Origin of the sequence: uncultured Solobacterium sp., from assembly GCF_963517755.1 — a bacterium.
Lineage (GTDB): Bacteria > Bacillota_I > Bacilli_A > Erysipelotrichales > Erysipelotrichaceae > Bulleidia.
The window spans coordinates 1-57,671 of the sequence record NZ_CAUQGG010000008.1 but is presented as its reverse complement, the minus strand read 5'-3'; the positions used below and the strand labels follow the sequence as shown (position 1 = coordinate 57,671).

Genomic DNA, 57,671 nt, shown 5'->3' with positions numbered 1-57,671 from the left:
TCTTTCTGTAACTCTACCAAGATATTACGGAATAACCATAAGTGCGTTGATTCATCACGGTTGATGTAACGAATTTCCTGTACACTTCCAGGCATCTTGCCATTTCTTGCAAGATTATAGAAGAACATAAATCCAGAGTAGAAGTAAACACCCTCTAGAATAAAGTTTGCAATACAAACTCTCAAGAAAGATTGTTTATCTTGCTTGGCAACGAACTCATTATAGAGTTCACCAATAAATTCATTTCTCTTTAATAAGTGCTCATCTGTCTTCCACTGATAGAGGATATCATTTCTCTGTTCTGGAGAACAGATAGAGTCTAGCATGTAGCTATATGACTGTGAGTGAATGCACTCTTGGAATGTCTGGATAGACAAGCATAAGTTAACTTCATTTGCAGTAATATACTGAGAAATGTTTGGTAAGTTAGCAGATTGTAGAGAATCTAAGTAAACTAAGAAACTCAAAATCTTATCGTACGCTGTCTTCTCTGCCAAGCTAAGACGTGGATAGTCTGACTTGTCTTGATTCAAGTTGATTTCTTCTGGAACCCAGAAGTTATTCATTGCCTGACGGTACCAATCAGATACCCAGTTATACTTCATATTATTGAAGTCATTGATATTTGTTGTATTGAAGTTGATAAGACGACGATTACGTACATCAATATCTCCCTCTGGGTTGAATAACGGTTTACGATTAATCTGATCTGTCTGCATGTTTCTACCTCCTATGCGGAACAACTTTCACAATCTTCAGGGTCTAATGCCTTAGAACGTGTGTAGTAGATAGTCTTAACACCACAATCATACGCTAGTACATATAACTGTAATAACTGACTCATCTTATAGTCATTTGTAATCCATAAGTTAAAACTCTGTGCTTGGTCGATATGACGCTGACGGATACCAGCAGCTCTAACTGACCAAGTTTGGTCAATTGTATGTGCTGTCTTATAGTACCAATATGTATCCGCAGATAATTCAGGTGCAGTTCTTGGTAAGATAGAGCCCTTCTTTTCTTCTAAGAAGAAACGGTTCATAACTGGGTCAAGTCCTGCTGAGGTACCAATTAATATTGATGTAGAACTTGTTGGAGCGACTGCTAATACATATGCATTACGCATACCTGTTGCATGTACTTCTTCCTTAAGTTCTTTCCAACGTGCAGAGTCATATCCACGCTGGTCAAAGTACGCACCAGTTTCCCATTCAGAGCCTTCGAAGTACTGATAACTTCCGCGTTCCTTCGCCAAAGCATTACTTGCCTTAATAGACGCATACGCAATATTTTCAAATACTTCGTCTACGAACTTCAAGTGTTCTTCACTTTCCCACATGATGTGATTCTTTGCAAGCATGTGGTGGTAACCACTGACACCAAGCCCAATAGAACGGTACTTACGATTAGTGACTTGCGCATTTGGTAATGGATAGAAGTTTAAATCAATTACATTATCAAGTGCACGTACCACAGTCGCAGTTACCTCTTCGATTTCCTTTGGATCTGTCACATTAATATTACCTAAACATAATGAAGCCAAGTTACATACAACATAATCACCTGGTTTTGTTGTTGTGACAATTACTTCATCACCATCCTCTGTCTGAATAACACGAGATACTTGCTTCACTTCAGACATATTCTGTGCAATTTCTGTACAGAGGTTAGAACTATAAATCATTCCCTTATGTTTATTAGGATTAGCACGGTTAACCGCATCGCGATAGAAGGCAAATGGTGTTCCTGTTTCTACCATAGACTTCAAGATTAAACGTACAACTTCCTTTAAAACTAGAACCCGCTTAGAAATACGGTTGTCATGTACACATTCCCAATATCTCTTTTCCCATTCTTCGCCATAGAAGTCCTCAAGGCAATAACCCTTAATCATGAGAACATCATGCGGATCAAGAAGATACCAATCTTGATTCATATCTTCCTTCACCATCTTCCAGAACAAATCTGGATAGCATACGGCAGGGAATACATCGTGTGCCTTCATACGGTCATCACCATTGTTTGTACGTAACTGTAAGAATTCAGGTAAGTCCTTATGCCATACATCGAGATATACCGCTACAGCACCAGCTCTTACACCAAGTTGGTCAACCGCAACAGCAGTATCGTTGATAACACGAATCCAACGGATAACACCACCAGATGCACCTTCAAAACCACGGATAGATCCACCACGGGAGCGAACCTTGCCTAAGTACATACCCATTCCACCACCGAACTTACTTACATCAGCAAAGTTAGAAATGGAATGGTAGATCCCATCCAATGAATCAGGAACAGTATCAATAAAACAGCTAGATAACTGATGATATGGCTTTCTCGCATTTGCCTGTGTTGGAGTTGCCATTGTCACCTTATGTAAACTCATCATATCGTAGAACTTCTTAACCCAACCGATACGATCATTTGTTTCCTTCATCGCTAGATGCATCGCAATGCCAATATACATTTCCTGGGGTGATTCTAATAGAACATGTTGGTGGTTGCGAATCAAATAACGTTGAGATAATAAATCCAAACCACTGTAAGTGAATAAGTTATTACGTGTATTGTCGATTAAGCTTGCGATTTCATCAACTTCTTTATGAGAATAGTTTTCTAAAATATATGCTCCATATAATCCCTGTTCGATCATATAGGAGATCTTCTGGTAGAAACTTGTAAGACCAAGTTTTTCTTCAGTAGCTTTTAAATCACAAGCAATACTGTAACTAAGTAAACGTCCAGCAATTCTTTCCCAGTTTGGCTCTTCTTTCGTTGTAAGTTCAGCAGAACTTCTTGTTAATAATGCAATTCTATCTTTCAGAGACTGACCATCTTTAGACATTGTAGAGAATTTTTCATACAATCTCTTTAAGTCATAGTCTGGATAAGCCTTCTGGATATCAACCAAAACATCTTCCAACTCTTCATCACCGATGAGTTTTACCAACTCAAGTCGATCATTACGCATTTGTGTACGCTTTTCACGGTATAAGATATAACTCTTTGCGACATTATACTTTTCGTTCTTCATCAAGATCTTTTCAACAGTATCTTGAATTTCTTCAACATCAACTTCTTGACGGCCGTCAAATTGCGCTTCAATCTGCTCTAATAAGTCAGAAAGATATGCTTGATCAACACTCTCTTTTACGCTAAGGAACGATTTTTCTATCGCTAAAACAATCTTAGTTCCATCATATGGAACAACTTGTCCATTACGTTTTACTATCCTATCCACAACTTTTACCTCCACTGAATTTTATCTTTCAATAGCATAATAAAAAAAGAATTATTTTTCTATCTGAATGCCCAACTTTTTCCCAGAATTCCTTACGTAAAAACCCCCTTATTTTAAATCGTGAAAATCACCATTTTTATTCTCTGAAATCATTCTCACTTTTTCATTTTTAAAGCTTGAAAACTTTGCATATCATTTATTTAAATTACTAAAACCAATCAATTCTCATTGATATATTATTCCATACCTACTAATCGATATTGTTCATTAACCCACTCTTTGAACTTTTCAGCTGCCTCAACAGCTTCGATAGGAGCGTCATCTTTTAATTTCGCTCCAATCATATATGGCTCATAGATTGATTTTAACTTTTTTATTTCTTCAGGATATATCAGCCTCATGTAATCATCCCCCTTTATACATTTAGTTTATTGTCGTAAACTGTTATTTCATTGTACTACCTAAATATATACATGTCATTTTCCTTTCAATAGATTAGCGTTATGAAAAAAAACACTTTTGAAATGGTGCCAATTGTATGCCACAAAAAGAAAAAAAGCCCTTAAAATAAGGCTTTATCTCTATAAAGTGCCGCTTAGCAGAATTGAACTGCTCGTTCATCCTTACCATGGATGCGTATTACCACTATACTAAAGCGGCATAGCCTTTATATAATAACAAACTACAATTAAAAATCAATAATCAGTGCTGTTTTTCAGTTCGTTATAAACGACCTGTAAAGGTAGGCCCATAATAGTATAATAATCACCATGAATTTCTTTGATGTATCTACCACCAAAGCCTTGGATTGCATAGGCACCTGCTTTATCGACAGTTTCTCCTGTATGAATATAATCCCAGATTTCCTCATCAGTCATATGTGCAAAATAGACATCCGCAATACTTGCATAGATGAAACACTTCTTTTCACTGATGATACATAAGCTTGTTAGTACTTGACTCTTGTGGTTTTGAAGTTTCTTTAACATTCGAAAAGCATCTTCATCATCTTCCGGTTTTCCCATAACTTGGTTATCACATAAAACCAAAGTATCACTACCGATAACAATAGCTTCAGGATGTCGTTCCAATACAGTTTCTGCCTTACGACGGGATAAGTTTTTACTTTCTTCAACAAGGTCTGCCTGCAAGTCAATGGTCTCATCAATATCAGCCGGATCACAGATGAATGAAAATTCAGTTTTCTCTAATAACTCTTTTCTTCGTGGGCTTTGTGAAGCTAGTACTAGTTCTCTCATAGACAACCTCTTTCTTTACTATTTTATGAAAAATTAGGAATTAATGAAAGTGCTTACGTGATATAATTATCAGAGGAATAAAAATTGAAAGGGATTAAGAATGAAGAAGCCTACATTAGTTATTTTGGCTGCCGGAATGGGTAGCCGCTATGGTGGAATGAAACAGATTGATGGAATCGGAAGCCATGGTGAACCAATTATAGAATTTTCTATCTATGACGCAAAAGAAGCAGGATTTGAGGATGTTGTTCTCATCATCCGTCACGAACATGAACAAGCATTCCATACTGCATTAACAGACCGCGTATCCAAGGGAATGAACGTGAAGTTTGCATATCAGGATATTAACAATGTCCCATCTGATATTACAGTACCTGAAGGACGTGAAAAGCCATGGGGAACTACACATGCATTACTTGCATGCAAGGGTGTTGTTGATGGACCATTTGCGATTATCAATGCAGATGATTTCTATGGCAAGGACGCATATAAAGTTATCTATAACTTCCTAACAACAGAAGTAAGTGATGATCATTACGCAATGGTTGGTTATGCCGCAAATAACACTCTTACAGACCACGGAACAGTTACTCGTGGCGTTTGCCAAGAAGACGAAAACGGCAACTTAACAAGTATTGTTGAAGTACAGAAGATTGCTCGTAAAGATGGCAAAGTCGTTTACGATGACAATGGCACTTGGAAAGAAATGGATCCTAACGCATTAGTTTCTATGAACTTCTGGGGATTTACACCTAAGGTATTCGATGACATGGATGTATACTTTGATGAATTCATTCATGCAAATATCGCATCTAACCCAATGAAGTGTGAATATGTTATTCCTACAACAGTTGGTCAGATGGTTAAAGATGGTAAGTGTACAGTTAAGGTACTTTCCTCTAAGGATCAATGGTTCGGTGTAACATATCAAGAAGATAAGCCACTTGTAGTTGAAAAGATTGCGGAAATGAAAGAAGCTGGAATTTATCCAGATATTCTATGGAAATAAACTGAAGCCCTTGTGTGATTGCACAAGAGCTTTTCTTTTACATATATTTTCTTAAGAAGCGCAGAACATTGCGATATGCAATATCTTTGATTTCTTCTGATGTAAATCCTACACGCTGTAACGCTTTGATAAAATTCTGTGCTTGGGAAGGACCATACATATTATGTTCCTCGCCATCGTTATAATACTCACCGAAGTCAAATCCACAAGCAACATGTTTTACTCCAACAAGATCAGCTACATACCTTGCATGTTTTGCTAGATGTATTGCATCTTGTTTTTGTTGTTCTGTATGAATAAACGAACAACATGCATTCATACCAATTAATCCATCTTTACTTGCAATTGCACGAATTTGTTGATCCGTTAAATTTCTCTCTACAAAACAACGACTCTTCGCATTTGAATGTGTCGCTATGATTGGTTGGGTTGAACAGGAAAGAATATCCCAGAATGTCTTCTCATTAGCATGAGATACATCCACAATCATATGTAGTTCATTCATCTTTGTGATTGCTAGTTTGCCAAGTTCTGTTAAGCCTCTTGTAGGATCTCCAGAATTACCTGTCGCAAGAGCGTTTTGATCATTCCAACAAAGAGAGCCAATACGATTACCCATATCATATAACCACTGAATTTTCTCTTCGACATCGTCGTGGATACCGCACATTCCTTCAATCGTCATTAAGAATGCTGTTTCTTGTTGTTCATCATCTAAATCCTCCTTGGTATAGATAACTTTATGACCAGAGGCAGTAATATCATTCTTTACTTTTGTGACAACGTCTTGCATTTCTTTCCAGCTTTCCGTTCCCACAAAGAAACTTGCAGCAGAAGTATATGCAATCTGCCCTTGTTTAAAACGAGTATTCCAATCTTTCTTGAGAATAGATGTTTTGCCATCTGTGTAGAAAGGTTTGATTGCTTCTGCTAAATCCGCATGTAAATCAAAGATTTTCATATTCACTCCCCTTATTGATATCGTATAAAATCTTCATTCCCTTATACGCAATATCCGCATCATATGCGTCTATCTCATCGGTCTCATTTGCGATAATCTTACCAAGACCTCCAGTTGCTATAACCATACATGATGAATCATTCAGCTCCTTCTTCATTGTTTTAATAATGTATTCAACTGAACCAATATATCCATATACAACACCTGCTTGCATGCCTTCAATTGTATTTGTTCCAAGAACTGATTTTGGTTTCACAATTTCAATCTCTGGTAATTTAGCAGTCATAGAAGTTAGCGCATTGAGACTAATACCTAAACCTGGCTGAATCACGACATAGCGGAAAACTCCATTTTGATCTATATAGTCGTATGTCGTTGCAGTACCAAAGTCTACGATAATGCATGAACGATGAAATGTATTCCATGCATAGGTTGTATTCACAATACGATCTGCACCAATTGATCTCGGTGCTTCAGTATCCAGTTTAATATCCATCTGCATATCATTACTTACAATCATTGGTTTCTGATGTAAATATTTAATCACTGCAGAAGTTAAGGAATACATCAACTTTGGTACAACAGAAGAAATGATAGTACCTTTTATATCTGATGCTTTTAATTCTAAAGTATTTAAGAATGTTGTGATGAAGAAACCGTACTCATCACTGGTACGTGTTGTTTGTGTCATAAGTCGATAACGACCAATGATATTCTCTCCATCAAGAATTCCCATGGAAATATTTGTATTCCCAACATCAATTGTTAGTAGCATAGTTATCCTCCCTTCTTTAGGCAATGACGCAGTATTTCTTTTGCTGTTTCATCTTTGGATAATAATCCTAAATCCTCTACACATGTCGGTGAGATGATTTTTACAATATTTGTATCAACACCAAAACCTGCACCAGGTTCACGAATACTATTTGCGATAATATAATCCGCATTCTTTTCTTGTAGTTTCTTTGCGGCATTTTCTAATAAATTTTCTGTTTCCATTGCAAAGCCAATTACAACTTGATTTTCGCGTTTCTTCTTTCCAATTGTGAGAAGAATATCCTGTGTGCGTTTTAGAGTGATGGACAAATCACCATCTGCTTTTTTAATCTTATGATCTGCTTTTTCAAGCGGCGTATAATCTGCAACTGCAGCAGACATGATTACAACATCTGCCTTTTCAAAGTTATTGACAACACAATTTGCCATATCCTCTGCACTTATAACATTTATAACTTCAACTCCATAAGGCTGTGGTAAATTCGACTTACCAGAAATTAATGTTACCATGGCACCTGCATTACGTGCTTCTTTTGCCAAAGCATAGCCCATCTTTCCAGTTGAATGATTTGTGATATAACGCACAGGATCGATTTCTTCTTGGGTAGCACCTGCAGTAATTACAACATGTCTTCCATTTAGATAACGGTCTGTCTCGACAATAGACGCAATCGCATCTTCAATTTCTTCTGGTTCAGGTAAGCGTCCTTTACCTACATCCCCACATGCTAGATACCCTGCACCACTACACATAATATGCATGCCATATTTTTTACATGTTGCAATATTGTCCTGTGTAATTGGATTATTTAACATATTTGTATTCATTGCAGGAACAATCAGCTTTGGACAAGTCGCTGCTAGAAATGTAGTTGTTAACATATCATCTGCTATACCATGAGCAATCTTCGCAATGATATTTGCAGTAGCAGGAGCCACAACAAATAAATCAGCCTTCTTTGCAAGTGATACATGATGAACATCTGGTGTATAGTCCACCGTAAACATATCTGTAATGACCTTTTGATTACTGAGTGTTTGAAACGTCAAAGGTGTTACAAACTTTTCCGCTTCCTTTGTCATAATGACATGCACTTCATTTCCTTGTTTTTTTAATGAGGAAACTAACTGGCAAATTTTATATGCAGCAATCCCTGCTGTCACTCCCACAACAATGCACTTATTTTTCATATACTGTACCTTCTTGTAAACATTATAACACGCAAAATATGCTAATATTAGTGGCAGAGGTAAATGAAATATGGCGAATTCACAAACGTTATTAGTAGTATCCGATATTCACGGTGCTCTTTCAGGTGCAAAAGCAATGGAAGAGGCCTTCTCATATCATCACGCAGATAAAATTCTCTGCCTTGGTGATGTTCTTTATCATGGACCAAGAAATAATTTACCAAGTGATTATGCACCAAAAGAAGTTATCACAATCATGAATGCATTCAAAGATAAGATTATTGCAGTACGTGGTAACTGTGATGCAGAAGTAGACCAGATGGTACTGAATTTTCCAATTACTGCTGACTACAATATCCTTTTTCATGGAGCACATCAAATCTTTATGTCACACGGCCATATATATGGTCCAAATAATCTACCTACCCTAAGTGTGGGGGATAGTTTCCTTTCAGGTCACACGCATATTCCAACTGCTTATGAAAAAGATGGCATCTTACTTTTAAACCCAGGATCTATCTCTTTACCAAAAGAAGACCACCCAAGAACATATGCCATTATCAACGAAGATGGCTTCACCGTTTATAAGCTTGACCATAAACAATACATGCATACAGATTGGCTTTAAATCATGTATAATAAAGAAAAGAAAGTTGAGGGTTAATCATGTCTACACCACATAACAGTGCCGAAAAGGGCCAGTTCGCAAAAACAGTCTTAATGCCAGGTGATCCACTTCGTGCGAAGTTCATCGCTGAAACATTCTTGGAGAATCCAGTACTAGTTAATAATGTACGTGGCGTTCAAGGATACACAGGAACTTGGAAAGGCAAACCAGTATCCGTTATGGCATCAGGAATGGGAATGCCATCAATCGGTATCTATTCTTACGAATTATTTACAGAATATGATGTTGAAAATATTATTCGTATCGGTTCTGCTGGTGCATACCAACCAGAATTAAAATTATTTGATGTAATTCTAGCAGACGCTGCGTATTCGGACTCTTCATTCGCAAGAGAACAGTGCGGAAATACAAGCGACACAATCAAGCCATCTGCAGAATTAAATGAAAAGATTAGGAAAGCTGCAGCAAATCTTGGAATGAAGATTACAGAAGGTTTGATTCATTCATCTGATGTATTCTATCGCGAAAAGAATGTTACTTACCTACCAAAGGTTATGAACGAACTACATTGCTTAGGTGTTGAAATGGAAAGTTTTGCTCTATTCTCAAACGCAAATGTATTAGGAAAGAACGCAGCTTGCTTGTTAACAGTTTCTGATAGTTTTGTATCACCAGAGATTACTACTGCTGAACAACGTCAAACAGCCTTCACAGATATGATGAAGATTGCATTAGACGCTGCCATCGCTGACTAAACCAAAAAAAGTGGACCACTGGTTCACTTTTTTATTGTGCTGTTCAATATCTCTTCATCGTTTGGAAACTCTTCTAGGAATGTATCCATCACAATTTTGCACAAACCCGAAACTTCTTTTGTATATCCTAGTCGCTTTGGCAAGCGTACAAAGATATTTATAATTTCATCCGCAACATTTCCAACAACCACACGTTCATCACGTTTTCCCATACCAAAGAAATAGGATTTCGAATGATTCTTTTTACTTAAGCGAATATATGTTCTAGCCAGATGTTTCCATTCTGTAGTTAGATACTCCGATTGTTTTGTGTTAATTGCTAGTTCTTGTAGGAATTGTTGATATTCCTGTTTTTTCTTTGCGAGCATAAAACTACCAAACTTTTCATCTGCCATCACTTTCATCATTAAGCATGCATGCATAAAGTGATCTGCTGGCTTTCTAAGCTTCGCATTTCCGTAACGCATCGTCAATACTTCTAGCATCTCTTGCGCATCTTTATCTTCTTCGTGATTTACTAAGTACTCATGGACTAATGTATATCGTTCATAACTATCTTCTAAAGAATAGTATTTTTCTTTTAATTCGCTCATTTCCATATCTGCATTATAACTGAGAAATCACATATAAAAAAGCGGAAGCTAGTAGCTTCCGCAGATTGCATTACTTCTTTTGAACGTACTTTAAGCAGTCTAGTGTTACCGCAGCTAAGATAATGAGACCTTCGAATACGAACTGAAGGTTTGTATCAATACCTAAAATTGTTAAGGAGTATGTTAACGCTGTAAAGATTGTTACACCGACAACAACACCAGAAATCTTACCGATACCACCAGAGAAGGATACACCACCAACTACGCAGGCAGCGATAGCGTCCATATCCCAACCTTGTCCATACGCAGCAGAACCAGAACCTACCATACGGTTACATTCTAGCCATGCACCAAATCCATAGAGTACACCAGCCATAGCGAATGCCATGATTGTTACCTTGAATACGTCAATACCTGATACAGCAGCAGCTTCTGGGTTTCCACCTACTGCATATAGGTTCTTACCAAATGTTGTCTTATTCCAAATAAACCATACAACAATTACAGCTGTAGCAGCCCATAAGATAATTGTTGGAAAGTTACCAATCTTTGGAATAATCATTGCTGGAATATCATTTTCGATAGCACCGAAGGATACACCCTTTGTCGCATATGTAACCATACCGAAGATGATTAACATGTTAGACATAGATGAAATAAATGGGTGCATCTTATACTTTGCCTTGAAGAAACCAGCAATGGAAGTAAAGATTGTACATAAGATAATACACACAAGCAATGCCAATACTGCTTTTGCACCAACTGGAAGGCTTGTGAAGTCAAATACTTTACCAAACACCGCACCAGTGTTGATGCCCTTGTGCATGATAATTGTTGAAGCTACCATACCCATACCCACCATACGTCCAATAGATAAGTCAGTACCTGCAAGCATTATCACGCCAGCTACACCTAATGCCAAGAACATTCTTGGAGATGCCTGCTGTAAGATATTTAAAATGTTATTAACTGTAAATAAAGGAGTCTTCTTGATAACTGGAGTAACGATACCTAAGCCAATAAATACAAGAATAATGACTAGATATAGACCATTACGTAATAACCAATCCTTGCGGTTGAATGTATATAAGTAATGTTCAATCTTCTGTGCCTGTGTTTCAACAAAGCTGAATTTAGACATCTTCAATAGGTCGACTAAATGGTAACGTTGAATAAACGCTTCATGTTTACGATCCTTAATTGCCTGTAATTCTTTTTGATATATTAGTTTTGCATCAAAGACTTTGTTTTTATATACATAGTTTTCATCTTTGATTTCTTGTTTTGCATCAGCGTCATTACCAGTAATCTTAGAAAGATTCTGTGCATGAACATTCTTTAGTTCAGCTAAAAGATCGCTATATCTCTTTGCGGCAAGAGACTTTTCTGCAACACAACTTGCGACAACCTTTGAATAGTATTCCTTTTCAAAATGTTGATTTAAATATGAAACACCTTCATTGATTAACTTATCAACAGCCGGCTTATTTGCTTTTTCAACTTGTTGAGCAGCCTCTAATTCTTTCTTAGCCTCAGCAATACGGTTTTCTTTTTCACCCTTTGATAAGCTCTTATCATTCTTTGTCATCTGAATTACATTCAATAGCTCAACAGTTTTATCTGTTCCATCTTTACGTAATTCATCAATTTGTGCTTGAATCTTACCTACGTGGTCCGTAATTGGTTTTAGTAGGCTTTCTTCTTGATCAACAGAGAGAACCTCTGCCCCTAATTTTTCGTTATTTTGACTCATGTCTAACCCCTCCGATTACAAATACATTGCGCTGAGTCTCAGGAGTTCTTCCTGATTTGTCTCTTTTGTATTAACGATTCCAGCAAGACGTCCATTGGACATAACACCGATTCGATTTGTGATACCGAGAATCTCTGGCATTTCAGATGAACATACAATAATTGTCTTACCCATCTTCGCCATCTTGATAATTAAATCATAGATTTCGTATTTCGCACCAACGTCGATACCACGAGTTGGCTCATCCATCATAAATACCTTTGGATTTCTTTCTAACCACTTACCGAAGATAATCTTCTGCTGATTACCACCAGATAACGATGTAATTGCATCATCCGGTCCCATACATTTCGTATGCATCAAGGCAATCTCTTTTACTGTTGCCTTCTTCATCTTCTCATCAGACACAACAATACCATTCTTATAGTGATCCATATTTGCAATACAAGTATTGAAAGTTAAATCACTCTTTAAGAATAATCCGTTAGCCTTTCTTTCTTCAGTAATCATAGCGAATCCATTGTCCATGGCTTCTTTTGCGCTATCGAAGTTCATGAGCTTGCCATTGTAATAAACACGACCTGCGGCTCTTGTACGAACACCAAAGATTGTTTCCATTAACTCTGTACGTCCAGCACCAACTAGACCATACAAGCCGAAGATTTCACCTTCCTTAACATCGAAACTTACATCGTCAAGGTATGGTGCAAACTTAGTTGAAAGATCTTTGACAGAAAGAATCGTTTCACCTGGTGTATTATCAACCGGTGGGAAACGGTTATCAAGAGAACGTCCAACCATTGCCGCAATCAAGTCATTCATATTTGTGTCAGTAACATCTTTTGTCATGATCATCTTACCGTCACGTAATACAGACACCTGATCACATATATCAAAAATTTCATCCATCTTATGAGAAATATAGATAATGGAAATACCCTGACTACGTAGCTTACGCATCATCTGGAATAACTTCTTAACTTCTGGTTCTGTTAATGATGATGTAGGCTCATCCAAAACAATAATCTTAGAATGATACGAAATAGCCTTTGCGATTTCACACATCTGACGAGCAGATACTGACATCGTACGCATTGGCTGTGTCAAATTGACTGTAATACCTAAACTACGGAATAACTCAGAAGCTTCCTTCTTCATTCTACCTTCATCAACAACACCCAAAGAGTTTACTGGATAACGTCCTAAGAATAAGTTATCAATAACACTACGCTCTAAGCACTGGTTCAGTTCTTGGTGAACCATCGCAATACCATTTTCAAGCGCATCCTTTGGACCAGTAAAACTAACTTCTTTTCCATCTAGGAAGATACTTCCTTCATCTTTTTGATATGTACCGAACAAACACTTCATCATTGTAGATTTGCCAGCACCGTTTTCACCCATAAGGCCCATAATTGAGCCAGGTTTCACATCTAAATTGATGTGATCAAGTACTCTGTTTCTGCCGAATGATTTCGACATGCCCTTTATTGACAAGATTAAATTGTCATTTCTTTCTGACATAATTGATTTACCCCTGTTTAACTAAAAATCATAAGCAGTATGGTTAACTACAAACTACTTAGAAAGAGGCTATCAGGTTTTCAAAAGCCTACCTGCTAGCCTCTTAGAAAATCTTACTGAACTACTTTAAGAGTGAAGTATATGATGTAGCGTTGTCTGTCTTAACCATGTTAATAGCATACGCATCATATTGACTTGGGTTTCCTAAACGGTTTGTGATATTAGATTCTGTCTGACCATCACCACCGATGTATTCAACATCCAAGTGTAGTAAGTCATCATACTTTTCAAGTAATGGCTGGTATGTTGAGCTTAAGAAGTTATCGGAAGCATTATAAATGTTCAACCAAACCTTCTTAGTGTCGCTCTTAACTTCCTTAGATACTGGTTCAAATGTCTTAGTAGCATCCATGAAGTTCTTGTAGTTATCAGCTGTTACAGCAAGGTTCAATGCATAGAATGAACGATCTGCTTCGTTATATACGTAGTCAACGCCTTCTTCAAGAACGTTTCCAGCTTCATCAGCAGTAGCGATACCTGTCTTGATATCAACACCATCTAAAGCGTTACGTAATACTCTTAATGTTAAGTAAGCCTGAACGTCAGCGTGCTGAGAAATTGTTCCACCGTAACCTTCAGCAATAGCAGCTACTGCATCACTGTTAGCATCATAACCGAAAGTAGCAACCTTCTTATCCTTAGCCCATGCTGTGAACATTGACATACCCATACCATCGTTATTAGAAATAACTAAGTCAATTTCATCACCAAATGAAGCTGACCATGTACCGATAGCGTTACCTGCAGTCGCAGCATCCCATGTAGCACCTGCAGAGTTCTTCATTTCCTGAGAAGCAAGTTCGCGAACCTTGAAGTCGCCAACCTTACCATCCTTAACTACTGTAGCGGAACCATCTGTGTTTGTTCCTGCTGGAGTAGCGTCAATAGCGCCATCCTTTTCAACAGCTGTACCTAAAGCCTTACGAACACCTCTTGTACGAGCAATAGAGTCGTTGTGACCAACGTCACCAATAGCTAATACGTAACCGATAACACCATCACCGTTACGGTCGATGATATCCTTGTGAGCTGCGATGTAATCAGCTACCATCTTACCCTGTAATTCAGCACCCTGGTTAGCGTCGAAACCTACATAGTAAGTATCCTTGTTGAAGTTTAAAGCATCTTTATCTAACTCACCTGTTGTACTGTTAGATGGCTGACGATTGTACCATACTAATGGCTTATCAGCGTTTGAAACTGATGATTCTGTGTTTGTGCTTCCGCCTTTGTCGCTTGTCTTAGAACCACAACCAACAAGTGATAGTGCTAAAACCGCAGAAGTCATAACCGCAAATAATTTCTTCATAAAAGTTTTTCTTTCCTCCCCTAAATTATTTGGCTTTGAAACTGTGGAAAGCGCTTTCGCGTTTCCGATAAAAAAATCATAACACCATGCAAAATGACCGTCAACGCATATCCACTTTATAAATTCTTAATAATTCACGGTCTTTTTTGTTTATTTTACATAATATGAAAATGAGAAGTTAAAAAAAGCGGCTACGAATAGCCTCTTTTGAAAACATTTAATTTTATACAATTGTCATATTTTTTTATAATAATACTTATTTATTACCGATTAATACAAATAGAATAACAAAAAATAACAATTTAACTTGTGAATATTCTACTTTCTAATTTTTTCAAAACGATATTTTTGTCGTATTTCTGGGTACTTAACGTGATCTACTTCTTCCATAAACATTTCGTACGGTCTAACAAATAATCCTTTATCTCCATACAAAGCTCGATAAACTACTACCCTATCACGAGTTTCAGAATGTATCGCAATACCAATAAATTCATATAGGTATCGCATACTATTTTGGTCAACTGTTTCTCTTTTAAAATGCTGAATGATATCTCCAGGCACAAATTCTCTCATTAGTTAAAATCTCCCCTATTTATATGTATAGCATATCCAATTTATACAATTATTTCTAATTTACACATAAAAACTGAACTACCCAATGGATAATTCAGCTTTATTCCTACTATTGTGCTGATAAATCAATATGAACGATGTAAACGTCACCTTTGTGCTGGTTGCCTTGTTTATCGTTATAAATATCTTGTGCTGTAAGTGAAACATCTGTTACGCCTTCAGGAATTTCAAACACAAGAACACCTTCTTTTGACTCACCTGAAGTTAGAGTATACTCTTTTTCAAATTCTTCGTTGAAGATTGCATCCTTATCATAATAAGAGTGAGGTCCATCTACACCCTTATCATCAGCACTTGTCTTATCCCATTCAAGTAAGAAGTCTGTTGAGAACATCTGGATATCTTGACCAAATGTATTTTCAACTTTAAGCTTTACAGCCACAAACTGCTTACCTGCATCAGGCTTATTTCCACTAATATCTGTAGAAGATAAGAAATCTTCTACTGTGAAGTTAAAGAACATTGTCTCAACTGAATCACCAACTTCATATTCATGATAGCCGTTATCTGAATCTGTTGTTGTATTGTTTTCTGTACCACCATTGTTTTCATTTACAATGTCAGATAATGTCTTTCTTGTACAACCAGCAGATCCAAATGTTACTGCCAATGCCAACAATAATACACTTAATTTCTTCATTTCATTTTCTCCTGTTTCCCCTATTGAATCTATGCAAATCCTTGCATCTGTATATAGTATAACAATAATTTCACAAGAAAATATAGTAAAAAGCGCAAATTCTCTTTGTCAAAAACCATTAAAAGATACAAAAATACGCATAATATCACACCAAAAAAGCAAAAAAGATATAAAAAAAAGCCCCTGACTTTGGACTAATTAAACTAATGGAGCAACTGCTCCAATTTATCCAAACAAAGAACTCTAACTAACTTATAGTTATATTATATACAATTGTAAATTCTTATTCAACAACTTTTTTATTAAATTTTCTAACAGTAAACAAAAACTTGAGTACTGTTAGAATGAACTTTATCTCTTTAAGACTGCTATCATTTTCCCTTGCTTCCTCTGAATATGGTATTAACACTCATTTTTTCAAAATCTACAATAATATGTTGAATGTATTTTCTAACATAAGTTGTAAGTTCTTCTTCATCCAAATTTTCATCCTGGCATCTATATTCCATCTCAGATATTTTCCTTCTTTTCTCTGCAAGTTCGTTGTATCTCGTAAGCAACACTTCGTCTCTTCCGTTTTTTATAACCATATCAAGAACTATATTCATTTCTTCATCAATTTCCTTTAGCTTAGAGCAAGACTTTTTCTGTTCTAATTTAATTTGCTTATCAATTAAATATTTCTTTAATTGTCCCTTAACGCTATCCCTTATTATCTCTTCGCTGATTCGTTTCTTACATTCACTGCATACATAATACTTATATATCTCCCTCTGCTTTGTATGCTTTTTCTTCCTTGAACTACAATCACAAACTAGTGTATGCTTACAACTCTTACATGTAACTTCTCCCTTGAATAGATATTTATATCTTCTGTTTCTTGATTTCAAATTTGCTAGTCTGATTGCTTCTAACTGTGTTTCTTTATCAACAATCGGAGGTATTACATCATCATAATTATTTCCACCAAATACCAGAGTGCCACTATATACTAAATTTCTTACTATTTTATAAATATCATTTTTCTGCCATTTTCTATTTAATACTTTATTTCTTCTATACTCTGATGTTACATTCCATACATTCATACCTTTATTTACGATGCAATCAAATATATTTTTGATAACTCCTGCAGTTTCATCATCAATAATCAAATAATGTTTATCATCTGGGTTTCTTTTATATCCTAGTGGGACTTTCCCTTTGCAATAAAACCCTCTTCTTGCAGCCTCTTCTAATCCTCTTTTTGTTCGCCAGGAGATACTATCCTCTTCCCATTGCGATATAACACCTATAATCATAATAAACATCCTGCCTGAAGGTGTACTTGTATCAATATTCTCTGTAATACTGATCAGTTCTATATGATTTTTTTCTAGTATTTCTATTAAATAAGCTAAATCTTTTACACTTCTAGTTAGACGATCTAGATTATGAATAATTAATGTATCCAATTCTTTTGATTTAATTAATTGAATGATTGAATTCATCTGTGGTCTTTTTAAGTTCTTTGCAGAAACACCACGCTCTTCTTTAACTTCTAATGTATAACTATCCTTCTCATATTTGTATTGACAGTAAAGTTCAATCTTTCGCTTCTGTTCTCCAAGATTGTACCCATTAATCACCTGCAGTTGAGTTGATTCACGAACATATCCAATTATTTTTTTCATACTTAACTATCTCCTTGTTATTGTTGTGTGCCGGCATCAAGCACGCATTCAATTACACCAAGAAAAAATACCAATATTCAATATTCGTATACTGGTATCTTAGTTATGTATTTATAGATTATTTAATTCATATTTTTTTATTTCTTTATATAGTGTAGATCGACTTATCCCTAATCTCTTGCACATGTATTTTTGAGTAATATTTCTTTTTTTATATTCCTTATAGAGTTCCGCAAATAAAAATTTATCTATGCTTGCATGCATCCTTCCTTTATACTTACCATTTCGTTTAGCAACGGCAATTCCTTCAGCTTGCCGTTCCAATAATACTTCTCGTTCAAACTCATTTAATGCAGCTATGATAGTTAGAAATAATTTCCCTGAAGGCGTACTAGTGTCAATTTTCTCTTTCTGAGATTCAAATGCTATTCCTTTTGCATGCATGCTTTCTACTAAATGCAATAAATCCTTTGTTGATCTGCTGAGTCTGGAAAAAGATTCTACTACGATTGTATCTCCTTCTCTAGCAAACTCCAGCATAGCTTTAAGTTGTGGTCTATCCATATGCTTCCCAGTAGCTTTATCTGCATATACTTTTTCTATGTTTAATTCCTTTAACAACTCATCCTGTCTTGCAAGAGATTGTCTTTCAGTAGATACCCTTTCATAAAATATTCTCATTTCTTCTCCTTATCAACTTAACTAAACCGTGTAAAGTCACACATATTTGTTATAATATTTTGGGAGCTATTTTATAGCCCCCATGGAGGTGGTTTTTATAGCCTCAAATTTATGCATGCTGTCTTTAGGTAAAATATTTCTACGACATGGAAACGGTGCAGGTAGTAGTTGTTACATTGCAACTGCTTGTTGCAATAATCCAAATTTGTAGAGAGATATTGAAGACTAAATAGTCTTCGCCTAGGACAGCGTGCAAATTGAAAAGAGGAGTTGGTAGCTCCTCTTTTCCTCTGTCCTTAGACAAAACATTTCTACATCATTATTATAATCTTTACCAAAATATTTTCAACCACAAAGATTTTGCAGAAATAAGCTCGTTCAAATAGGCTATAGTCTATTTGAACACTTTCCTTTTTAAATATTATATGTGTATTTAAGGCATATTGAACACCCTAAATACACATATTTGCTTTTTCCAGAAAATAGATTCTAGAAACACAAGTTATACGTTATTAATTGTATTTTAAACTTGTTGCCGTACTGTTCTTCTCTTTTTCCATCTGTAATCGTTCTCTATCCATCTGTAATCGTTCTCTATCCATCTGTAATCGTTCTTCATCAATTTTATTTTGTGCCTGTGTAGAATTACAACCATTGCAAGTTTGTATACTTGATATAAATAATGGTAGACATTTAATCATGAATTTAATTCTTTTTATTTTCCGAATTATAGATCTTTTTATTTTCATTAAACTTTTCTTCTTTTCCATCTTATTGGCTTCCTCCCTTCTATATTGTCTGTCAGAGCATCAACTCTGGCGTATATATTATGTTAGAAAATGTTAAAAAATTTGTATAAAAGTCAATTTTTTTTAAATATTTAAATCTAAATCACCATTTTCCGCACTCACTTGGATTTGATTTTGTGTGAAATCGATATAATCATTATGCTTTTCTTCTAGTAACTTAAAATCACAGCACCAATTTCTAAAATATGGATTGCCTTCAATTTGCTTTCTGTATACCACTGCTGCTTTGCGTTTTATCTTTTCAGAATTTCTTCTAATATATATTTGTTGCAGCAACATCATCCTATTCTTAGGTATGGACTGATCCGATAAATCTACTAGTGTCAACTCTGTCCCTGGTACGGGAATCATATTATTTAGAAGTAAGTAGCCTAATTTATTATTATTGTTACCATCCTCATGTAAATAAATTGTTATTTGTTGACGGTTTCGCATTCTTGCTTCTTTATTTGGTTTATAACTTGATAATGGAACAAAGTATAAGATTCCATCAGTTGTTTTCAAAATAGTACCAACATACGTTCCACCTTCTGCACTATTATGTGAGGAAACTCTAGAATCAAACTGTTGTAGATAATTCAAATACCGATCTGATACTTTATATAAATTTATTATATTTTGCATATATATATTCTCCTTACGTAAAAAAATCCCACTGATAATCAGTGAGATATTTTTCAACTTCCTACTGTGGCTAGGACTCTCCATATTTTGTCAACTTCCTACTGTGGCTAGGACTCTCCATATTTTGTCAACTTCCTACTATGGCTAGGACTCTCCATTAATACGCCGTTATAGTAACATATTTTTAAATATGTTGCAATGCCCACCCACATTAGATAATAGCCTTATTACTATTCACTAGCATCTTTAATAATACCTGGTTGTACTCTAATTCATCATCCTTATGTGTCCATGGTTTGTGCAAGATCGTCCATCTACCATCTGTTGCAACTCCCATGACTCCAATATACTTTGCTTTCTTCAGGTAGTCTTTGTATCTATCATTGATTACCTTTTCTTTTTCTAATGGAATCACTATAAATGACTTATGACAGAAACGGCTATTTTCTTCAGCTTGTGCTATAGCCTTCTTAATATCATCCAGTTTGAACTCGAAGGATACAAATTGGATTGCTGTTTCCTTTGTTGTTTTGTTTTCTACCAATTCTGCAGTAAGCAGATCTACACCACCATGTCTCGCAACACTCTCAAATTGACTAGCTAGAATGTTTGTTCTGTATTTATATTTATCCCAAAACGCTTCTTTTAAGCGTACTTCTTCTACAAACTTTATTGTATTCATTATGACTTCTCCTTATTTTGCAGCACCTAATCCAAATCCTGCAGTAGGAATCAATGATTGTTTCTCCTGCAGTTGTTCAACACCTGTTTTTAACTCTGCAGATAACTGAGGATCACCAGACAGTAGGTCTTTCTTACTATCAAATGCATCACTAATCTTTTGGTCTGCATCATAATGCTCTTGAACGTTATACACTCTAACATTACGTAATCTTCTTGTTTCTCCAGGAACATACTTCTTCTTATTCTTGTAGAAGGAATACTTCTTATAATTACGCATTCTGAAGATGTATGCCTTCTTTCTTGCACTGATAATGACTGCATCACCCATAGATAATTGCTGTAATTGATCCGTAGAAATAACTGGAGCTTCCTCATAGGAACCTTTATCAGATTTCCACACAAGCTTCTTACCACTCATGGCTGAAATACGCTTGATCGTATCCATATCCTTACCATATAGGTAAATAAAGTTCGCTGAGTTATTTTCTATGATTGATTCAACATCCCTACCATATATTTCAGAGAACTGATGTAGATCCTGAACAACCATGAATGATCTAAATCCTGCAGAACGGCTAAAAGTCAAAATACCTTTAATATTTTTTAATGCTGGAAAGTTTCCAAATTCATCAAAAATCAAATTACACGGTACTGGCAATCTCTTTTTGCCTGTCTTCTTTTGTTGCTCTTCAGTTAATTGCATCAGTAATTGGAAGGTCTGATTAATGATCAAGGATACCAATCTATAATATGTGTCCTTTTCACCATGAACGACTATAAAAAGTGCTGTCTTCTTTCTTCCAATATCCGCAACATCAAAGTCTGATTTTGCCATCATTCGTAAGACAGTTTCATTCAAGGTAACGTCCTTCATCTTATTTTCAAATGAAGTAACAATAGAACCTCTTTCCTTATCTCCAGTACTCAAGAATGCCATCAATTTCTTATAGGATTCATCTGTCTTCTTACGCTTTCTCTCTAACAAGAATTTCAACTTTGGAACTTTCATAATGGTTGCACCTGCTTTAACCAATACTGTTTCCATTCCTGATCTATATGTTGCCATTACGGACTTGAAATTTATTTCCTCATCCGGAACAGGTTCTCTTTTCTTACTTTCTGGATTATAGGACTTTTCCTCTAATAGTAAAAACACGATTCCCTGGAACAAACTAGAAGCCTGGTCATTAAAATGTGCCTCATTGTGTGCCTTTGGATCATAAAAGAACTGATCTGCAAGTTCTCTTAAAAACATAGCTGCTTTAGAATAGTCAAACTCTGGTGCGTAGTACTTCATATACTCTAACAATTCATTCTCTAGCCTTTGTTTTTGTAGCCCTTCAGCAGCGTTTATTTTATCCAGGTATTCTTGGATTTTTGCAGTGTATTCTTCCTTGCTCTCCAGGTATTCTTTCTCTGCCTTTCGATAAGAATCAATAACAATACTTAATGGAGAATATCTATCTCCTTCCTCTGGGTGGATATAATTAATTACCCTTACATCATATCCATCTGAAAGTAGTTGTTCTTTATGTTCATAAAGTAACTCTCCCTTTGGATCGTTAATAATCATGGATTCCCCTGTCATACGTAAGGCATCAATCATTGGATTTACAAAAGAAACAGTCTTACCAGCATTGGATGAAGCATTGATTATTGCATGATTATCACCTGCATCAACATAGAGTCTGTTCCATTTAACAGCTAACGGAATACCACCTCTAAAATTCGTTTTTTTACCTGCTATTTCATAAGTCCTGATTGTGTTTTTACGGTGCTTATCAGAAACCTTTAGAATCGTACAACATTCATTCCAGAATCTTCTAAACGGGTCTAGCACATGATCCAACCAAATCAATATGGATCTTGTTTTCAAATGTCCTGTATTATCATATTCAAGTCTCTGACTATTTCTTTTTATCTCTCGCCAATTAGCAACATCGGAAAACTGTTTCTTCTCCTGGCTCGTCAATGCTCGTTTAAGTTTCCCTTTTGCTCCATGTCCGCTTCTTCCAAAGAAGGTAGCATAAAAGATCTGGAAGGTCATTAGTCCAATCAATGCTCCTACTACCTTCAGCAATACATAATCCTCACCAAGAAGAAGGAACCTATAATCAAAAGATACTTGTGGATCATGGGTAACTCCTAAGTGAATTACCTGGATTGCTAAAAAGAGAATTCCCATCGCTGCAGTGATTGATAGAAATAAAAATCTAATAATCTTTCCCATTGCTTACCACTCCGTTTCTAATTCTTTATCATTATTCAGATACGCTTCAATCTCTCGATTGATTAGCCCTGTCGCTACACTAAGCTGAGAAGAGTTATACATATACTTAGCAGCTTCACTCATCTGTTTACCTGAAGAAATAACCGGCTTCTTAATCTTTACCCCAAGATTCTTCTCCACGGTCTCTTTAAATCCAGCCTTATCATGTGTCTTCAAGTAGTTGATTGCAGGAAGGCAACCCATCTCTGCAGCAACTTTGATACATCTAAAGCCATCAATTTTATTCTTGTTACACATGTCCCCTTTTACTTCATGAATTCCATATGAGTATGTAGCCAGTGGATCTCCATGTGTCATTCCAACGTACAATGTATCCATTCCTGCAGATGTCCTATCCAGTTTGAACTGTGCCTTTGCCAGGAGAATATAATCTTTTGTGTATCCATTCCTGATGGCTTGCTTTGCATATTTGACTGTCTTTAGTGGATCAGTGATTCCACCTTCACCATAGAAATACATTTTTGCTAATCTATGTGAAACCAATGCATTTAATTTAGAATCTGTAATTTTATTTACCAATCCTTCAAGTGTTTCTATGCATCCATGTAAAAAGGAATGATTCACCTTTTCACCTTCTGAATTGACATGTTCTAATTGTCTCTTCACTTCCAGGTACTCTTTCCATTCTGGATTATTACTGTTCTTTTCTAGTAAAGGTACTTCTGCCTTTTCAAATTGTCTTTCTACAAATGGCTTATCCAATCTTGCACTCTTATAATTGGCAGCTCGCATGTCTTTAATCTGATCCAAAATAATGTTGGCAATTTGTTTATGTAGTTTTTTGATTTCAGTATCTTTAATAGTTGCTATATCCGTACCTGCAGCTTTATCCATTGTTTGTGAAAGAGTATCTAGTTTTTCTAAGAAACTTTTATACATATCTTTGAGTGCATCTGAGTTTAGAAACTCCTCTGCAATCTCATCCAACTTCTCTCTATATGGCATCATCTGATAAGAACCATATTGCATACGTCCGTATCTAGGTAACACTGTAGCAAGGTCTAGAACATTCTTGATTTTTGTAAAATCATAATTGCGAGTTGCACGTATAAGTTCTCTAGTTTCTGCATCTTTATTTTTAAAAAAACGTTCTGGATCAATAGCAGTATTTTTAAAAAACTCTTCTCTCAATCCAATTTCTTTTATGATAATTGCTTTTAATTTTTTTAATTCTGAAAGAGTAAGTTTACCTCTATCCCTTGTCTTATTTTTTTCAAGATAGCACACATGCATATGTGGATGTTCTGTATTCTTATGATAGTTTTCCCACCACAGCATATTGCTTGGTCTTAATCCAATCTTCCTGAAAAACTCTGGCATGATTTTAGAAATCATGGTTGCATAATCTTTTTGACTATGTAATCCACACTTCTCTGCATAGTCATATGATGGTAAAGAAATTACCATGTCCCAAACAATATCCCCATTCTTTTTAAATGATGATTTACATGCTTCAGCAAATGTAGAAATATTATCTACAGAAAAATCTCCCATTGAAGTCATGGTCAATCCATCTGCCGCTTCTTGTCTGAAAGTGTACCCAAAGAATCCATCATCACGCTCAGCATAATACTCTTTATCTGGCTGCGTTGCCTCATCACGTTGCGTATATTCTAACCATCCACCTTTTCCAAATAATGTATCTTGTGTGATGATTCCTTTGAACCTAGAGTTCTTTGGAGCCTGACTTCCTAATTGAAAGAATCTAACTTTATCTATTTCAACCGGCATCTGTCTCAGCTACTTTCTCTTGCTTTTGCTTGGCAGGTCTATCTAATATTTTTTTCAAATCCTCTTCCAAAGTATTTTGTTTTTTGATTGCTTCAGCTTCAATATCTTCAATCTTTTTTCTAATACGATTTAATTCATTAAGTTCACTTTGTACTCCATTCTTTTGAGAAGTATACTCATTAATTTTTTTAGAAAGTTGTGCTATCTTTTGTTCTCTTTTCATAATTTCACTTAGTAATTTTTGCTTATTCATTTTCGTTTTCCCCTTCACTTTCTGTTCTTATTTTTTTGAATCACGTTGTAAATCTTGAATAGATTTTACTAAAGAAATAATTCTTGAATCAGCCAAATCACGATTTACTTTTGTTTCAATTTCATCTTCAAAATCATATCGTCCGTTAATAAATTTCAACGCAAACTCTGCTGGTTGCTCTTGGAAATTTAATGTTCTTGAAATCACCTGAACATATAAAAGTAACAGACGAATGTCATACCATTGCTTCCCAAGATCATCATTCAACTCACCAAAATATTTTTGAAATAATTCATCCATGACTTTAAACATCATCTTAACTTGTGGATCATTTTTATATTCATTTGTATTCTGTATGTAATAATTATTGATTGCTTGTTCTACAATTTCTGTTCTCGTTAATGGTCTTCTATTTTCAGAAACTGCTAATTTATAATCCATACTTTCTAACAAATCTAATTGAGATTTTGTATCATCTCCCAATCGAAAAGCCACTACATTTTTTGCCACAATCACATCACCTTCCTATCATTTATTTTTTTATTTTTCTTAAAAACTCAAATTATTTTTGCGAAAAAATAACTACGAAAAAAGCGTTTACGAACGTATTACGAAAATAAAAAAAGCGTTTACGTCGTATTACGATTTGTAATACGAAAAAATCCTTTAAAATAAACGAATTGCTCGTTGAGCAATTGCGTAACACCAAATTTCGTAATACGAAATTCCTTATCTTGCTTTCCAGACAAATAGAGCGTTTTTTGCGAATTTGGCTGGAATCATCGATTGAAAACCACGAGTATCCATTTATATGAGATACGAAGTGGTGAACCAATATAAACACGAGCAAAAAACTATTACCAAGAATCTTTTTGGTAATTTTTTTGTGAAGTGTTGCTACGTTTTTACTGCCGTGCGTAACGTCAGCCAAGGAAATTATCTTGGCTGGGTGGAGCCGGCAGTCTTTGGGGCAAATTGCCCCAAAGCCATCACTCCACTAACGCATAATTTAATAACGACATATCATCATCTTCCATGTAGAAGTCATATAACCTGTTCAATCTGTCATCATCTTCTACATCCGTTTCAATTGAAATTATCGCTTTGATAAATTCACGATGGCTCTTATCAATCATTAGTTGAAAGAGTGATTTCATAACTAAGTAATCCATATGTTCTCCTTTTCATCTGATGTTGTTGTGGGAAGATTGCTCTTCCCACATCCAACAACTATTCACCATCTAAAGTTTCCTGTACATCATCTGTAACAGGCGATAATGTTTTGAGATATGCTTCATAGAGAACTTTGAAGTCTGCGCTTCTATCAGCAGTCTTTTTGAGTTGGTCTTCATACTTTAACTCTGCCATCTTTTCATCCATCAACTCTTCAAGTTTGGAACGTTCAGAAATTGCTTTTTGCTTTACAAGATACTCTGTAACATCAACTGTGCAAATGACATCTTCAAGACACTTGCGTTGATAACCGGTAAGTGCTTCAAGTTCACTGACTGGTTCCAAGACTGTAGCAATCGCAAATTGTTCACCATAAGAATGGACAACTGCAACAGCACCTTTCTTTAGTTCCTTTGGACTGATGAAGATACGTGTTTCGTCTTCATCGTAGTTGATAATGAATCTGTAGTAGTGTTTCATGTGGAATTCCCCATCTACCTTTCGGTAGTCTTTCTAGTGCCACCCTTGGCACGACTACGCAAGAGCATAGACAAGTGAAACATTGAAGAGCCAAGCCAATGAAATGTGATTGACTTGCGTAGCCCTTGAACATTTTGAACTTGCAAGCACAGAGTGCGCCGTCCTTGACAGCTGGCTGTCACAGGATTCAAAAAGGTCAAGGGTCAATCCATGAAATCAGGCTCGTAAATGTGCAACGCCAAGAGATAAAAAACAAAGGACAGCAAAGCTGCTTGATAGAGTTTCGTCAGAAACTCGTATCCTTGTTTTGTATCTCGTCTATGCGATAAGGTCGGAGTGCCAAGGGTTGAAAGATAAATCAGAATTCATCTAGCAGTCTGTTTGCTAAAACAGATTGCTTTTAAAAAAGGAAGCCTGAGCAGAACACATTCTGCGAAGGCATCCATGCAGTTAAAGCATTTTAAAAGCAGCACACAAGACCTGAATGGTTGAGTGTGCTGCTACGTATCCATGTAAAATGATTCTTTATTTAATCACTAGTAAATGAAGCTGCTGAGGTTATTAAGATTATTATCAAACTCCAAAACAAGCATAAATAATCAACAAATCCCGCAATTCTGAGATCACCTGTACTAATCAATTCAGAAATTTTATAGATATACCAAACTCTAGTAATCAATACGAACCAGATTCGAGTGAAAATATTCCGTACTATCCATGATTTAAAGTATTGCATAAGAATGTCCTCAGGCATCCCATCGCTAAAAAATTTATTTATAATCAACTTAACCAAAAGATACAATCCACTAATACCGGCAAATAAAGTAGCGAATTGAGTAAAACCACTTCCATATATCTCAGAGAGAAACTGATATATAGCCTCAATTATATCTAGAGGTATAACCATTAAAATAAGCTTGCATATCCAACTCACAATTTTCTCAATGCCAGGAAATTGCTTTTTATAAAACAATCCAATCCCAAATAATATCCAAATGTGTAATGCACCCTTCTTTGAAAAAAAATCATAACCTTTTTTTAAAAACGCTGTAATATCCATCTTAAGAATCCTCCTTATCTTTAATTTACACTATATCTTTCCATACAAATGATACATATTTAAAAATTTTAGATTTCATAGTACGTATCTCATTTTCCCACATAACGCAATACTCCATCCCAATTTGAATCCCAATATAATCCACTACAGATTTCCTTTCCTGATGAATCACCATTAACTCCATCCCAGTCCCAATGCGCCCCTAGATCAAGTCCATTTCCAAGGTAGATTTCTGTATGTTCTGTTTCATTCAAAAGGATATCTCCCCTTTTTAGATTGGAACGTCCGCTAATAACAGCTTCATTAGAAATATCTCCTAACTCAGATCTAGGAATCCATATCCAATTTCCCGCATTGGTAAATACCAATCGCATTGAGTGTGTGGAAGTAATTGGCACATTAAATCCACCTGCATATCTCATTGCTGAACAGATCAATGAAGAGCAGTCATAATTTGGATTGCCATTTCTAGTTGCCTGAGAATAACCATGGCTATCATCATTGGCTATTTGTGTCATCCATGCAATTGCCCTTTCAACAGGCTCACCTACTGGATCGTTGATTCCTCTTTGTCCTCCAGGTATTAACGCAACAGCCAGTGATTTTACATTTGTTGATTCATCTTCACTCATTTTGAAACCATATCTTGATTCAATCTCTTTCAAGCACTCTTGTGAATCTGCATCTTTGAAGATTTGCATATACGCTGCATAATCACCATCGCTTACGATAAATTCACCTGTTGTCTTGAAATAATAAAATGAGACAGATTGTGCAAGATAATATGAGCGATAATCAGAAGGCTTATACTTAGATATACCTTGGTATTCCGGACTATTTATCCAGGCTTTTACACTTTCTTCTATGCCTTCAATATCTGTATTTCCATTCAGACCTTTGAAGAAGGATACGATTGCATTCGTAGCAGTCACTACAGGCTGTAGAACGGTGCCAATTGCCATTATAGGTACCATTCCTATCATCATAATAAGAAAGCCCGTACAAACCCATTTAAACAGCTTCTCAAAGGATATCTTCATTGTGGTTACTCAACTCCTATTTCTTTTAATTCTTGATCAGTAGCGATGATTTGAATCGGTATTCTTCTGTTGCCGCAAATAAAGATTGCTTGTCCTAATTGGAAATTCTGCAGATAAGTAATTTCATTACTATTGAAGTTGCATAATTTCAATACGTCATTACATGCATCTTTATCTAAGTACATGACGATCTTATATGTAGAGTTGTTAAAAATCGCTTTACCGTGCGTGATGATCCTGTCATCTGCGAAGTCTCGTGGTTCTTGTGTACCAACAATCATCATACAGTTATACTTTCTGGCACGTCTGTAGAATTGAGCAATCAATGGTGCTGTAGAACCTTGCAGAATCATTGTGTGTGCCTCGTCAATGATGAAGGCTGACTGGTCATTGTTATCCAGGCATTGATCCCAGGAGAACTTGAACATAATGTGATTTAAAGCTGCACTCAGATTAGAAGATGCGTTGAATAATGCTTTTGTTCCAAAGGCAATAATCTGTCTTTCTGGATTTGTAAATGTAACTGTTGTATGACCAACAAAGTAAACACTCCATTCAACCATGATACGCTGCATCTTCATTCTTAAATCCATCAAGCGATCCAATTCAACTCTAGCTGCAGTATCTTCTTTTAACTCTTTGATTCTCTCTTCCAGGCATTCATTAAATGTCTCGAATGTAGGCATATCTTCATAGTGAAGTCCCTTAAAGCTTGCAAATTGTCCATTCTCATCTCTTGTAATACCAACTTTCGCATATGCTCTAAATGTAATATCACCAGTGAAAGTTAAAGTATCTTCAGAAATATTTGGATATAAGAATTGTAATACCTGGTTAATATCTTCAATGACATTGTAGATAGCAATTTCAGTATCATACATCTTCTCATCTCCATCTTCTTCCTCTGAAGTAATCTTCTTCAGGTCAAAGATGTTGATGATATTTCCTTTTTGTCCCCAAGCAACATAGGTTCCACCATATTTCTTGGTAAGGTTTCTATTCTTATTTTCTGGATCAATCCATACAATACGGACTTTTCTCTTTATGAGGTCTCTGATAAGAAGTCCCATTGTAGTACTCTTACCTGAACCAGACTTACCAACAACAACCATATTGCCATTGATACGTTGTGTTAAGCGAGCATCACTCTTATGTGTGTTATAGAAGAATGGATCAAACATGATGATTCCCTTATTCTGTAGCTCACATCCTAACAGCATCCCTTTTGGATCTTTCAGTGTTTCAAAAACGTATGGCCATAGTCCTGCAACACCTCTAGAAGGTAGTAAGAAGCCAAAGTTCTGCTCAACGATGAACGGAGACTTTGCTTTAAAGAATAAAGGACAGGATATACGTAAAACAGCTTCTTCTAAATATCTTGCATCTGCAAGCATGAAGCCTATGCTACGCATACGTTGTTTTATATCCTTCACCATTCCTCTTAAACTCTGCAGATCGTCTGCATATACAGATAACACCATAATGACATTATGTGTTCTATCCGTATCACGTAGGATTTCCTGAATATACTCATCCAAAGATGCTAGGTCATTTTGCAGATGTTTTTTGACTTGCGGATCCCTTGTTTGGTAATACTTTCTTTCCTTTTCCTGGTACTCCATTTTTAACCCTTTAGCAATGCTTTCATCTGCAGTATCCGTTGTCATAAATAACTTGATATTTGGATTATTTACATAATCGCAAAGAATACCAAGACCGTATCCCTGTGGTAATCGCTTTATCAAGATATTAGATACGTATTTCTCGCCTATCATGTAATGATCAGGCTTTAATGAGAAACAAAATGGTGCCATTCTCGATTGTCTGATCGTACTAATCTCTGGAATGAGATTTTCAATAGGTGCATCTCTTGCATCTAATAATGGTTTTGTATTATCTACCAACTCATATTGATCTTCTGTAGCATTATATTCCATTTCGACATTTTCATATGAGAATATTCCTCTGGAATAGTAGTAATCTGGCACTGGGGTATTTTCAAAGACATATGCAATGTAGTTATAAAAATCGAATTCATTCAGCTTCGTTGGCTGGAAGCCAGCAACAGAAAACTCATTAAACAATTCCCAATAATTTTTATCCAACTCTTTTGGATCGCTAGAACGGATCATGATAAAGAAATTTAATTCTTTATATGCATCACAGAAGCTGTCTAATTTGTCGATATCTCCATCCATCATTGTCTGAATAATACGGTCATCTTCCATTCTCTGTCCTTCAATTATCTGATCAATATATGATTGGACATCAACTTTTGTTAATACAAAGCTGTAATACATTTTGAAGCGTAACTTATTCAAACAAATTCTCAGTCTATCGACATGTCGAACTTGTTCCTCATAATCATCTAAGAAAATATCATGCGGATTGACTTTAATACCTCTAACCCACGCTTCCTTATTCCCATCCTTCAGCATGATATAGTCTTCTCCAACTTCACGGATATTCATCCAATCCATTGTAGTATTTACTTTTTTCCGCAAAGTTTTTGTATCCTTCTTTGCTTTTATCAGCCTATCTTTTTGTTTCTTTTCTAGGCTAGTTAGTTTTCTTATTTTATTCATAGCTTAGCTTCCTCATCTATTGAACTTCCACCAGTATTTTGATATTCTCCAGCACTTACCCATACTTTTCTTGTACGGTTAAATAAAAAGAGTACATGTAGATACTCTAGCCAGTTGTGATAGATTCCATAAGGCTGAATCAGCATATAACCAATACCTGCAGGAAGTGCCAATAGCACGATTACAACTGCACTTCTTCCTTCCAGTGCAGATAAATAAACATACATGAAAAAGAAAGTACTAATAATACCTGCAGCAAATATCATTAGATCCAACTTCCTATATTTTCCTAAAACCAATTTTCCACTTTTAAAAGGTGCTGGACTATTAAATCTCATTCGTTACTACCTCCTTTAGCTGCATCATACATTCTATGTGCTGCTCTTGCTGCAGTAACAACATGAGACTGTCTACTCTGGATCATTCCACCTCTTGTACGTGTTTGAACAGGTCTAGATAAGCGATTTGCTGACATCTGATATAGACTTGATCCAGCCTGATTTACCATACGTCCAATTCTGCTATTACTATTCATATCTGCAATTCTTCTTGCAATAGAATTTCCGTCTGTTGTCATTCGTCTAGGTGTACCTTCACCATCTCCACTTCCCAATCCACTTATCATGGATGGATTTACACTGCTTTGTGGCATGTTAGAGTCATCTAATCCCGGTACTCCACCTGCTGTTACCTGGCTTGGGGCAATTTGCCCCAAAGGACTAGTGCTGCCACCTTCAGAACCATTTGTATTTCCGATTCCTGCTAGGATGCCTCCAGAACCTCCCGTAAGACCACCTAAAGCTTCTCCAGCTGAATGTAGTAATCCAGTTCCACCTGCTAAACGTCCGCCTCCATAAATGGCACCAGCGCCCATTGTAAGAGCCGCTCCTGCAGCCATACCACCAATACCGCTCATTGCAGAAGAAATCATTCCTAATGATTGCATCTGTTGGAATGCAGTGCCTACACCAACATCTCCTCCAAGCAACTGTGCAATACCAGTAGGTGCATTCATTACTGCAGATAAGGCACCGATGAAGAAGATTACTTTTGCTAGTGCAGAAATTGGAACGGCTGGTGTTACAGCCAATACTAAAATCACCAGCATCATCTGATAAAAGTTGGTTAAGAAATCAGCTAAACATAATTTCCACCATATCGAGAAGGTATTATTGTCTGGATCAAACATTCCAGAAAATACCCATGGTGAAATCAGGATCTTCAATAGAAGATTAATAATTCTCTGTGCAACTTGTATTCCTATAAACACAAATAAAAAGTCTGCCACACCAGCAGAGACTCCAGCAAATACAATATCAAAAGCAGACGGATAAATTAGATAAGCATCTTTTGTTGCATTCAGCTTATTGATGTCAATCGTATCTAATTTAACTTCAGAAACATCACTTCCACCATATCCTGCAGCAACCATTATTGATGATGGTTTTGTATTCTCATCAAAACCTGTAATCAATGAGCCTATGCTTTTTGTTAATCCACTTGAAATACCAGAGACTCCTTTAAAGAACCCTGGCATGAGTAAGATAACAATTCCTAAAATAGCAAACTTTTTAAATACGTCCGTTGGACTAAACTTTAGAATCTTTTCTTCATCCGTTATTGTCTGTAAATAATAAAATACAAATCGAATGATGATTAAAGAACCTGTTAAAACAAGCAATCCAGTCCACCAATTCCAAATAAAATCAAAATTTCCTAGATTCAATCCTATTAATTCTTTTAAGATTTTATAGATTTGATCCATTAATTCAAATGAGAATTTACAGAAGAACCAGATCATATTTCTAATCATGTCCAACAGCATATCTCCTGGTTTCATTTCCTCACATCCTTTCTGTTTAAAAACTTGGGGCAAATTGCCCCAGACTCTTTAAAGTCCAAAAACTTTCATGATCGCTGATAAGGCTTCAACAACAACTGCACCAGTAACAATCTTTACAACTAACTTTGACCATGGTTTCTGTTCTTGCTCAGCTTCATCTTTTCCTGTCCATTTGATATAAACCCAAATGCTTGCTGCTAAAGCCGCTAAAGGCACAAACCATAATAAGAAACTTGTTAATGGCTTGAAGAATGTCTCTACAAGTGATTTAGCTGCTCCTTCATTGAATGTTAATCCTTCAGCATGCGTAGTCATTACGTTCAATGCTGTTACAGATACTGTAGTAATTGCTGCAGATACTTTATGTCTAATATTCTTCATGTTATTTTCCTTCTTTCTAATTAAAAACTTATTCCTTCATCTTCAAAGCCCATCCCCACGATACCTTCATTCATAATGCTTGCATCACTGGATAATACTTCCTGGTTTTCATGTATTAATCTAAAGCCAGCATTGATTAGAATTGCATCTCGTAAGGTTTCATATGTAGCACTCTTTTCTTCTTCAGAATCACCCTTCTTATATGCATCGAACTTATCATTAATCCAGTCCTGATGTTCATCTAGACATCTATATTCCATCTCAGATACTCTCTCATTTAAAAAATCATCCTTGATTTTCTCCTGAATGTATTTGGAATAATCCTGTTGATTTTCCTCTTGCAACTTTTCCTGGTGTATTTTCTCTCTTGCAATCGGTGCCTGTTCTTGGACATAATCACTAATCTTTTCTGCATCTTTGATTGCTTGAAAAAGAATCTTTGGATCATTTTTTAATATTTCAATCCAAGATTGAATATACGCTTTATGATTATCTAATAGTTTAGCTTCAGTTGGCATATGTAGATCTGCAAAAAGAATAGATGATGCAATCTCTGCTCTTAGTTCTTCTTCCGCATATTCAGCACTTCCAAATCTTCCACTCAAATCCCTATTCAAGCGTTTTTCTGCTCCAGTAGAGTGTGCCGTTTCATGCAATCGTGTCGCATAATAATCCGCAATAGTTTCAAATGAATCCTTTGTAGGTAATACGATCTTGTCATCTTTCACACTATAGAATGCTCTATCACCATAATGGTTCAATTCAACACCCATTGTTTTTAAAGCTTCATCACAAAACTCTTGTAAAGCAGGCATAGATACTGTGTGTTCTCTTCGCTTAGTACGCTCAGGTACACCTTCTATACATGAGTAGTTAAATACTGTATAGGTACGTAACATCACCGCATAGTTCTGTGCTTCATTTGGATCATCGCCAACAATCTTTGCATATTCCACAAAATCAATAGTTTGTTTTGTTTCACGATTAATCATCTTGGCTATTTCAACCGGCACTCCTTCAGAACCTTTTTTTAAGTGCCATTTTTGATTAGGATGATATTTATTATCCTTATCAGCAATCTGATTGAATGTAGCCCATCTAGTATCTTCATACCCTCTTTTAGTCGCAATGTATTCCAGCAGTAGGTAATTAATTCCTCTATACCTTGTTTTTGAAATAGGATTTTCTGGTCGTGAACCTTGCCATGTCTTTTCCCAAGGGATCACGTTTTCTTCTAATGATTTTAGATAAAACTCCGCAAGCTGCTCTCTTGTCTTCGTAACAAACTTTTTATTTTCTGACATAGAACAGGATCTCCTCATCTGGATTTTCTTCTAATAGAGATGACTCTTCATCATCTTCATTGATCGTCTTCAATAATTCTTTGAAGTCATCCTCTGTCATCTCGACCTCTTGTCTTTTCTTCATCTATTACTTTCCTTTCCTGGGGCAAATTGCCCCAAATCTTTTAAAATCACTTATAACTAATCTGATAAAATCTCTAAACACATGACATAAATCAACTCATCAAAAGAAATGATTTGTTGTTCTATACCATTCTTGATGGTGTATTTACTATATTTTTTATCTTCGATGATTAGACTATTTAATTCAGCCTTATCTACTTTCGCTTTTGAAAGATTCAAAATTACATAATAACCTTCATATCTAGAACCTTTTGGAAAATATACTTTATACTCTCGTCCATCCAACTTCATTGGATCAACTTTTATCCGTAGTTGATTAAATCCCTCCTGCATCCAAATCTCCTATCTTTACCATTATCTTTGCGATTTCCATTGTGATTCTTGAAATGAGATCATCTGTAACTACTTCAAAGTTTCTCTTTGGTGTCGCATATCCTTGAAATACCATATCTGGATACTTAAGAATCATTAACACTTTATCTTGGATTGCTACCTTGTAATACAATCTCTTATTGTGAATTACTGATTCTAAGCTTTGAATCTTATACCGTTCTATTCGATGGATTGCATCTCTAGCATCACCTAGATAAATAAAATTACAGCACTTTTCTAAAATAGGAATTCCATTGAAGAAAATATCAAAAGTAACATTATTCTGTTCCTTTGTATTTAGTTCAATCGTTACACCTTTTCTCAATAACTTTGAGAATCTACTTTCCATCGCTTTTTTTAACTCAGTCACTGAGCTATAACTGGTACTGAACTCATTTTTTATTGAAGAAATCTGACTATAATAAATTAAATCAATCCCATTCTTATCACCAATCGTGTACCAGTATTCATATATCATTTCCTCACATCCTTTCTCTTTAAAAAACTTGGGGCAATTTGCCCCAAGCATTCTTAATCAAAATCAATATCTATATCTTCATCACAATAAATATCAGTATCCAAACATTTATCAGTATCCAAACATTCATAATCATTTTTTATTATAATTTCAGAATTGAGTGGTCTATCTGTATAAAATTCATTTTCAATTTGTTCAATTCCCTCCGGAAATAATGCGGCAGTTGAAAATAAATAACTCGTAGATGTTTTGTCCATCTTTTTTATACTGCAAATATAATTAGCAAATTTTTCCCTAATTTCATCTTCATTATCTTTAATGAATTCATCTTGTTCCTTCGGCAATGTATTCTGTATTTCAATTACACTATCTAGTGGTACAAATAAACTTTTTTCAAAATCCAATCCTGCTCTTTTAAAATGAGGATTATCTGTTTTAAAAGGTGTTTCAAATATTGCATTCGGAGTTTTTTTCCTACCTAAATTAGACCTTAATGGTATATACCAACTTGTTTCTTCATCATATAAACCAACATAGCTTCTGGTAGATTTATTTAATAGCTGCTCGCTTCCAGTTCTTGCTATAGTCTCTGCAATAAAATTTTCATCTATTCTAACTATTTTCATTATTGAAATTTACCCTTTCATCTAATATAATATCTATGTAAGAAGAACAGGCAGAACAAGCCTTGATTGTTCCATTAGGTGAGACTTCTTACTTTTTTATTTCTTATTAGACAACAAAAGAGAAATTTCATGTAATTTTACAATCACATGAGAAATCTCTTTTTTATATCTTTTATATTTATCAAACGATTTCTTCTTCGGGAAATCCACCCTTGTTACACTTCTGATGTTTCAAAGACTTATGCTTCTTCCATTAACTCTTCAATGTCTTTTTCCTTTCTTTTAATACTTTTTTCAGTACCCTTATAGTCACATTAATCTTGTAAGATTACACATGCATCACTCGTATATAAGGGTTTTTCTTTTATGTTGCTGAATTTATACCATATATTAGTCAACCCACGAACACCATGCTTGCAATATTTATATCCAGCCTCTTTCAACTTCGCAATTTCGTTTTTGTCATATGGAATGATATATCCTATAAAGAAACAATCTTGCTCTTTCCCTTTTACATATTCTTCTATCATTCCTAACACTTTCCCAGCCTCAGTATATGATGATAAATATTTATAATATGCTCTTAGTTTAAAAGCATTTATATACTTCAGATCCATTGCCTTAAATAAGAGCTTTTTCTGTATTGCTCTAAAATTTGATGAATGATTAGTCTTCCCTTCCATCATATACTGCACATGATGTGTTGCTTCGTGGATCAAAACGGATAATAATAGATCCTCATAATTCTCACCATTTAAAAGCATTTCTATCGTCCTTGTTTGTGTATTATACGATGCTCCTTTTGACTTCAGAGCTTTCTTTATATACTGCACTCTGAACTTCAAATAATCTTCTACTCTTTGATCATGTTTATATGCCTCTCTTATTACAGTATAGAGTTTTGATTTATAAGTAATCTCACTCATCTTTTCACATCCTTTCTCTTTAAAAAACTTGGGGCAAGTTGCCCCAAGCATTCTTAATCAAAATCGATTCCATCATCTTCCATAGATACATTCTCCAATAAAGATGAATTACTATCTTCTATGATTACATCTTCCTCTACAGGCATTACAACCTCTTGTTGTGTTTCTATCACTTCTAGTTCTACTGATGTTGTATCTTCTATTTGACTTTTGCTAGATGCCTTACTATAATCAACCTTAGAAAAAGCATCTGTTGTTTCTTGGGACAATTGTAAGTCCGCAGAAGATTCAATAGATGCTTTTGTTATTTCACCAGTGGTTGAAGGTAATTCGTTTTTTTCTACTTGATTATGTACAACAGATGGTATATCATTTGTGTACAGAGATAGTATGTCTAGGGGCAATTGGAGCCCTCGAGAAGCTACCTCTCTTTTTTTATCTGGATTTATCCAGACTTTTTTATTTTGCTCTATCGCATTATTTAAATAATTCTCAAAGTTCTTTTTATCGTAAATGCTAGCGACTTCATTAACTTCCAGATAACCTTTTCCCTGATTTTTTCTTATAACTGCAATTATTGGATATTGCTCATTATTAAATTTATCTAATAAGAATACAATCGAATCATCTCTATCTTTAGACTCAACACCAAGCAAAGTATTTTCTAACATTGTATCTGCATTAACAAGAACAGATACTGGAATATTATGTTTAATTTTTAATTTTCGAATTACGGATGGCTTGATTGTTATTGGTAAATCATCAATACCTGTATATGCTAATTTCTTTGAATCGGAATGAACAATAAGAAAAGTATCATCAATCAATCCATATTCATATTCAAGCAACTGTTTCTCCCAAGATTTTAGATTACCATTCTCATCTAATAACTGTTTATTCCATTTTTTCTTTCCCATTTATATTCCTCTATAAAATAGCATTCATACTACCTATTCTTCATCAATGACTTCTGTATCTCTTTTTATAAATAAATGGCAATCATCCACATACACTTCTGTTACATAGATTTTCTTATCATCCTTCTCATAGGAACGTGTATGTAACTGTCCTTCCAACTCAATCCGATTGCCTTTCTTACCATAAGAACCTAAATAATCAGCAACTTGTCCCCATGCAACGCAATTGATAAAGTCTGCAGCATCCTCCTTGGATCGAGTACGTTGTACGGCAACTGTAAAGTTTACTACGTGCTTGCTACTTTCTCCTTCAGTTGCCTTTACTTCAACATCTCTAACTAAATTTCCTGATAAAATTACTCTGTTATTCCACATTTTTTATTTCTCCTCTCTGTTTCTAACATTTCTTTTAATCTTTAAAACGCTCGGGGCAATTTGCCCCAAGTTTTTTATAACTATCAATAATGAGAATCTTTCGTTTTAGATTCGTCTCTAAATAAAGCATGATCATTCTAGTTATTAACAACATCAAATAAACAATTGAAAATGATGCACCAATAATATTGATTACCTGCCATAAGTCATTTAAATTAATATCCATATCTTTACAGCTTGCTAGAAATCCTAAACCCATTAAAGAACTTCCGCCAATGCATAGCACTGGACTAAGCCTATTTAGTTCTTCTAGTTTCAGTTGTAATTCAATGTATATTCCTGCAATCTCATCCTCGCTTTTTCCTTTTAGATATGCAACATACTCATCATATGTAACTTTTCTCTTTACTTTTAACTCTTTTAATAATTTATCTGATTTCATAGTTTTTACCATCTGTGATGTCTCTGGGGCAATTTGCCCCAGAGTTCAATCCGTAAAGTTTATTCAACAAACTGTTTCTTCTTAAGGAATAAGAATACTGCTACGGCTAAACCACCTACAAACATCATAGATAATCCTACGGCATTGAATGTATCACCTGTCTTAACGGAAGGTAACGCCATATCATTTACAACAACCTTCACTGCGTTATTAACTGCAAAATCATAATCTTCACTTAGTACTACTTGGAAGTGATCATGATTGATTCTGTATCCTTCGGGTGCTGCTGTTTCCTGAACGTAGTAGCCGCCTAAATCATCCGCAAATTCAACAGCCCAAGTGATAACTCCTTCGCCATCTGTAATACCTACGCAAGGATTTCCATCCTTATCTAAAGCAACCGTGCCATCAGCCTTAAATAACGTCAATTCAGCACCTTTTAGTTTCTTTGAGTTATCCATAGCATCTACCTTAATTGCGCTCACGTAGAATACTTTACGTGTATCTACAGCCATCACAACTTGTTCATGTTGGCGTGTGCCAGTTACTGTAAATTCGATATCCTCAAACTTGTTAAATCCAAATGGTGCTTCATCTTCACGTAAGATGTAAGTCTTTCCACCTTCAACAAACTTTGAAATATCTGTGTTTTCCTTAGTAGATGTGAATGTAACAATTTCGCTGCCTGTTACTTTGTCAATCAAAGTCATCTTAGCTCCAGCAACGTTATTACCTTTGCCATCTGTCTTCGCTACATCAATCACAATCTTATCATCTGCATAATCAAGACTAACGATTGCTCCGTTATCCTTGATTTCAAAAGGCTTTGGATTTGTGTTTAAGTAGTATCCAGCAGGAGCAGTAACTTCTACTAATTCATAATCACCAGCAGGTAAGAAAGCATCATTGGACTTCCAATAACCATTAGCATCTGTAGTAATTGTATAAGGTAATGTCTGACCAGCAGCCGCTGTAGCCACAACATCACCGTTTTCATCTCTAGCTACTACGTCATAGTTATTCTTGTTTACGATTTCAAAAGTTGCAGTACCAACATTTGCACCTGTATCTGCATCTTTCTTCTGGATTTCTAGACCACCACGTACAACACCTTCCACAACAGTGTATGTGTTGCCGCCAACTACTCTAGCAGTTGAATTGTCATCTACAATATTAAATAAAACTACACCATCTCTAATATTTGGTGCTGGAGAGTTAGATGCATCAATAACTTTATTGTCCAGTGTGTATCCTGCTGGAGCCTTGGTCTCTTCTACAGTTAGAGTACCAAGTGGTAATGTTGGAATACCTGCATCTAAATAGAATGGATCACCAGATACTTTATATGTATCGCTCAAACCTGTAAGATATCTGCCACCTCTATTTAGTGTCTTCACAACCCATGTGCGTGTTGGTGTTGTTGGTAAATCATTGAATGTATATTGACCTGCATAATACTTGATAGTAAATTCAGCACCTTCAAGACTTGCTGGATTTGCTACAACCGTTCCATCAGCAGAAACTTTATTTAATTCAATATTTAATGGGTCATTAAGTGGCTGATCTGTTGACTGTACGTTATATGTTTCACTATTTGCAGTAAACATATGTGAATAAACTTGCGCATCCAATCCAAATCCTCTTGGTGCTACTAATTCTTTTGTATATAGTACTGCGTTACGTTGAACTGTAATACCATTTAATTCACCGTGTCCATTTGCATCTGTAGTAATACGTCCTACCTCATTTGTTAATGCAGCATCGGAGTACACTCCATAAATGGCACCAGATAAGTCTTGAGCATAGCAAGCTACGTTACCTTGAGTCATGGTAGGATTACCATTTGATTTATCTAAAGTAACGTTTACCGTGATATTTCGTGGTGCAGTCTGAATTACCCATGTAGCTCCACATCTTTGATATGGAACTGTAGTTCCCGTATCATAGTTAAATCCTGTAGCCTCTTCCCCTGTGTATGGATTCAGGTAACGTGGTACGTCGATACGTAGCGTTACTCTACCATCTGGTTGAACATCTGTAACAGTAGCGTTGTAAGGGTAATATGTCTTACTACCAGATTCATATGCCGTTTTATAGGTCAATCCTATATGACCTGGTTCTAGACACTGAACACTGAGTTGGTTTATAATTTGTCCAGATGCACTGCCTAAAAGACCATCGATATAATCGATCGTGAAGTTTATCACACCTGTACTTGGATTGGTGTTAGACGTTCCTAGCTTACCTGAAAACGTGTCTCCCACTTCCAAAGTATCTAGGTTAACTGTACTCGCCTCTACTGGCAACAGTTTGATTCCCATCGGAATCACAAGTGCCAGAATAAAGGCTGCCATCACGCTGAAAAGCTTGATGGCTTTTCTTTTTAATTGATTCAATAAATTCATGTGTTTTCCATTCCTCCTATATGAATTTTTCTGTGCTGTATAAAACTTGTTGTTATGATGCTATATCTCATCGCCTATTTGCTGTAGAAGATAATTAAAATAGGCAATGTTGTTGTAACTGTTTCTCCATTAAAAAAGGCGGTAGACTTTTACATCTATCGCCTTATCAAGGAGAAAATTTGACTGAACTTAATTTTTAAATCTTATTTATACCCAACGATTATTGTTTCATCCCAAGCAGCTTGGTCAGTTACCCAAACTTGTTGGGTAACTGCATCATGATGTGTCGTTCCTACCTGTACATCGCCCACATGGTAACTGCCATCACCATTTGTATTTTCAATGAAAGCATCTACACTTGGATAAATTGTACCAGTCTGGTTACCAATAATCTTTCTTTCATATACAGGTTCATCCCAAGCATCCCGAATCACCTGTGTTTCCCAGTGTCCTACTTCATCGTGGTGAACCGTTTGATAAATAGGCTGTGGAGCAGGTGCAGCAGGTGTTGTATTCGTACTTGGAGTATTTGTTACTGAAGAACTGTTGTTATTGTTCTGTGTCTCAGTAGTAGTTGTTCCTGTAGTTGGTGTAGCTGGTGTTTCGGATGTAGTGGAAGTATCTTCTTTCTTATCTTCCTTTTTATCATCCTTCTTGCTATCTTTCTTGTCGGATTGTTTGTTATCCTTCTTATCATCTTTCTTATCGTTCTTATTAGATGTAGAAGTTTCGGTGCTTGTTTCGTGTTTTGCTGTGTTGTTTGCTTTTGGTTTTGGTAGCATAAATAACATCACTACTAATCCAATTGCTGCTAAGATGCTAACGATGATGAATAATTTCTTCTTGTTCATAAGTTTTCTCCCTTCGGGGCAAATTGCCCCAATATTTTAATAAGTTAATTTATATCCTTTGTATAATCCATCTGCACCCATGATTGGTTCACATGAATATGCTCCATATCCAGATCCAGTCGCAATGCATGCTGAATATCCTGAATCAAGATTGTATCCATCACTGAACATGAAGTATTGCGTTCCGTGTGATGTACTTGTGCTTGGGGCAATTTGCCCCGAGCCATTGTTTCCTTGTGAAGGCACCTCAACATAGATAACATCAGGTGTAGGTGCTGGTTTATCGGATAGATGCAGGTTCAATGTAGCCTCCGCTTTGTTATGTTGACTATCTTCAACACTATACGTTACTACTTGAGTATCCTTGGTTGTGTCAATACTGCTACATTTAACATTTTTGGAAAGATCACCATCCACATTATCTGTTGCTGACTGGATGTAAGCCTCACAAGAGAATGCATCTGTTCGATACATTGATACATTAGTTTCTCTTAATGTGATTACTGGAGCATCCTTATCTACAACTTTGACATCTAATGTTTTGGAGATACTCTTGATTCCGTTATCAATCGTATATTTAACTTTATACAAACCTAATTTACTTGTATCAACATCACTATCAATGCTTAGTTTCACTTCGTTTTCTTCTGAATAATCTACTATATAATCTCTCGGATTAAACATTGATTGATAATCCACTTCAACAGAACTATCTTTTAAGTTGATTTCAAGTCTTTGCATATAGCGTTTGATTTTATCTCCACCAATCACGCTGATCAACACCAATCCTACAACTGCAATTGCAGATACAATCAGCAGCAATATCTTTTTTAATCTTTTCTGCTTGATTTCCTCATCTCGTATCTCAAGCTGTCCGCTTTCGTATACAAGCTTTTCTCGGATATGCTGCATTTCATCTGCAGGTATCGTTATAAAGGCATAAACACCTACATCAATATGATCCTTTAGTCCAAGTCTGATTTGTTCCATCTGCCATTCGTTATATTCTGGCTTTGCGTAAATTGAAACATCCAGTCCCTCTTCAAGTCCCATCTTTATCTGCTGCAGTTTATTACCTCTGAAACCAAGCTGCCTATATTTGTCTATTTCTTCCAAACAATCACCATCTTTCCTTTCCTGGGGCAAATTGCCCCAAAGAATATATTGCTATCTTTTAAAGGTTATCTATAGTGATTAGGCTTGCTTTTGCTTGCGGTTACTCATAATAACCTTGACCAACTGATAAATGAATGCAGGAACACAAATGATACCTGCAGCAATGACCTTTGCAATGAATAATCCGATCCAGAATGCAGGTGAAGCAATCAACATGATTCTCGTTTTAGATAATAAGTAATTTACCAGTTTGTAACCAAATGGAATCATTGCATAATACACAAGATACGCAAATTTCATCTCATTCTTACCTATCATCCAGATAGCCACCGATAAGATGATTCCTTCAATCAATGTGATAAAGAATTCCTTGTTTGTGTCTACTAATGCATTTTGATACTGTTCTTGTCTGTTCATAACTTTTCCTTTCGACTTATTAAATTTCTATTTCTGCACTTGTTTCCAAGTTGTTGAATAATGAACTCTCTGCTTTTAAAGAATGTTTGCTCGTAAATTCTTCAATCGCTGTTAGTATAGTTTGAATGTGTTGCAACTCTTCATCAGAAATTTTCACATTCTCTGCAGTCTTACTGATTGCATTTTTAAGTGCATCCGGTTGCTGCAGAAGACATCTATCGAAATCAATCATTGCATCTTCTTGATTTGCATAGACTTTTTCATACCCGTTTGGATCATATTTATGAAAGAATCCATCTATTGCTCCAATCAAGTTAACCTTCTTACTCAGGTCTTCCTGTCTTTTCCGTTCCATTACAGAATTTGATTCTTTTAGCAGCTTTACAAAGGAGAATGAACTACACTCTTCTCTATTGTCTCCGCTATATAAATAAATCTTTGTTTCTGGATAATATCTCCATTCCATAAAGCCTTTATCGTAGACTGTAAGAAATCGCTTAGACAACTTCACCTTCATATTTCCATCCAACACTTCTTCAGGAATTTTCAAATACACTGCATCATCTGTATTCTTAAAGACTAGATCATCATCAATCAGTTGGATCTGGTAACGTGGCATCATCTTTTTGCCGCTCATATAGTCTTCTATGCCATCAGACACTATGCCTACCATCTTAACTAACTTCTTTCGATTCACATCAAAGTTTTTCTGAACCTCATCCAGTCCACGGATAACCTCTGCACCAGCACCTACACCATATTCTTTCTTAAAAGCCTCTATGCTATCCATGATGTCAATCACATTGATACATAAGGTTTCTAATACAGCGACTGTATTCAAGCCATAGAGTTGGTGCTTCATCTTTTCTTGTTCATTCATCTTCCATCCCTTCTCTTACAAACTACCACTTGTTTTGTACCAAAAACCATCCAAGCATTTAATTTGTTCCAATCATTGAAAAAGGTACCTGGCTACTACTCCAGGTACCTTTCATGTGAATTTCCACATTACCATAATACCACGTTTCATTCCTAAAAATTCCGAGAAAAAGTTGAGACCCATTAACTATTGACTTTTTCTATTTTCTGTGATATATGAACTCACAAATCTTATAATTTTCAAGTAGTCTCTTTATATTCCGGGGCAAATTGCCCCAAGATTTACTTTTGTTGTAACTACTTTCCGTTTTATATTGTTCTTATAAGGGATTAACGCTATTCCCAATTTTGCTGATAAAGGATTGTATATGCTTCTAATTCATCGTCCCAATCATACGTTTCGTCAATTTCATTGACATCCGTTTTACACCATTCTTGATAAAAGGCTGCTTTTCTGTCTTCTTTGCTAAAATCATACAATTCTCTAGTTCTGAAGTCTCCTTGTTCTTTGTTCAAAAAGTCTTCAGCATCTTTCTTGTTGTCAAACTTCTTATAGTAGCAACCGTTCTTCCAGTCGTTCTCTTTGTAACTTACCACTATATAAGTTGTTGTTTCTTGCTTGCCGCAAATCAACTTCTGCAAGATATTCATTGTCATATTTTCTATCTTGCTCTTTCCGGTTCTGTAATTGTCAATGATTGCTGTCGAAACACCTGTTTCCTTTGCGATTTGATAAGTTGTCTTGTCGCTATTGAGGATACGTTTTACTTCTTCTTCCATCACTTCAGCAATGATCTTCTTATCGCTCTTCAGCATTTCCTTTAGTTGTTTGATGCTTGAGTACTCCTGGCATAACTGGATAAGGCAACCAAACTGTCCGGCTTGATATACCCTGATAAAAGGTGCTGTGTAATATGTACAATAGCCCTCATCGTCATAGATCTTGAGCCAGTTTTTGAATTCGGCTGTCAATGTGTAATGCTCAGGGACGGAAGTATCACCATCCACCAACCAAGCGCTATACTCGCCATCTTCACCAAAATACAACTCTTTCATTTCAAGGTGAGATGTTGTAGCTGGACGATTTTCCATTGTCATTCCTACCATGATCAATGTTGCAATGTTGCTTCCGCCCAACGCAACGCAGATGTCTTTGTAAGAGTTGCGAGCTTCTAGTGTTGCATCTTTTAGTGTATATCTTTCCATATTATCCTCCTAGAAGTCCAATGCTTCCTGTGCTTTGATTTCGAATACTCTAGTGTATCCATCATCAAGTCTTCGGTATACTTCAACAAGTTTTCCGAAAACTTCATCACAATTTTCAGAATTATCAATTTCTGACAGCCATTCACTGCCATACTTTGTTTCCCCATTCATTAGAACGTATTCATATTCTAATGTGTTCAGGGACTCGTATAAGGAATCTCTGAATTCAAGCCCATTCTCTTCTTCTTGAACAGCAACTTTATGCCACTTCAAGAAGTTCTCAACATCTCTCTTTGCCGCTTCTAGAGATGTTCTTTGCAAATGATAAGTGGAAGACTCATTCTTAATCTTATCACTTTGCAATTCGATGTTTAGGGTGTCTTCGTCTTTAAAATTGGCGTAAGCCCAAACACCTTTATTTTCTTCGTTGACCTTTTCAACGAATTCTATAAATTCTTTCTTATTCATGTTACGCCTCCTTATCCTAAAATCTGAACATCATACTTGTAATAATCAGCGTATGAGTTCGTCAATAGTGCTGTTTCTTGTAATATGTCTGTTCCTTTGTAATGGTTTAACCACTCTTCACCACTCTTGATTGTGTCTTCAATCATAATGCTGTCGTTTGGGTGATTTACCAAGATAGTTTCTAATGTGTCTTCAACTTCTTCTAATTGCTCGAAAAAGTCGTTTACATCTTTCTCCGATAGATCATCGGAGTGAATGCCACCGTCGATGGTGTAAGTATATTCACCATCGGTTTCTTCTTCATAGATAGTGAAGTCTGAATTAGAGTAATTTTTAAATGCTATTGCAGATAAGTTTAGATGTGTTCTTTCATTTCCATAAGTTTTCATGTTTTTTACCTCAAACCCCTTTGGGCTTTCCTTGACTATAATATACAAGATAAATTATATAATGTCAAGATAAATATATAAATTATTTTATATAAATGTGCAAAAGCAAATATCTTGTATAGAATTTTTCATCTATCGCTTATCATCCTTCCCTGGGGCAAATTGCCCCAAGATTTACTTTTGTTGTAACTACTTTCCGTTTCTTCCCCAATTATAATCTATTGCTTCGGATAATATTTTATAATCCTCTTCTGCAACACGTTTCTGTTGCATCAGTTCTTTTGTAATATGCATGGATGCAAGCATGTCAACCACCATTGTGGATTCATTGTGGTTCTCTATCATCCATGCACCCGCAATACATATACCTTGTGTTAAATTCCAACCCTCACTCCTTCCTACCAACTCATCCAACGTTACACCTAATGCATCCGCTATTTTTATGAGTGTACTTATGCGTAGATCTGTATGCTTTCCTCTTTCAAATTCAGATAAGGTCGATTCAAGTACACCTGATCTTTTATGTATTTCATAATTGTTTATTCCTTTTTCTTTCTTTATCCGCTTGAAGCCTTCTATATTCATTGGTTCCCTTTCTAACTTCATTTATGTGAAGTATAATTCAATTACATTTAGGAGGATTTTGTCTCATGTTCCTGTCTGAAGATGAAGCAAGATATGATGATATTCTTAAACTTTTTAATCACTATAAAACATTAGCAAATAATACAACCATGACTAAATTCGCTACATTGTGGGAAGGTATCCTATTTCCAAAACTAGCCGAAAATTATTACTACCCTAACATACGGTATTCAGAAAAATGGAATAAACAATATATAGAGCATTATCTAATTAAGGAAACATCACCTACTGCTAACTGGGAAATTAATTTTAACGTGAATAATATTCACGCTCTCATTTATCAAGGTGATATTATTCCCCAGCACACTAAATTTAAAAATTATTCCAAGTTGATTTATACATCAGAACCAAATTTGCAGAATGATACAAATCACCCTAAGCGTAAAGGGATTGCTGTTCAATATTTTTATCATTCTACTCCGCTTCTTCTAATTGACGGAAACCATAGAGCAATACATTCTAGAAATAGTTTTTTCTATAATTTTAAAATTGAACTTCTATCACAATCTGATTTATCCGTATTCTGCTTTGATTCATATATCGACTTTATTTCTTATCATTGGATAACAAGCAAGCAACACTTAGCTCAATTAGACAATGCTGAAGATATTGAATACTTTCTAAACTTTCTGGAAGCATTTCTTCAGGAAAATCAAAAGAACATGTCCAATGGTTTACTAAATCCCTATACTGCAAACGAATAAAATTTTTGACATTTGAAAACTCCTTTGAAGGTTCGTACCATTTCCCATAATCCATTTGCCATACATGTTGTACTCTCATTTTTTGGTAATACTTCACTTCAAATTTTTTCAAATCCTGTTCAATCAATTCAATAATTCTTTTAGAGCATTCAAGCATTTTATCGGTATTTACTTGCTTTGCAAATATTACCCATCTAAATCCATATTTATGTAGTTCAATTTTATATCCATAGGTGGTTATCAAAAATTTCTTTCTAATTTCATTTTCTACCATCCAATGTTCCTCTTCTGCTGTGTTAGGAATGTTTTTTTCAAAATAATCCCACCCATTAGATTTCAAGAACAATTTATTTGGATATTTCTTTATAGTATGAATCCCTATTTTCTTCATATCGTTCTGCTCACCTCTGGGGGCGTTTCGCCTCCAAGCTTTTTATCTCACCATATACTGTTCAATCGGATCGTCATCTGAACCCTTAAAAATCGTAACTACATAATTGCTAGTATCTCTAATCTTATCTGCCCACTTCCTAGCAGCGCTCATGCTGCTAAACCAAGCAGAATCAAATGCGATGTTATCTTTTGAAAGAATAACCATTATTTCATCATTCATACTTCTCCACCCATTAGAAAAGCCAGTTTCCCCACAATAAAATCATATGCATACAGCAATATAAAACTAATCCATACAAAATCTATATATGATGCTAATTGTTCTAAATAAATAATCAAATTAGCATCATATTGGTTCATTGCTGGAGATAATGTAATGAATGCTTTTATCAAAAATACAAACAAAGAAACTGCTGCTCCAAGTTCCATAATCCGCCAAATTATTCCAATCATCACACCAGCTATACCAGCATTTCTTTTTAATTGATCTAAAATATCACTTCTCTTTCTTATATTGCTTTCTCGATAGATTAATGTCACCACCAACAAAACTAAAGAAACAAAATAGTAAAGTCCTTTTAATTTATTCATCCAAATCCTCCATCTATTGCTTTCCTTTCCTGGGGCAAATTGCCCCAAAAATCTTTTTAAAGGAATGCTGGATAGTATTCATCTATCTTTGCCCTTTCTCCAAGTGCTTCATATCGCTCCTGGAATATTTCTTGATATTGCCTCATATTTCCATATTCGTCATAATGATCCAGCTTCCACAATAGTATTAGTATTCTCTCTGCTTCTTTAATCTTTTTGAAATATGTACTTTTAGATATATAACATTCTCGACAGATACATTCATATTTTTGATTCAGAAGCCATTTCCTGATGATTAGTTCTCTTTCGAGTTCATCAAGATAGTTTCCATTAATGCTTTTAGCCCAGTATTTTATAAAATTATAAATGTCTTTATCTCTATCCATTCTTTGAATCACCGTGTCTTCTTGCTGATGGTTGTTTTCATCAGATGCAGATAGTATCCATTTCGTAGCTGATTTATAGTGCATCCTTTCAAAATCTTCTTCAACATGAATTGTATAGTCATCATTTATAGAATAGACATTGCCAACCATCTTAGAAAAATCAAGCCAAATTCCAAATAAGTATTTCAGTCTTGCATATGAGCTTGTTTTTTTAATCATCACTTCATATCCAATCATTTATACACCTCTGTTCTCCATAGATTTTCTAATCAGTTCCATCTCTGCTTCATTTAGAATTTTTGCCTGGTATTTCAGTCGGAAATTCGGAATCATTTGTTCTAATTCCATCAAATTGTTAAGTGATGCAGTTTTCAAATAAAGATAAATCAGGTCTTTTAAGTGCAGTTGATCAGACTTCTTTAATTCAAGGTTATTCATTTCCAAAGTCTGCACCTGGTTCAATGAAGCGCCGGAAAGCACTTTAAGAGTTGCTATCATATGCCATATCTCCGGACTTGTTTCACTACTTGCCGTTTGTAAAACTGTTCCACAGATATCATCAATATTTTTTACCATATCTTCCAGTTCCATAGTTTTCCTCCGCTTCACTTTCTTTCCTTTGGGGCAACTTGCCCCAAAGTATCACTAAACCTTTATCACTTATCCTCTTAATATCTCCAAGGTATCAATCAGCCCGTCAATCGCTATCCTTAGTTGCTGTTTGGTCAATTCATCTTTCTCTCTAAAATCTGGTGATTTCTTTTGTAGAAATTTATCCAGGCTTTGAATCTTTTTGATGCACTTTTGAAACTCATCTTCTTCCGGTTCTTTCTCTACGATATCTTCAGCAGATATTGATGAGTCACCATCAACATCTTTCTTATTTATCTCTGCCAGCACATCCTTTACCGTTCCATCGGAAATACCCGTAATAGCTGTGATCCACTCTCTTTCACGTCCTTCCGGCTTATCTCCATTTGCACAGTGGATTGTATAGCAGCGGTGTGCTTCCAATATGACTTGTCTTCGTTCCTTTTTATCCATCGTTCTATACGCATTAGAACTTAGCAGCATCACTCTTTCTTGCAACTCATCCTCTGGATAATTCAAGATGACTGGTATTTCATGCTCATCAAGTGTTTTTCCGTTGTATTTAACAGTTTCTCCACTTTCAATAATCTTTTTGATTGCCTGCAATCTACGATGTCCAGATGTAAGAACATATTGTCCATCACCACTCTTGAAAGCATGTAGTGGTTCAATCAAACCCATCTCCTGGATGTTTTCAACTAGCAGGTCTATATCATCCATTTCATAGACGTTCTTCTCATTAGCACAAAGCTCCTCAACGGAAACATAGATAATCTTTCCTAGTTTTGCTGCTTCAAGAGAAGCACTATTTAATAATCCGTTTTTAGATGTTAGTAGTCCCATTTTTATTTCTCCTCCTGCAGAACTTCTGCTACTAGGTCTCTATAGTCTTGTGCAACCTTTGAACGTGATTTCATATCATTTATCAACATTCTTCCTTTCATAGAAGAATCTTTAATCGGTGCAGCTTGATAACGGATATTGGTCTGATAAACCATGGATCCATATGCCATCTTTAATTCTTCCAATGTTTCTGTATCAATCTTGTTTCGTTGGATTTTTGTAGGAAGGATTCTGATTTCAAAGTTTGCTCCATCAATGTTTTCTAATATTTCCTGAGAATGTTGCAGAGTCAATTCAATTCCTTTCAAAGCACCTTTTTCAAGGTCAGCAGGAATGATTAATCTGTCGCATGCACACAATGCATTGGTAGTACAAAGATTGATAGAAGGATTATTATCTATGATGATTTCGTCATAGCCTTGTAACTTCTTCAGCAACTTCTTTAGTTTTGTCTGCTGTATTCCAGATGATGTATTTACCAACATTTGCTTTTCTACCGTAAATAAGTAGATTGTTGCAGGAATAACATCCAAATTTTCAATATTCGTATGATAGATACATTCACTTATCTCACCTGTTCCAGCCAAAGCATCTACAATCGTCAAATCTCCATCCTCAAACTCTCTTTCCGGGAACAACAGATAAGACACACTAGACTGCCCGTCCATATCCACTAATAGTGTTTTCTTTCCTTCCTTTGCAAATCCTGCAGCTAAATTGATGCTGGTAAGTGTTTTTCCAACACCACCTTTAACATTCCAAATTGATGTAATCATATTCATCTTCCTTTCTTAAATTCCATATCTGTATTTCATCCGGAATTCATCTATTTCTTTATCAAAATCTTCTATGACGGTATCTATGTTTTCCTGCACACGGATAACATTCATGAATATTGAGAACGATAGTTTTATCTTCTTTCTGCCACCATCAATAGGATGATTTGAGAATCCTTGTTTCATCTTATTTGCATATCGTTTTGCCAGTACCATGAAGCGGTCGTATATCTTTCCTTCTTGCAGGAAATAACCATCTCTCAGTGCGATCCACTCCATCTGCAGTTCCTGTTCTATATGCTGAATTGCTCCATTTATCCTGGTTAGATTGATATTTTGATACTTATTGAGCCAATCATAACGTTTCAGCTTTGGAAGTAGGAATTCCTTCTTAAACTGAATCTTCAATTTAACAAATGCTGCAGCAATGCACTGCCGTATACGACTTAGCAATCTATCAAAGCCAATTCTTTCTTTTCTGTTTGAATGCTTTCTAGCATATCCATCTGCCGTAAAAATTCTGCTTTTTAAACTGAAGTGCGATGTCCATGTCTTACGGAGATCACCTGCCTTTACAATTTTTCTAGCTTGAGGATCATCCGCTTTGCATAATCTGCCAGTTACTTTATTTTGAAATCTATCGGACTTCCAAAAATCCTCATAAACAATAGGCTCTGCACTGTAGTAACGTTCAGAAATAAGAATCTGTAAATAACGTCCCTTGCCTCTTGTTTCTACCCAAGCTGCATAAGGCAAAGGTCTCTCAGAACCAAATAATTCAGACATGAGAATGCGGACACACTGCTCTACATCTACCAAAGATGCTGGTAAGAGTACTTCTAAAGATTTTGCTTGAATATTGATTGTCTGAGTTCGCTTGCCGGCTCGACTGAGTTCAAACTCTTCTAACTGACGGAAGAATTCCTGATAACCCAAAGATGAAACAGTAGCATCAACTACTAACTCACCACCAGCTGCAGCAAGCCACTCGGAAATACTTAACACCGATTGAAGGTCAGCATAAATATTTGTCTTACTAAAAAATGTATGCATAATTTAAGAAGCTCCTATATTCCATTAACTACACATCATAGGTATCCTATGTTGTTTTTTTTATTTTATTTGTGATTTTTAATAAATCTTTAACATCTATAAAATTGCTTTTTTTTGTTAAATCTTATATATTTATATATGCAAAGAGGTGTGTTGGATATATCAGGTCATACTGAGGGTATCTGAATCCTCTACATATGCAATATTGAAGGTAATTAACCTTCTTTCCCCTTAATCACAGAACTCATTCCGCCAAGTTTGAGCGTTCGGTGATTTTTTTATTTATAATCATCAGGATTTTCTTTTTTATCTTTTTCTATGATTTTTGCTAGCCCAGAAAAGAATTCAGTAGAATCAATATCTAATGCTCTACAATACTCAAAGAAATAATGAAGTGATATTCTTGGGATATCTCCTCGGTTATACTTCATAAATGTAATCATTTTCATACCAATCATGCGTGCTAGAGTGTCATGACTGATATACTTTCTATCTTCCTTATTTCTCTCTTGGAGATCAGCAAGAAGATATCGCCAAGCCACAAGATCCTCTTTAAATCTAACCGTTTTTCTACATTTATCTCCCATCTGCTAGTTCTCCTTTCCATTCCAAACACATTCCGTAAAACGCAAAAATAGGTAGCTATAAGTTACCTATAGCTACCTATTTGAATGTAATGGAGCGAGTGATGAGAATCGAACTCACGTATACAGCTTGGAAGGCTGTCGTTCTACCATTGAACTACACTCGCATGTCTTAAATAAAGTGGTGTCTCGGAAGGGACTCGAACCCTCGACCCACTGATTAAAAGTCAGTTGCTCTACCGTCTGAGCTACCGAGACATCTTAAATGGCTGGGGTAGTAAGATTCGAACTTACGAATGAGGGAGTCAAAGTCCCTTGCCTTACCGCTTGGCTATACCCCAATAATCAAGTCCAACTCGTAAGCATCACTCGATGCATCATCAGTAAATGGTGGAGACGGGTGGTTTCGAACCACCGAACCCAGAGGGAGCAGATTTACAGTCTGCCGCGTTTAGCCACTTCGCTACGTCTCCAAATAAATGGTGCCGACTATAGGAATCGAACCTACAACCTATTGATTACAAATCAATTGCTCTGCCAATTGAGCTAAGTCGGCGAAAAAAATGGTGGAGGTTAACGGGCTCGAACCGCTGACCCTCTGCTTGTAAGGCAGATGCTCTCCCAACTGAGCTAAACCTCCATCTATCCCTTACATTCCTCATTTCGTGGAATGCTTTAATATAGTAGCATGGTGACTTTTCATCGTCAACACTTTTTAATTTCTTTTTTTAAATTTTTTCCAAAATACTTCTAGTCCTCCCCTTTCTTCCGCATTTTATTCTATTGATATGGAACCATAATGATGTTTCACAGGGTAATGTGCTACAATAATAGATGTTTTATGGAGGTTTCAGATGAAAATCTATAACGCAAGATACTTAGATAATAACCAACGATTTATTGCTGCGATTATTACAGGATTTATCGCTGCAGTTATACTTGGCAATTTATATGGATTGATTACGGCACTTTTACATGTTGAATTTTCTCTAATGTTTATTGCTATCGGCTATGGAATTGCTGCTACAATCAAACATTTCGGAAGAGGTGTTCATACCAGATTTATGATAGTTGGAGCAATCATGACTTTTATTGCAATCTTTATCGGTGACTTAACGAGTTCCATATCGATCAATGGCGTTATCGTCCTATTTACAAGCGGAAATTTATCGGTTATCGCAACCACATTCCTATCTTATTTACGTATTTTCGCTTCTTTGAATCCATATGCATTAATCAGTTTAGCATTCCGTTTAATTGGTATATATATTGGTTATACGCAATCGGTCATTTTATAGAGGTGTAATATGTATAGAAAAACATGGATGCAAGTCAATCTAGATAAGATTGAACACAACTTGATTCAATTAAAAGAAATTTGTCAGAAGAAAATCATCGCTGTATTAAAAGCAGATGCCTATGGCTGTGGTGATATTCATGTGGCACGTGCTGTTTTAGAAGCGGGTGCAGAGATGATTGCTGTATCATCTCTAGATGAAGCCCTTGTACTTCGCAACGAAGGCTATGAAGGAAAGCTATTAATACTAGGTGCTACAGAAGCTAATGATATTCCCATTTTAATCAAATACGGAATTTCCTGTACTGCTTACTCTACTGAATGGGTACACGATGCAGCAAAACAAAACTGCAAAGGTTTACACGTACATCTAAAAGTTGATACAGGCATGAGTCGTATTGGCTTTCGTACAATTGATGAACTTCATTTTGCCTTCGAAAAACTGCAAGCTGCTAGCTGTGATATGGAAGGAATCTTCACCCACTTCTGTTGTGCAGATAGTGATTTAGATTTTACAAATCGTCAATTCTCTAAATTCAAAGAAGCTGTAGAATCCTTCTCATATACATTCCCTTGGGTGCATTGTGATAACAGCGATGCAACTGCATTCTTTAAAGAAGATACTTCTAATGCTTGCCGTATCGGCATCTCTCTGTATGGAATCTCTACTTACGAAAAATCCCTTGAACCAGCAATTTCACTTTTCAGTGAAGTTGTAATGGTAAAACATATGCATGCAGGTGATACAGTAGGTTATGGTGCTACCTACACCGCAAAAGATGATGAAATCATCGCCACCCTACCAATTGGTTATGCGGATGGGTTTATCCGTGCAAACCAAGGTAGAAAAGTATACGTAGATGGTCAATATGCCGAGATTGTGGGACGTGTTTGTATGGATCAAGCAATGATTCACTTAGATCATGAGGTTCCAGAAAAAACAGTAGTTGAAATCTTTGGCGAACACATATCCTTAGAAAAGATGGCTGAAGAATTAAATACAATCCCATATGAGATTATCTGTTTACTCAGCAGCCGTGTAACACGTCGTTATATCTGGCATAACAAAATCCAAGATGAAGAAAATTCTCGTTTAGAAAAGAGTATTCTTACAAAAGAAAGAAACTAAAACGATGGGTCTCCAAAAACTTTGGGGGACTAGCCAACACTTTGGGGGACAACCCATGAATTCAGGAGAACACTAGACATCAAAATCTAGTGTTCTTTTTCAATACCTTTCTTATAATGTCCACGAATTTTCCCATCTTTATGAATGGCTTTTAAATCCCTAGGGATAGCTAATATAGAGGGAGCTTCACGTGTTGCCCAAAGTAATCTATTTCTTGTGTATTCAAAATTGGTAACTCCATTTGAATTTCGTTTTAAATCTTTAGGCTTATTATTAAAGGATTCCATAGGGCCATTAGAAATCCTTCTAATCATTTCGACTTCACCATCTATATTTACAGTAGTTATAGTTGTAAAGGCAGCGAGTATCGGATATTTGTATTTCTTTAATAGACCAGAAAATTCTCTGAACATTCTTAAATGGGATGAACTGTATTCTTTTATCAGGCTATCTAGAGCTTTTTCAGCGTGAATAGAATCACCGATATATTCATTATTAAAAGAAATATATTTTTCTTTTAGTTCTCTGATTTCTTTGAAGTTTGAATCTAGAGAAAGGAATAGATTTTCTTTTTGGTAGGTATCCAGATACTGATTTAAAAAATTGTTCTTAAACCTTTTGAATGAATAATAGATATTATCAATATTTGATAGTAGGACCCATTTAAAGTTCTTTAAGATGTATACTTCTCTGGAGTCTTTTTTAGTTTGATAATTACGATTGTTTTCGTAGTTTTCTTTCTCTAATAGTTCATCGTTTTCTTTCTGATATTTTTTCTTCACGGTATTGATATATATGTTTATTTTATTATTAATCCATTGGATGACGTGAAATGAATCAACGATGGATATAGCGTTTTTAAAGAATGATCGCGGTAGATTTAGGTATGCATTATACATATCACTGACAATGTATTTGACCGCATCTCGCTCATCTTTTGAAATGGAATTAAAGTAGCTTGTAAGTGTATCTTTATTATGGTTTGGAAGTATGTCTAGAATTTGACTTGTTCTAAAATCCATTATGACCAAGGCATATCGGTTTTTATGGTCAAAGTTTAAATAAACCTCGTCTATTGCGATAATATCTGTTAATGGTAAGCGAGGTAAATTGACATAACGCATAAATGTATTGTGTACATAGGTATCTGATATGTTGTAACGTAAGGCTACCTCAGTGGCCGTCATATTTATGTCCTTCAGTTCGTTAATAATCATATAAGGCATTAGAGTGGTTGTTTGTTTGTATGGCTCCACAAAACCAAAAGAGTCTCTTTCGTAATGATTACAGTTAGGACAGTGCCATTTTTTCTGTCTTAGATTAATCATGAGATTACCAATTCCCTGAAGAACTGAGTGTTTTACCTTGCGAGCATATATACCTTTGGATCTCATATTACATCCACATTCAGGACATGTATGAGTATCACCAGGTTTCTTTTCTACTGTAATATATTTACAGTTACCAAGTTCAGAATAATCACTGATGATAATGTCAGAGTCGGAAATACTAAAAAGTTGTAAAATACCTTTATCCATAGAACCTCCTTATAAAAAGACATTGAACATCTTTTATGATAAGGAAAATGGAAAAGGGATGAAATCCACTAGGAAATCATCCCTTAAATTTTTTGAAATTACCTGTCCCCCAAAGTTTAGTCCCCCCCCAAAGTTTTTGGAGACCCAAAACGATGGGCAACAGTTTGCTCATCGTTTTTCATTGATTGGTAATAAATCGAT

The 57,671-nt window shown here is 35.6% G+C and carries 63 protein-coding genes and 7 tRNA genes (1 of these 70 running past the window's edge); 5 read left to right on the top strand and 65 right to left on the bottom strand.

From position 1 onward, the window contains the following. From RWM19_RS06065 to RWM19_RS06045, 5 genes are all read right to left on the bottom strand, one after another. Positions 1-719, bottom strand: partial view of a ribonucleotide-diphosphate reductase subunit beta gene (locus RWM19_RS06065; RefSeq protein ID WP_294020700.1) — the 5' portion only. It extends 331 nt beyond the left edge of the window; the window shows 719 of its 1,050 coding nt (coding positions 1-719); the start codon lies at positions 717-719; the stop codon falls past the left edge of the window. Between the two features lie 11 nt (positions 720-730). After that, positions 731-3,244: a ribonucleoside-diphosphate reductase subunit alpha gene (locus RWM19_RS06060; RefSeq protein WP_313984880.1), complete on the bottom strand. Its 2,514-nt coding sequence runs from the start codon at positions 3,242-3,244 to the stop codon at positions 731-733. A 236-nt stretch (positions 3,245-3,480) separates the two neighbouring features. Beyond that, a complete protein-coding gene (locus RWM19_RS06055; protein ID WP_313984877.1) occupies positions 3,481-3,645 on the bottom strand; it encodes a hypothetical protein in 165 nt (54 codons plus the stop codon). A gap of 188 nt (positions 3,646-3,833) precedes the next feature. Further along, a tRNA-Thr gene (locus tag RWM19_RS06050) sits at positions 3,834-3,904 on the bottom strand. Positions 3,905-3,939: 35 nt separating this feature from the next. Further along, positions 3,940-4,503 (bottom strand): Maf family protein, encoded by a 564-nt coding sequence (locus tag RWM19_RS06045; protein WP_313984874.1) that lies wholly within the window; start codon positions 4,501-4,503, stop codon positions 3,940-3,942. 100 nt (positions 4,504-4,603) lie between these two features. Between RWM19_RS06045 and RWM19_RS06040 the strand changes: the two genes are divergently transcribed. Further along, positions 4,604-5,512 (top strand): sugar phosphate nucleotidyltransferase, encoded by a 909-nt coding sequence (locus RWM19_RS06040; RefSeq protein ID WP_313984871.1) that lies wholly within the window; start codon positions 4,604-4,606, stop codon positions 5,510-5,512. Between the two features lie 37 nt (positions 5,513-5,549). Here RWM19_RS06040 and RWM19_RS06035 read toward each other — a convergent pair whose 3' ends face one another. Genes RWM19_RS06035 through coaBC form a run of 3 tightly spaced genes read right to left on the bottom strand, consistent with a single transcriptional unit; the run spans position 5,550 to position 8,441 of the window. Then, complete coding sequence (locus RWM19_RS06035; protein ID WP_294023030.1) at positions 5,550-6,473, bottom strand: dipeptidase; 924 nt, start codon at positions 6,471-6,473, stop codon at positions 5,550-5,552. Further along, on the bottom strand, positions 6,460-7,248 hold the full coding sequence (locus RWM19_RS06030) for a type III pantothenate kinase (RefSeq protein WP_294023031.1): 789 nt from the start codon (positions 7,246-7,248) through the stop codon (positions 6,460-6,462). The genes RWM19_RS06035 and RWM19_RS06030 overlap by 14 nt, the downstream gene beginning before the upstream one ends. A gap of 2 nt (positions 7,249-7,250) precedes the next feature. Beyond that, positions 7,251-8,441, bottom strand: coding sequence for a bifunctional phosphopantothenoylcysteine decarboxylase/phosphopantothenate--cysteine ligase CoaBC (gene coaBC, locus RWM19_RS06025; protein WP_313984866.1), 1,191 nt, complete (start codon positions 8,439-8,441; stop codon positions 7,251-7,253). A 70-nt stretch (positions 8,442-8,511) separates the two neighbouring features. On the opposite strand from coaBC, the gene yfcE reads away from it, so the two are divergent. Together yfcE and deoD are read left to right on the top strand one after the other, a co-directional pair. Continuing rightward, complete coding sequence (yfcE, locus tag RWM19_RS06020) at positions 8,512-9,069, top strand: phosphodiesterase (protein ID WP_313984864.1); 558 nt, start codon at positions 8,512-8,514, stop codon at positions 9,067-9,069. A 38-nt stretch (positions 9,070-9,107) separates the two neighbouring features. Further along, positions 9,108-9,824, top strand: a complete 717-nt coding sequence (gene deoD / locus RWM19_RS06015; RefSeq protein ID WP_313984861.1) for a purine-nucleoside phosphorylase — start codon at positions 9,108-9,110, stop codon at positions 9,822-9,824. A 23-nt stretch (positions 9,825-9,847) separates the two neighbouring features. On the opposite strand, the gene RWM19_RS06010 is transcribed toward deoD, so the two are convergent. The 56 genes from RWM19_RS06010 to RWM19_RS05735 all read right to left on the bottom strand — a co-directional run bounded on the left by RWM19_RS06010 (position 9,848) and on the right by RWM19_RS05735 (position 54,146). Then, complete coding sequence (locus tag RWM19_RS06010; protein ID WP_313984858.1) at positions 9,848-10,417, bottom strand: DUF6553 family protein; 570 nt, start codon at positions 10,415-10,417, stop codon at positions 9,848-9,850. Positions 10,418-10,487: 70 nt separating this feature from the next. Continuing rightward, entirely contained in the window at positions 10,488-12,170 is a 1,683-nt protein-coding gene (locus tag RWM19_RS06005) for an ABC transporter permease subunit (protein ID WP_313984855.1), read from the bottom strand. 15 nt (positions 12,171-12,185) lie between these two features. Then, a complete protein-coding gene (locus RWM19_RS06000; RefSeq protein ID WP_294023036.1) occupies positions 12,186-13,694 on the bottom strand; it encodes a sugar ABC transporter ATP-binding protein in 1,509 nt (502 codons plus the stop codon). A gap of 121 nt (positions 13,695-13,815) precedes the next feature. Beyond that, complete coding sequence (locus RWM19_RS05995; protein WP_313984852.1) at positions 13,816-15,063, bottom strand: substrate-binding domain-containing protein; 1,248 nt, start codon at positions 15,061-15,063, stop codon at positions 13,816-13,818. 318 nt (positions 15,064-15,381) lie between these two features. Next, on the bottom strand, positions 15,382-15,639 hold the full coding sequence (locus RWM19_RS05990) for a DUF1653 domain-containing protein (RefSeq protein WP_313984849.1): 258 nt from the start codon (positions 15,637-15,639) through the stop codon (positions 15,382-15,384). A 109-nt stretch (positions 15,640-15,748) separates the two neighbouring features. Beyond that, positions 15,749-16,339, bottom strand: a complete 591-nt coding sequence (locus RWM19_RS05985) for a DUF4352 domain-containing protein (protein WP_294023039.1) — start codon at positions 16,337-16,339, stop codon at positions 15,749-15,751. A 371-nt stretch (positions 16,340-16,710) separates the two neighbouring features. Further along, positions 16,711-18,012 carry a recombinase family protein gene (locus tag RWM19_RS05980; protein WP_313984845.1) on the bottom strand — a complete coding sequence of 434 codons (1,302 nt, stop codon included), beginning with the start codon at positions 18,010-18,012 and terminating at the stop codon, positions 16,711-16,713. Positions 18,013-18,123: 111 nt separating this feature from the next. After that, positions 18,124-18,693 carry a recombinase family protein gene (locus RWM19_RS05975; protein ID WP_313984842.1) on the bottom strand — a complete coding sequence of 190 codons (570 nt, stop codon included), beginning with the start codon at positions 18,691-18,693 and terminating at the stop codon, positions 18,124-18,126. Positions 18,694-19,205: 512 nt separating this feature from the next. Further along, positions 19,206-19,394: a hypothetical protein gene (locus RWM19_RS05970; protein ID WP_313984840.1), complete on the bottom strand. Its 189-nt coding sequence runs from the start codon at positions 19,392-19,394 to the stop codon at positions 19,206-19,208. A gap of 171 nt (positions 19,395-19,565) precedes the next feature. After that, positions 19,566-20,126, bottom strand: a complete 561-nt coding sequence (locus tag RWM19_RS05965; RefSeq protein WP_313984839.1) for a type III toxin-antitoxin system ToxN/AbiQ family toxin — start codon at positions 20,124-20,126, stop codon at positions 19,566-19,568. Positions 20,127-20,337: 211 nt separating this feature from the next. Next, the gene (locus tag RWM19_RS05960) at positions 20,338-20,808 is read right to left on the bottom strand and encodes a hypothetical protein (RefSeq protein WP_313984836.1); all 471 of its coding nucleotides are present in this window, start codon (positions 20,806-20,808) and stop codon (positions 20,338-20,340) included. A gap of 12 nt (positions 20,809-20,820) precedes the next feature. Continuing rightward, entirely contained in the window at positions 20,821-23,040 is a 2,220-nt protein-coding gene (locus tag RWM19_RS05955) for a type IV secretory system conjugative DNA transfer family protein (protein ID WP_313984834.1), read from the bottom strand. A gap of 3 nt (positions 23,041-23,043) precedes the next feature. Next, positions 23,044-24,831, bottom strand: a complete 1,788-nt coding sequence (gene mobL / locus RWM19_RS05950; protein ID WP_313984832.1) for a relaxase MobL — start codon at positions 24,829-24,831, stop codon at positions 23,044-23,046. Beyond that, positions 24,821-25,084: a hypothetical protein gene (locus RWM19_RS05945; protein WP_313984830.1), complete on the bottom strand. Its 264-nt coding sequence runs from the start codon at positions 25,082-25,084 to the stop codon at positions 24,821-24,823. The genes mobL and RWM19_RS05945 overlap by 11 nt, the downstream gene beginning before the upstream one ends. A gap of 27 nt (positions 25,085-25,111) precedes the next feature. Further along, positions 25,112-25,594: a hypothetical protein gene (locus tag RWM19_RS05940; RefSeq protein ID WP_313984828.1), complete on the bottom strand. Its 483-nt coding sequence runs from the start codon at positions 25,592-25,594 to the stop codon at positions 25,112-25,114. A 479-nt stretch (positions 25,595-26,073) separates the two neighbouring features. Further along, positions 26,074-26,256 carry a hypothetical protein gene (locus tag RWM19_RS05935; protein WP_313984824.1) on the bottom strand — a complete coding sequence of 61 codons (183 nt, stop codon included), beginning with the start codon at positions 26,254-26,256 and terminating at the stop codon, positions 26,074-26,076. A 58-nt stretch (positions 26,257-26,314) separates the two neighbouring features. Further along, positions 26,315-26,737, bottom strand: coding sequence for a hypothetical protein (locus tag RWM19_RS05930; RefSeq protein WP_298665271.1), 423 nt, complete (start codon positions 26,735-26,737; stop codon positions 26,315-26,317). A gap of 529 nt (positions 26,738-27,266) precedes the next feature. Continuing rightward, complete coding sequence (locus RWM19_RS05925) at positions 27,267-27,797, bottom strand: hypothetical protein (protein ID WP_313984819.1); 531 nt, start codon at positions 27,795-27,797, stop codon at positions 27,267-27,269. Positions 27,798-27,886: 89 nt separating this feature from the next. Continuing rightward, entirely contained in the window at positions 27,887-28,759 is an 873-nt protein-coding gene (locus RWM19_RS05920) for a peptidoglycan amidohydrolase family protein (protein ID WP_313984816.1), read from the bottom strand. An 83-nt stretch (positions 28,760-28,842) separates the two neighbouring features. Continuing rightward, positions 28,843-31,422 (bottom strand): helicase HerA domain-containing protein, encoded by a 2,580-nt coding sequence (locus tag RWM19_RS05915; RefSeq protein WP_313984814.1) that lies wholly within the window; start codon positions 31,420-31,422, stop codon positions 28,843-28,845. Continuing rightward, positions 31,419-31,760, bottom strand: a complete 342-nt coding sequence (locus RWM19_RS05910; protein ID WP_313984811.1) for a hypothetical protein — start codon at positions 31,758-31,760, stop codon at positions 31,419-31,421. The genes RWM19_RS05915 and RWM19_RS05910 overlap by 4 nt, the downstream gene beginning before the upstream one ends. Further along, positions 31,757-33,235 (bottom strand): hypothetical protein, encoded by a 1,479-nt coding sequence (locus RWM19_RS05905; protein ID WP_313984808.1) that lies wholly within the window; start codon positions 33,233-33,235, stop codon positions 31,757-31,759. The genes RWM19_RS05910 and RWM19_RS05905 overlap by 4 nt, the downstream gene beginning before the upstream one ends. Positions 33,236-33,313: 78 nt before the next feature. Next, positions 33,314-33,646: a hypothetical protein gene (locus RWM19_RS05900; RefSeq protein WP_294021941.1), complete on the bottom strand. Its 333-nt coding sequence runs from the start codon at positions 33,644-33,646 to the stop codon at positions 33,314-33,316. Between the two features lie 20 nt (positions 33,647-33,666). After that, positions 33,667-34,950 carry a zincin-like metallopeptidase domain-containing protein gene (locus RWM19_RS05895; protein ID WP_313984803.1) on the bottom strand — a complete coding sequence of 428 codons (1,284 nt, stop codon included), beginning with the start codon at positions 34,948-34,950 and terminating at the stop codon, positions 33,667-33,669. Continuing rightward, on the bottom strand, positions 34,937-35,074 hold the full coding sequence (locus RWM19_RS05890) for a hypothetical protein (RefSeq protein ID WP_294021944.1): 138 nt from the start codon (positions 35,072-35,074) through the stop codon (positions 34,937-34,939). Before RWM19_RS05890 ends, RWM19_RS05895 begins: the two co-directional genes overlap by 14 nt. Before the next feature lie 56 nt (positions 35,075-35,130). Next, positions 35,131-35,406 (bottom strand): hypothetical protein, encoded by a 276-nt coding sequence (locus RWM19_RS05885; RefSeq protein WP_313984800.1) that lies wholly within the window; start codon positions 35,404-35,406, stop codon positions 35,131-35,133. Then, complete coding sequence (locus RWM19_RS05880; RefSeq protein WP_313984798.1) at positions 35,390-35,923, bottom strand: hypothetical protein; 534 nt, start codon at positions 35,921-35,923, stop codon at positions 35,390-35,392. The genes RWM19_RS05885 and RWM19_RS05880 overlap by 17 nt, the downstream gene beginning before the upstream one ends. Positions 35,924-35,976: 53 nt before the next feature. Beyond that, a complete protein-coding gene (locus tag RWM19_RS05875; protein ID WP_313984796.1) occupies positions 35,977-36,549 on the bottom strand; it encodes a hypothetical protein in 573 nt (190 codons plus the stop codon). A gap of 314 nt (positions 36,550-36,863) precedes the next feature. Continuing rightward, a complete protein-coding gene (locus tag RWM19_RS05870; RefSeq protein WP_313984794.1) occupies positions 36,864-37,475 on the bottom strand; it encodes a SprT-like domain-containing protein in 612 nt (203 codons plus the stop codon). Between the two features lie 53 nt (positions 37,476-37,528). Continuing rightward, positions 37,529-38,392: a hypothetical protein gene (locus tag RWM19_RS05865; protein WP_313984791.1), complete on the bottom strand. Its 864-nt coding sequence runs from the start codon at positions 38,390-38,392 to the stop codon at positions 37,529-37,531. Positions 38,393-38,425: 33 nt separating this feature from the next. Next, complete coding sequence (locus tag RWM19_RS05860; protein ID WP_313984788.1) at positions 38,426-38,767, bottom strand: single-stranded DNA-binding protein; 342 nt, start codon at positions 38,765-38,767, stop codon at positions 38,426-38,428. Between the two features lie 34 nt (positions 38,768-38,801). Next, entirely contained in the window at positions 38,802-39,209 is a 408-nt protein-coding gene (locus tag RWM19_RS05855) for a hypothetical protein (protein WP_313984785.1), read from the bottom strand. Between the two features lie 59 nt (positions 39,210-39,268). Continuing rightward, positions 39,269-41,614: a SpaA isopeptide-forming pilin-related protein gene (locus RWM19_RS05850; protein ID WP_313984782.1), complete on the bottom strand. Its 2,346-nt coding sequence runs from the start codon at positions 41,612-41,614 to the stop codon at positions 39,269-39,271. Between the two features lie 203 nt (positions 41,615-41,817). Beyond that, positions 41,818-42,465, bottom strand: a complete 648-nt coding sequence (locus RWM19_RS05845; protein ID WP_313984779.1) for a hypothetical protein — start codon at positions 42,463-42,465, stop codon at positions 41,818-41,820. 36 nt (positions 42,466-42,501) lie between these two features. Next, positions 42,502-43,518 (bottom strand): hypothetical protein, encoded by a 1,017-nt coding sequence (locus tag RWM19_RS05840; RefSeq protein WP_313984777.1) that lies wholly within the window; start codon positions 43,516-43,518, stop codon positions 42,502-42,504. Positions 43,519-43,659: 141 nt separating this feature from the next. Next, positions 43,660-43,998, bottom strand: a complete 339-nt coding sequence (locus tag RWM19_RS05835) for a hypothetical protein (RefSeq protein WP_313984775.1) — start codon at positions 43,996-43,998, stop codon at positions 43,660-43,662. 19 nt (positions 43,999-44,017) lie between these two features. Further along, complete coding sequence (locus RWM19_RS05830) at positions 44,018-44,878, bottom strand: hypothetical protein (protein WP_313984773.1); 861 nt, start codon at positions 44,876-44,878, stop codon at positions 44,018-44,020. A 335-nt stretch (positions 44,879-45,213) separates the two neighbouring features. Continuing rightward, on the bottom strand, positions 45,214-46,083 hold the full coding sequence (locus tag RWM19_RS05825; protein WP_313984770.1) for a hypothetical protein: 870 nt from the start codon (positions 46,081-46,083) through the stop codon (positions 45,214-45,216). A gap of 9 nt (positions 46,084-46,092) precedes the next feature. Further along, entirely contained in the window at positions 46,093-46,551 is a 459-nt protein-coding gene (locus tag RWM19_RS05820) for a hypothetical protein (protein WP_313984768.1), read from the bottom strand. 11 nt (positions 46,552-46,562) lie between these two features. Next, the gene (locus RWM19_RS05815; RefSeq protein ID WP_313984766.1) at positions 46,563-46,940 is read right to left on the bottom strand and encodes a hypothetical protein; all 378 of its coding nucleotides are present in this window, start codon (positions 46,938-46,940) and stop codon (positions 46,563-46,565) included. Between the two features lie 189 nt (positions 46,941-47,129). Further along, positions 47,130-47,525 carry a helix-turn-helix transcriptional regulator gene (locus tag RWM19_RS05810; RefSeq protein ID WP_313984764.1) on the bottom strand — a complete coding sequence of 132 codons (396 nt, stop codon included), beginning with the start codon at positions 47,523-47,525 and terminating at the stop codon, positions 47,130-47,132. 606 nt (positions 47,526-48,131) lie between these two features. Continuing rightward, positions 48,132-48,680, bottom strand: a complete 549-nt coding sequence (locus RWM19_RS05805) for a hypothetical protein (RefSeq protein ID WP_006525057.1) — start codon at positions 48,678-48,680, stop codon at positions 48,132-48,134. Between the two features lie 42 nt (positions 48,681-48,722). Next, on the bottom strand, positions 48,723-48,902 hold the full coding sequence (locus RWM19_RS05800; RefSeq protein ID WP_313984760.1) for a hypothetical protein: 180 nt from the start codon (positions 48,900-48,902) through the stop codon (positions 48,723-48,725). Next, positions 48,899-49,273: a hypothetical protein gene (locus tag RWM19_RS05795; protein ID WP_313984757.1), complete on the bottom strand. Its 375-nt coding sequence runs from the start codon at positions 49,271-49,273 to the stop codon at positions 48,899-48,901. Before RWM19_RS05795 ends, RWM19_RS05800 begins: the two co-directional genes overlap by 4 nt. Before the next feature lie 56 nt (positions 49,274-49,329). Next, positions 49,330-49,896, bottom strand: a complete 567-nt coding sequence (locus RWM19_RS05790) for a hypothetical protein (RefSeq protein WP_313984754.1) — start codon at positions 49,894-49,896, stop codon at positions 49,330-49,332. Next, positions 49,897-50,250, bottom strand: coding sequence for a hypothetical protein (locus RWM19_RS05785; protein WP_313984751.1), 354 nt, complete (start codon positions 50,248-50,250; stop codon positions 49,897-49,899). A 69-nt stretch (positions 50,251-50,319) separates the two neighbouring features. Beyond that, entirely contained in the window at positions 50,320-51,093 is a 774-nt protein-coding gene (locus RWM19_RS05780; RefSeq protein WP_313984749.1) for a ParB N-terminal domain-containing protein, read from the bottom strand. Positions 51,094-51,095: 2 nt separating this feature from the next. Beyond that, positions 51,096-51,869, bottom strand: a complete 774-nt coding sequence (locus tag RWM19_RS05775) for a ParA family protein (RefSeq protein WP_313984747.1) — start codon at positions 51,867-51,869, stop codon at positions 51,096-51,098. A 15-nt stretch (positions 51,870-51,884) separates the two neighbouring features. Continuing rightward, positions 51,885-52,922: a hypothetical protein gene (locus RWM19_RS05770; RefSeq protein ID WP_313984744.1), complete on the bottom strand. Its 1,038-nt coding sequence runs from the start codon at positions 52,920-52,922 to the stop codon at positions 51,885-51,887. Positions 52,923-53,200: 278 nt separating this feature from the next. After that, complete coding sequence (locus RWM19_RS05765) at positions 53,201-53,509, bottom strand: hypothetical protein (RefSeq protein WP_294019945.1); 309 nt, start codon at positions 53,507-53,509, stop codon at positions 53,201-53,203. Positions 53,510-53,599: 90 nt separating this feature from the next. Continuing rightward, positions 53,600-53,673, bottom strand: a tRNA-Gly gene (locus RWM19_RS05760). 15 nt (positions 53,674-53,688) lie between these two features. Further along, positions 53,689-53,764: transfer RNA gene (locus RWM19_RS05755), tRNA-Lys, on the bottom strand. Positions 53,765-53,772: 8 nt separating this feature from the next. Continuing rightward, positions 53,773-53,847 (bottom strand) — tRNA-Gln (locus tag RWM19_RS05750). 47 nt (positions 53,848-53,894) lie between these two features. After that, positions 53,895-53,979: transfer RNA gene (locus tag RWM19_RS05745), tRNA-Tyr, on the bottom strand. A 7-nt stretch (positions 53,980-53,986) separates the two neighbouring features. After that, positions 53,987-54,062: transfer RNA gene (locus RWM19_RS05740), tRNA-Thr, on the bottom strand. 8 nt (positions 54,063-54,070) lie between these two features. Further along, positions 54,071-54,146, bottom strand: a tRNA-Val gene (locus RWM19_RS05735). Between the two features lie 214 nt (positions 54,147-54,360). Between RWM19_RS05735 and RWM19_RS05730 the strand changes: the two genes are divergently transcribed. Both RWM19_RS05730 and alr read left to right on the top strand, forming a co-directional pair. Then, positions 54,361-54,804: a hypothetical protein gene (locus RWM19_RS05730; protein ID WP_313984741.1), complete on the top strand. Its 444-nt coding sequence runs from the start codon at positions 54,361-54,363 to the stop codon at positions 54,802-54,804. Between the two features lie 9 nt (positions 54,805-54,813). Next, positions 54,814-55,932 (top strand): alanine racemase, encoded by a 1,119-nt coding sequence (gene alr, locus RWM19_RS05725; protein ID WP_313984739.1) that lies wholly within the window; start codon positions 54,814-54,816, stop codon positions 55,930-55,932. Positions 55,933-56,018: 86 nt separating this feature from the next. Here the strand turns inward: alr and RWM19_RS05720 are convergent, their stop codons facing one another. Next, positions 56,019-57,470, bottom strand: coding sequence for an ISL3 family transposase (locus tag RWM19_RS05720; protein WP_313984737.1), 1,452 nt, complete (start codon positions 57,468-57,470; stop codon positions 56,019-56,021). Between the last annotated feature and the right edge of the window lie 201 nt (positions 57,471-57,671).

Bases quoted from the DNA above. Each gene is read 5' to 3' on its own strand.
- RWM19_RS06055 (WP_313984877.1), bottom strand. From the start codon at position 3,645: ATGAGGCTGATATATCCTGAAGAAATAAAAAAGTTAAAATCAATCTAT.
- RWM19_RS06045 (WP_313984874.1), bottom strand. From the start codon at position 4,503: ATGAGAGAACTAGTACTAGCTTCACAAAGCCCACGAAGAAAAGAGTTA.
- RWM19_RS06040 (WP_313984871.1), top strand. From the start codon at position 4,604: ATGAAGAAGCCTACATTAGTTATTTTGGCTGCCGGAATGGGTAGCCGC.
- RWM19_RS06035 (WP_294023030.1), bottom strand. From the start codon at position 6,473: ATGAAAATCTTTGATTTACATGCGGATTTAGCAGAAGCAATCAAACCT.
- RWM19_RS06030 (WP_294023031.1), bottom strand. From the start codon at position 7,248: ATGCTACTAACAATTGATGTTGGGAATACAAATATTTCCATGGGAATT.
- coaBC (WP_313984866.1), bottom strand. From the start codon at position 8,441: ATGAAAAATAAGTGCATTGTTGTGGGAGTGACAGCAGGGATTGCTGCA.
- yfcE (WP_313984864.1), top strand. From the start codon at position 8,512: ATGGCGAATTCACAAACGTTATTAGTAGTATCCGATATTCACGGTGCT.
- deoD (WP_313984861.1), top strand. From the start codon at position 9,108: ATGTCTACACCACATAACAGTGCCGAAAAGGGCCAGTTCGCAAAAACA.
- RWM19_RS06010 (WP_313984858.1), bottom strand. From the start codon at position 10,417: ATGAGCGAATTAAAAGAAAAATACTATTCTTTAGAAGATAGTTATGAA.
- RWM19_RS06005 (WP_313984855.1), bottom strand. From the start codon at position 12,170: ATGAGTCAAAATAACGAAAAATTAGGGGCAGAGGTTCTCTCTGTTGAT.
- RWM19_RS06000 (WP_294023036.1), bottom strand. From the start codon at position 13,694: ATGTCAGAAAGAAATGACAATTTAATCTTGTCAATAAAGGGCATGTCG.
- RWM19_RS05995 (WP_313984852.1), bottom strand. From the start codon at position 15,063: ATGAAGAAATTATTTGCGGTTATGACTTCTGCGGTTTTAGCACTATCA.
- RWM19_RS05990 (WP_313984849.1), bottom strand. From the start codon at position 15,639: ATGAGAGAATTTGTGCCTGGAGATATCATTCAGCATTTTAAAAGAGAA.
- RWM19_RS05985 (WP_294023039.1), bottom strand. From the start codon at position 16,339: ATGAAGAAATTAAGTGTATTATTGTTGGCATTGGCAGTAACATTTGGA.
- RWM19_RS05980 (WP_313984845.1), bottom strand. From the start codon at position 18,012: ATGAAAAAAATAATTGGATATGTTCGTGAATCAACTCAACTGCAGGTG.
- RWM19_RS05975 (WP_313984842.1), bottom strand. From the start codon at position 18,693: ATGAGAATATTTTATGAAAGGGTATCTACTGAAAGACAATCTCTTGCA.
- RWM19_RS05970 (WP_313984840.1), bottom strand. From the start codon at position 19,394: ATGATTAAATGTCTACCATTATTTATATCAAGTATACAAACTTGCAAT.
- RWM19_RS05965 (WP_313984839.1), bottom strand. From the start codon at position 20,126: ATGCAAAATATAATAAATTTATATAAAGTATCAGATCGGTATTTGAAT.
- RWM19_RS05960 (WP_313984836.1), bottom strand. From the start codon at position 20,808: ATGAATACAATAAAGTTTGTAGAAGAAGTACGCTTAAAAGAAGCGTTT.
- RWM19_RS05955 (WP_313984834.1), bottom strand. From the start codon at position 23,040: ATGGGAAAGATTATTAGATTTTTATTTCTATCAATCACTGCAGCGATG.
- mobL (WP_313984832.1), bottom strand. From the start codon at position 24,831: ATGCCGGTTGAAATAGATAAAGTTAGATTCTTTCAATTAGGAAGTCAG.
- RWM19_RS05945 (WP_313984830.1), bottom strand. From the start codon at position 25,084: ATGAATAAGCAAAAATTACTAAGTGAAATTATGAAAAGAGAACAAAAG.
- RWM19_RS05935 (WP_313984824.1), bottom strand. From the start codon at position 26,256: ATGGATTACTTAGTTATGAAATCACTCTTTCAACTAATGATTGATAAG.
- RWM19_RS05930 (WP_298665271.1), bottom strand. From the start codon at position 26,737: ATGAAACACTACTACAGATTCATTATCAACTACGATGAAGACGAAACA.
- RWM19_RS05925 (WP_313984819.1), bottom strand. From the start codon at position 27,797: ATGGATATTACAGCGTTTTTAAAAAAAGGTTATGATTTTTTTTCAAAG.
- RWM19_RS05920 (WP_313984816.1), bottom strand. From the start codon at position 28,759: ATGGCAATTGGCACCGTTCTACAGCCTGTAGTGACTGCTACGAATGCA.
- RWM19_RS05915 (WP_313984814.1), bottom strand. From the start codon at position 31,422: ATGAATAAAATAAGAAAACTAACTAGCCTAGAAAAGAAACAAAAAGAT.
- RWM19_RS05910 (WP_313984811.1), bottom strand. From the start codon at position 31,760: ATGAGATTTAATAGTCCAGCACCTTTTAAAAGTGGAAAATTGGTTTTA.
- RWM19_RS05905 (WP_313984808.1), bottom strand. From the start codon at position 33,235: ATGATTAGAAATATGATCTGGTTCTTCTGTAAATTCTCATTTGAATTA.
- RWM19_RS05900 (WP_294021941.1), bottom strand. From the start codon at position 33,646: ATGAAGAATATTAGACATAAAGTATCTGCAGCAATTACTACAGTATCT.
- RWM19_RS05895 (WP_313984803.1), bottom strand. From the start codon at position 34,950: ATGTCAGAAAATAAAAAGTTTGTTACGAAGACAAGAGAGCAGCTTGCG.
- RWM19_RS05890 (WP_294021944.1), bottom strand. From the start codon at position 35,074: ATGAAGAAAAGACAAGAGGTCGAGATGACAGAGGATGACTTCAAAGAA.
- RWM19_RS05885 (WP_313984800.1), bottom strand. From the start codon at position 35,406: ATGCAGGAGGGATTTAATCAACTACGGATAAAAGTTGATCCAATGAAG.
- RWM19_RS05880 (WP_313984798.1), bottom strand. From the start codon at position 35,923: ATGATATATGAATACTGGTACACGATTGGTGATAAGAATGGGATTGAT.
- RWM19_RS05875 (WP_313984796.1), bottom strand. From the start codon at position 36,549: ATGAAAATAGTTAGAATAGATGAAAATTTTATTGCAGAGACTATAGCA.
- RWM19_RS05870 (WP_313984794.1), bottom strand. From the start codon at position 37,475: ATGAGTGAGATTACTTATAAATCAAAACTCTATACTGTAATAAGAGAG.
- RWM19_RS05865 (WP_313984791.1), bottom strand. From the start codon at position 38,392: ATGGGAAAGAAAAAATGGAATAAACAGTTATTAGATGAGAATGGTAAT.
- RWM19_RS05860 (WP_313984788.1), bottom strand. From the start codon at position 38,767: ATGTGGAATAACAGAGTAATTTTATCAGGAAATTTAGTTAGAGATGTT.
- RWM19_RS05855 (WP_313984785.1), bottom strand. From the start codon at position 39,209: ATGAAATCAGATAAATTATTAAAAGAGTTAAAAGTAAAGAGAAAAGTT.
- RWM19_RS05850 (WP_313984782.1), bottom strand. From the start codon at position 41,614: ATGAATTTATTGAATCAATTAAAAAGAAAAGCCATCAAGCTTTTCAGC.
- RWM19_RS05845 (WP_313984779.1), bottom strand. From the start codon at position 42,465: ATGAACAAGAAGAAATTATTCATCATCGTTAGCATCTTAGCAGCAATT.
- RWM19_RS05840 (WP_313984777.1), bottom strand. From the start codon at position 43,518: ATGGGACTTGAAGAGGGACTGGATGTTTCAATTTACGCAAAGCCAGAA.
- RWM19_RS05835 (WP_313984775.1), bottom strand. From the start codon at position 43,998: ATGAACAGACAAGAACAGTATCAAAATGCATTAGTAGACACAAACAAG.
- RWM19_RS05830 (WP_313984773.1), bottom strand. From the start codon at position 44,878: ATGAATGAACAAGAAAAGATGAAGCACCAACTCTATGGCTTGAATACA.
- RWM19_RS05825 (WP_313984770.1), bottom strand. From the start codon at position 46,083: ATGGAAAGATATACACTAAAAGATGCAACACTAGAAGCTCGCAACTCT.
- RWM19_RS05820 (WP_313984768.1), bottom strand. From the start codon at position 46,551: ATGAATAAGAAAGAATTTATAGAATTCGTTGAAAAGGTCAACGAAGAA.
- RWM19_RS05815 (WP_313984766.1), bottom strand. From the start codon at position 46,940: ATGAAAACTTATGGAAATGAAAGAACACATCTAAACTTATCTGCAATA.
- RWM19_RS05810 (WP_313984764.1), bottom strand. From the start codon at position 47,525: ATGAATATAGAAGGCTTCAAGCGGATAAAGAAAGAAAAAGGAATAAAC.
- RWM19_RS05805 (WP_006525057.1), bottom strand. From the start codon at position 48,680: ATGAAGAAAATAGGGATTCATACTATAAAGAAATATCCAAATAAATTG.
- RWM19_RS05800 (WP_313984760.1), bottom strand. From the start codon at position 48,902: ATGAATGATGAAATAATGGTTATTCTTTCAAAAGATAACATCGCATTT.
- RWM19_RS05795 (WP_313984757.1), bottom strand. From the start codon at position 49,273: ATGAATAAATTAAAAGGACTTTACTATTTTGTTTCTTTAGTTTTGTTG.
- RWM19_RS05790 (WP_313984754.1), bottom strand. From the start codon at position 49,896: ATGATTGGATATGAAGTGATGATTAAAAAAACAAGCTCATATGCAAGA.
- RWM19_RS05785 (WP_313984751.1), bottom strand. From the start codon at position 50,250: ATGGAACTGGAAGATATGGTAAAAAATATTGATGATATCTGTGGAACA.
- RWM19_RS05780 (WP_313984749.1), bottom strand. From the start codon at position 51,093: ATGGGACTACTAACATCTAAAAACGGATTATTAAATAGTGCTTCTCTT.
- RWM19_RS05775 (WP_313984747.1), bottom strand. From the start codon at position 51,869: ATGATTACATCAATTTGGAATGTTAAAGGTGGTGTTGGAAAAACACTT.
- RWM19_RS05770 (WP_313984744.1), bottom strand. From the start codon at position 52,922: ATGCATACATTTTTTAGTAAGACAAATATTTATGCTGACCTTCAATCG.
- RWM19_RS05765 (WP_294019945.1), bottom strand. From the start codon at position 53,509: ATGGGAGATAAATGTAGAAAAACGGTTAGATTTAAAGAGGATCTTGTG.
- RWM19_RS05730 (WP_313984741.1), top strand. From the start codon at position 54,361: ATGAAAATCTATAACGCAAGATACTTAGATAATAACCAACGATTTATT.
- alr (WP_313984739.1), top strand. From the start codon at position 54,814: ATGTATAGAAAAACATGGATGCAAGTCAATCTAGATAAGATTGAACAC.
- RWM19_RS05720 (WP_313984737.1), bottom strand. From the start codon at position 57,470: ATGGATAAAGGTATTTTACAACTTTTTAGTATTTCCGACTCTGACATT.